49 protein-coding genes (1 of these 49 only partly in view) are annotated in these 56,736 nt (G+C 71.2%); 25 read left to right on the forward strand and 24 right to left on the reverse strand.

Features of this window, described 5'->3' with window-relative positions; all coding sequences use genetic code 11:
• Positions 1-384 precede the first annotated feature (384 nt).
• Together ACQQ2N_RS09540 and ACQQ2N_RS09545 are read left to right on the forward strand one after the other, a co-directional pair.
• A complete protein-coding gene (locus tag ACQQ2N_RS09540) occupies positions 385-2,928 on the forward strand; it encodes a winged helix-turn-helix domain-containing protein (protein ID WP_440225479.1) in 2,544 nt (847 codons plus the stop codon).
• A 187-nt stretch (positions 2,929-3,115) separates the two neighbouring features.
• Positions 3,116-4,810: a hypothetical protein gene (locus tag ACQQ2N_RS09545; RefSeq protein WP_440225480.1), complete on the forward strand. Its 1,695-nt coding sequence runs from the start codon at positions 3,116-3,118 to the stop codon at positions 4,808-4,810.
• A 34-nt stretch (positions 4,811-4,844) separates the two neighbouring features.
• On the opposite strand, the gene ACQQ2N_RS09550 is transcribed toward ACQQ2N_RS09545, so the two are convergent.
• The 7 genes from ACQQ2N_RS09550 to ACQQ2N_RS09580 all read right to left on the reverse strand — a co-directional run bounded on the left by ACQQ2N_RS09550 (position 4,845) and on the right by ACQQ2N_RS09580 (position 11,956).
• Entirely contained in the window at positions 4,845-6,047 is a 1,203-nt protein-coding gene (locus tag ACQQ2N_RS09550) for an acyltransferase family protein (protein WP_440225481.1), read from the reverse strand.
• A gap of 82 nt (positions 6,048-6,129) precedes the next feature.
• Positions 6,130-7,413, reverse strand: coding sequence for a hypothetical protein (locus ACQQ2N_RS09555; protein WP_440225482.1), 1,284 nt, complete (start codon positions 7,411-7,413; stop codon positions 6,130-6,132).
• Positions 7,410-7,925, reverse strand: a complete 516-nt coding sequence (locus tag ACQQ2N_RS09560; RefSeq protein ID WP_440225483.1) for an RNA polymerase sigma factor — start codon at positions 7,923-7,925, stop codon at positions 7,410-7,412. The genes ACQQ2N_RS09555 and ACQQ2N_RS09560 overlap by 4 nt, the downstream gene beginning before the upstream one ends.
• 320 nt (positions 7,926-8,245) lie before the next feature.
• Complete coding sequence (locus ACQQ2N_RS09565; protein WP_440225484.1) at positions 8,246-8,620, reverse strand: HU family DNA-binding protein; 375 nt, start codon at positions 8,618-8,620, stop codon at positions 8,246-8,248.
• A 377-nt stretch (positions 8,621-8,997) separates the two neighbouring features.
• The gene (gene lepB / locus ACQQ2N_RS09570; RefSeq protein ID WP_440225485.1) at positions 8,998-9,603 is read right to left on the reverse strand and encodes a signal peptidase I; all 606 of its coding nucleotides are present in this window, start codon (positions 9,601-9,603) and stop codon (positions 8,998-9,000) included.
• 73 nt (positions 9,604-9,676) lie between these two features.
• Positions 9,677-11,479: a CocE/NonD family hydrolase gene (locus ACQQ2N_RS09575; RefSeq protein WP_440225486.1), complete on the reverse strand. Its 1,803-nt coding sequence runs from the start codon at positions 11,477-11,479 to the stop codon at positions 9,677-9,679.
• A 267-nt stretch (positions 11,480-11,746) separates the two neighbouring features.
• The gene (locus tag ACQQ2N_RS09580) at positions 11,747-11,956 is read right to left on the reverse strand and encodes a cold-shock protein (RefSeq protein ID WP_440225487.1); all 210 of its coding nucleotides are present in this window, start codon (positions 11,954-11,956) and stop codon (positions 11,747-11,749) included.
• 288 nt (positions 11,957-12,244) lie between these two features.
• Here ACQQ2N_RS09580 and ACQQ2N_RS09585 point away from each other — a divergent pair, with 288 nt between their 5' ends.
• The 7 genes from ACQQ2N_RS09585 (at position 12,245) to ACQQ2N_RS09615 (ending at position 21,916) form a co-directional block, all read left to right on the forward strand.
• Entirely contained in the window at positions 12,245-12,649 is a 405-nt protein-coding gene (locus tag ACQQ2N_RS09585; protein WP_440225488.1) for a hypothetical protein, read from the forward strand.
• 69 nt (positions 12,650-12,718) lie between these two features.
• Positions 12,719-14,014: an MFS transporter gene (locus ACQQ2N_RS09590; protein WP_440225489.1), complete on the forward strand. Its 1,296-nt coding sequence runs from the start codon at positions 12,719-12,721 to the stop codon at positions 14,012-14,014.
• Positions 14,015-14,083: 69 nt separating this feature from the next.
• Complete coding sequence (locus tag ACQQ2N_RS09595; protein WP_440225490.1) at positions 14,084-16,543, forward strand: winged helix-turn-helix domain-containing protein; 2,460 nt, start codon at positions 14,084-14,086, stop codon at positions 16,541-16,543.
• Positions 16,544-16,656: 113 nt separating this feature from the next.
• On the forward strand, positions 16,657-17,769 hold the full coding sequence (locus ACQQ2N_RS09600) for a hypothetical protein (RefSeq protein ID WP_440225491.1): 1,113 nt from the start codon (positions 16,657-16,659) through the stop codon (positions 17,767-17,769).
• 258 nt (positions 17,770-18,027) lie between these two features.
• Positions 18,028-18,594: an RNA polymerase sigma factor gene (locus tag ACQQ2N_RS09605; protein WP_440225492.1), complete on the forward strand. Its 567-nt coding sequence runs from the start codon at positions 18,028-18,030 to the stop codon at positions 18,592-18,594.
• The gene (locus ACQQ2N_RS09610; RefSeq protein ID WP_440225493.1) at positions 18,591-19,523 is read left to right on the forward strand and encodes a FecR family protein; all 933 of its coding nucleotides are present in this window, start codon (positions 18,591-18,593) and stop codon (positions 19,521-19,523) included. Before ACQQ2N_RS09605 ends, ACQQ2N_RS09610 begins: the two co-directional genes overlap by 4 nt.
• Before the next feature lie 83 nt (positions 19,524-19,606).
• Positions 19,607-21,916 (forward strand): TonB-dependent receptor domain-containing protein, encoded by a 2,310-nt coding sequence (locus ACQQ2N_RS09615; protein ID WP_440225494.1) that lies wholly within the window; start codon positions 19,607-19,609, stop codon positions 21,914-21,916.
• A gap of 330 nt (positions 21,917-22,246) precedes the next feature.
• Here ACQQ2N_RS09615 and thrC read toward each other — a convergent pair whose 3' ends face one another.
• The 7 genes from thrC to rpsU form a co-directional block, all read right to left on the reverse strand.
• A complete protein-coding gene (gene thrC, locus ACQQ2N_RS09620; protein WP_440225495.1) occupies positions 22,247-23,536 on the reverse strand; it encodes a threonine synthase in 1,290 nt (429 codons plus the stop codon).
• Entirely contained in the window at positions 23,533-24,453 is a 921-nt protein-coding gene (locus ACQQ2N_RS09625) for a homoserine kinase (RefSeq protein ID WP_440225496.1), read from the reverse strand. Before ACQQ2N_RS09625 ends, thrC begins: the two co-directional genes overlap by 4 nt.
• A gap of 43 nt (positions 24,454-24,496) precedes the next feature.
• Positions 24,497-27,037: a bifunctional aspartate kinase/homoserine dehydrogenase I gene (thrA, locus tag ACQQ2N_RS09630; protein ID WP_440225497.1), complete on the reverse strand. Its 2,541-nt coding sequence runs from the start codon at positions 27,035-27,037 to the stop codon at positions 24,497-24,499.
• 192 nt (positions 27,038-27,229) lie between these two features.
• A complete protein-coding gene (gene dnaG, locus ACQQ2N_RS09635; RefSeq protein WP_440225498.1) occupies positions 27,230-28,993 on the reverse strand; it encodes a DNA primase in 1,764 nt (587 codons plus the stop codon).
• A 36-nt stretch (positions 28,994-29,029) separates the two neighbouring features.
• A complete protein-coding gene (locus tag ACQQ2N_RS09640; protein ID WP_440225499.1) occupies positions 29,030-29,488 on the reverse strand; it encodes a hypothetical protein in 459 nt (152 codons plus the stop codon).
• Between the two features lie 86 nt (positions 29,489-29,574).
• On the reverse strand, positions 29,575-30,024 hold the full coding sequence (locus tag ACQQ2N_RS09645) for a GatB/YqeY domain-containing protein (RefSeq protein WP_440225500.1): 450 nt from the start codon (positions 30,022-30,024) through the stop codon (positions 29,575-29,577).
• Between the two features lie 155 nt (positions 30,025-30,179).
• Positions 30,180-30,395 carry a 30S ribosomal protein S21 gene (gene rpsU, locus ACQQ2N_RS09650; RefSeq protein WP_092405488.1) on the reverse strand — a complete coding sequence of 72 codons (216 nt, stop codon included), beginning with the start codon at positions 30,393-30,395 and terminating at the stop codon, positions 30,180-30,182.
• A 59-nt stretch (positions 30,396-30,454) separates the two neighbouring features.
• Here rpsU and tsaD point away from each other — a divergent pair, with 59 nt between their 5' ends.
• Positions 30,455-31,501 (forward strand): tRNA (adenosine(37)-N6)-threonylcarbamoyltransferase complex transferase subunit TsaD, encoded by a 1,047-nt coding sequence (tsaD, locus tag ACQQ2N_RS09655; protein WP_440225501.1) that lies wholly within the window; start codon positions 30,455-30,457, stop codon positions 31,499-31,501.
• A 10-nt stretch (positions 31,502-31,511) separates the two neighbouring features.
• Here tsaD and ACQQ2N_RS09660 read toward each other — a convergent pair whose 3' ends face one another.
• Positions 31,512-31,997 carry a hypothetical protein gene (locus ACQQ2N_RS09660; RefSeq protein ID WP_440225502.1) on the reverse strand — a complete coding sequence of 162 codons (486 nt, stop codon included), beginning with the start codon at positions 31,995-31,997 and terminating at the stop codon, positions 31,512-31,514.
• Positions 31,998-32,109: 112 nt separating this feature from the next.
• Complete coding sequence (locus ACQQ2N_RS09665; protein WP_440225503.1) at positions 32,110-34,473, reverse strand: winged helix-turn-helix domain-containing protein; 2,364 nt, start codon at positions 34,471-34,473, stop codon at positions 32,110-32,112.
• A gap of 158 nt (positions 34,474-34,631) precedes the next feature.
• Between ACQQ2N_RS09665 and folB the strand changes: the two genes are divergently transcribed.
• The 3 genes from folB (at position 34,632) to ACQQ2N_RS09680 (ending at position 37,480) form a co-directional block, all read left to right on the forward strand.
• Positions 34,632-34,985, forward strand: a complete 354-nt coding sequence (gene folB / locus ACQQ2N_RS09670) for a dihydroneopterin aldolase (protein ID WP_440225504.1) — start codon at positions 34,632-34,634, stop codon at positions 34,983-34,985.
• Between the two features lie 111 nt (positions 34,986-35,096).
• On the forward strand, positions 35,097-36,542 hold the full coding sequence (locus ACQQ2N_RS09675) for a circularly permuted type 2 ATP-grasp protein (protein ID WP_440225505.1): 1,446 nt from the start codon (positions 35,097-35,099) through the stop codon (positions 36,540-36,542).
• Positions 36,542-37,480 carry an alpha-E domain-containing protein gene (locus tag ACQQ2N_RS09680; RefSeq protein ID WP_440225506.1) on the forward strand — a complete coding sequence of 313 codons (939 nt, stop codon included), beginning with the start codon at positions 36,542-36,544 and terminating at the stop codon, positions 37,478-37,480. Before ACQQ2N_RS09675 ends, ACQQ2N_RS09680 begins: the two co-directional genes overlap by 1 nt.
• 10 nt (positions 37,481-37,490) lie before the next feature.
• Here ACQQ2N_RS09680 and ACQQ2N_RS09685 read toward each other — a convergent pair whose 3' ends face one another.
• The gene (locus tag ACQQ2N_RS09685; RefSeq protein ID WP_440225507.1) at positions 37,491-38,294 is read right to left on the reverse strand and encodes a 20S proteasome subunit A/B; all 804 of its coding nucleotides are present in this window, start codon (positions 38,292-38,294) and stop codon (positions 37,491-37,493) included.
• A 151-nt stretch (positions 38,295-38,445) separates the two neighbouring features.
• Between ACQQ2N_RS09685 and folK the strand changes: the two genes are divergently transcribed.
• Both folK and ACQQ2N_RS09695 read left to right on the forward strand, forming a co-directional pair.
• A complete protein-coding gene (folK, locus tag ACQQ2N_RS09690) occupies positions 38,446-38,928 on the forward strand; it encodes a 2-amino-4-hydroxy-6-hydroxymethyldihydropteridine diphosphokinase (protein ID WP_440225508.1) in 483 nt (160 codons plus the stop codon).
• A 98-nt stretch (positions 38,929-39,026) separates the two neighbouring features.
• A complete protein-coding gene (locus ACQQ2N_RS09695; protein ID WP_440225509.1) occupies positions 39,027-39,875 on the forward strand; it encodes a DUF6159 family protein in 849 nt (282 codons plus the stop codon).
• Positions 39,876-39,926: 51 nt separating this feature from the next.
• Here ACQQ2N_RS09695 and ACQQ2N_RS09700 read toward each other — a convergent pair whose 3' ends face one another.
• Together ACQQ2N_RS09700 and ACQQ2N_RS09705 are read right to left on the reverse strand one after the other, a co-directional pair.
• Positions 39,927-41,057, reverse strand: coding sequence for an HDOD domain-containing protein (locus tag ACQQ2N_RS09700; protein WP_440225737.1), 1,131 nt, complete (start codon positions 41,055-41,057; stop codon positions 39,927-39,929).
• A gap of 156 nt (positions 41,058-41,213) precedes the next feature.
• Positions 41,214-41,963 (reverse strand): pteridine reductase, encoded by a 750-nt coding sequence (locus ACQQ2N_RS09705; protein WP_440225510.1) that lies wholly within the window; start codon positions 41,961-41,963, stop codon positions 41,214-41,216.
• A gap of 65 nt (positions 41,964-42,028) precedes the next feature.
• Here ACQQ2N_RS09705 and ACQQ2N_RS09710 point away from each other — a divergent pair, with 65 nt between their 5' ends.
• Positions 42,029-43,219 carry a class I SAM-dependent methyltransferase gene (locus ACQQ2N_RS09710; protein WP_440225511.1) on the forward strand — a complete coding sequence of 397 codons (1,191 nt, stop codon included), beginning with the start codon at positions 42,029-42,031 and terminating at the stop codon, positions 43,217-43,219.
• A 16-nt stretch (positions 43,220-43,235) separates the two neighbouring features.
• Positions 43,236-44,021 carry a YdcF family protein gene (locus ACQQ2N_RS09715; protein ID WP_440225512.1) on the forward strand — a complete coding sequence of 262 codons (786 nt, stop codon included), beginning with the start codon at positions 43,236-43,238 and terminating at the stop codon, positions 44,019-44,021.
• Between the two features lie 2 nt (positions 44,022-44,023).
• Here the strand turns inward: ACQQ2N_RS09715 and ACQQ2N_RS09720 are convergent, their stop codons facing one another.
• The 4 genes from ACQQ2N_RS09720 to ACQQ2N_RS09735 all read right to left on the reverse strand — a co-directional run bounded on the left by ACQQ2N_RS09720 (position 44,024) and on the right by ACQQ2N_RS09735 (position 47,314).
• Positions 44,024-44,557 (reverse strand): DUF3016 domain-containing protein, encoded by a 534-nt coding sequence (locus ACQQ2N_RS09720; protein ID WP_440225513.1) that lies wholly within the window; start codon positions 44,555-44,557, stop codon positions 44,024-44,026.
• A gap of 78 nt (positions 44,558-44,635) precedes the next feature.
• Entirely contained in the window at positions 44,636-45,943 is a 1,308-nt protein-coding gene (locus tag ACQQ2N_RS09725; protein ID WP_440225514.1) for a sensor histidine kinase, read from the reverse strand.
• Between the two features lies 1 nt (position 45,944).
• On the reverse strand, positions 45,945-46,607 hold the full coding sequence (locus tag ACQQ2N_RS09730) for a response regulator transcription factor (protein WP_440225515.1): 663 nt from the start codon (positions 46,605-46,607) through the stop codon (positions 45,945-45,947).
• The gene (locus ACQQ2N_RS09735) at positions 46,607-47,314 is read right to left on the reverse strand and encodes a PepSY domain-containing protein (protein WP_440225516.1); all 708 of its coding nucleotides are present in this window, start codon (positions 47,312-47,314) and stop codon (positions 46,607-46,609) included. The genes ACQQ2N_RS09730 and ACQQ2N_RS09735 overlap by 1 nt, the downstream gene beginning before the upstream one ends.
• A gap of 110 nt (positions 47,315-47,424) precedes the next feature.
• Here ACQQ2N_RS09735 and ACQQ2N_RS09740 point away from each other — a divergent pair, with 110 nt between their 5' ends.
• Together ACQQ2N_RS09740 and ACQQ2N_RS09745 are read left to right on the forward strand one after the other, a co-directional pair.
• Positions 47,425-48,084, forward strand: a complete 660-nt coding sequence (locus tag ACQQ2N_RS09740; protein WP_440225517.1) for a PepSY domain-containing protein — start codon at positions 47,425-47,427, stop codon at positions 48,082-48,084.
• Between the two features lie 203 nt (positions 48,085-48,287).
• Positions 48,288-49,820, forward strand: coding sequence for a hypothetical protein (locus tag ACQQ2N_RS09745; protein WP_440225518.1), 1,533 nt, complete (start codon positions 48,288-48,290; stop codon positions 49,818-49,820).
• A 31-nt stretch (positions 49,821-49,851) separates the two neighbouring features.
• Here ACQQ2N_RS09745 and pepQ read toward each other — a convergent pair whose 3' ends face one another.
• Entirely contained in the window at positions 49,852-51,186 is a 1,335-nt protein-coding gene (pepQ, locus tag ACQQ2N_RS09750) for a Xaa-Pro dipeptidase (RefSeq protein WP_440225519.1), read from the reverse strand.
• Between the two features lie 205 nt (positions 51,187-51,391).
• On the opposite strand from pepQ, the gene ACQQ2N_RS09755 reads away from it, so the two are divergent.
• The 6 genes from ACQQ2N_RS09755 to ftsL all read left to right on the forward strand — a co-directional run.
• Positions 51,392-52,258 (forward strand): glycosyltransferase family 2 protein, encoded by an 867-nt coding sequence (locus ACQQ2N_RS09755; RefSeq protein WP_440225520.1) that lies wholly within the window; start codon positions 51,392-51,394, stop codon positions 52,256-52,258.
• Between the two features lie 143 nt (positions 52,259-52,401).
• Positions 52,402-54,750: an FdhF/YdeP family oxidoreductase gene (locus ACQQ2N_RS09760; RefSeq protein WP_440225521.1), complete on the forward strand. Its 2,349-nt coding sequence runs from the start codon at positions 52,402-52,404 to the stop codon at positions 54,748-54,750.
• Positions 54,722-54,973 (forward strand): hypothetical protein, encoded by a 252-nt coding sequence (locus tag ACQQ2N_RS09765; protein ID WP_440225522.1) that lies wholly within the window; start codon positions 54,722-54,724, stop codon positions 54,971-54,973. Before ACQQ2N_RS09760 ends, ACQQ2N_RS09765 begins: the two co-directional genes overlap by 29 nt.
• A gap of 268 nt (positions 54,974-55,241) precedes the next feature.
• Positions 55,242-55,688, forward strand: a complete 447-nt coding sequence (gene mraZ, locus ACQQ2N_RS09770) for a division/cell wall cluster transcriptional repressor MraZ (RefSeq protein ID WP_440225523.1) — start codon at positions 55,242-55,244, stop codon at positions 55,686-55,688.
• 12 nt (positions 55,689-55,700) lie between these two features.
• The gene (gene rsmH / locus ACQQ2N_RS09775) at positions 55,701-56,624 is read left to right on the forward strand and encodes a 16S rRNA (cytosine(1402)-N(4))-methyltransferase RsmH (RefSeq protein WP_440225524.1); all 924 of its coding nucleotides are present in this window, start codon (positions 55,701-55,703) and stop codon (positions 56,622-56,624) included.
• Positions 56,621-56,736, forward strand: the start of a protein-coding gene (ftsL, locus tag ACQQ2N_RS09780; protein ID WP_440225525.1) for a cell division protein FtsL. 157 nt of this gene lie beyond the right edge of the window; only the first 116 of its 273 coding nucleotides appear in the window; its start codon is at positions 56,621-56,623; its stop codon lies off the right edge, out of view. The genes rsmH and ftsL overlap by 4 nt, the downstream gene beginning before the upstream one ends.

A 56,736-nucleotide genomic window follows, 5' to 3' on the forward strand; every position in this document is an offset into this window, starting at 1 on the left:
CTTGCCACGAGTACGCGCCGGGCACGAGGCGGTGTGCGTTCCGCACGCGGCTCTTCATCAGGCGGCGATGTTCGTTCGCACGCTGTGCGAGGCTCCCAACGTGCATGGCATCCCCGCGCCGGTCATCCAGCAGGCGTCGCACGCGAAGCCGTGCCGGCAGGTTCGCCGCTGGCGCGAGGTCACGTCTGCGTGGAGCGTCGGATGCGGATCGGTCCCGACGCGACGTACGCCATGTGTCGTTCGTCCTGAGCCGACGCGGAGAACGTGAGGAATGGTGTCGCTGACGCCTGATCGGCGCTCCGGTGACCGCCGTGCCGCGTGGCGGGCGCGTGGCCCGTCGCGTGCCAGCCGCTACACTCCACCGTGTTGCCCGATGCCTCCGCGATGCCTCGTCCCGTCTACCACTTCGGACCGTTCCGCCTCGATCCCGCCGCACGCGAACTGCGGCGTGGTGACGAGCGCCTCGCGCTGCCGAGCAGTGCATTCGACGGACTCGCCTATCTGGTCGCGCATCGCGAACGTGCGGTCGGGCGCGACGAGCTGATCAGTGCGATCTGGGGGCGCCTCGGCGTCACCGATACGCAGCTCGGCCAGGCGATCGTGCGCATCCGCAGCGTGCTCGGCGACACCGGGCGCGAGCAGCAGTACGTGCGCACGGTGCCGCGTTTCGGTTATCGCTTCGTCGCGGCCACGACGATGGCCGATGACGTATCCGACATGTCGGCGGCGCCTGCGCATGCGGCGACGATGGAGGTTTCGCCGGACGCCGCTTCGGCGGACGCCGTGGAGGTCGTGCCTTCCGTAGCGGATGGTGTGCCGTCGTCGCCTTCGCGCGTCCCGGCGGCGGCAGCCCCATCCGGACAGGACACCGCACCCGCGCAGCAGGCCGGATACGAACCGGAAGCCGCCTCGCCCCGCTCGCCGGAGGTGGTATCGCCTCCGCCTCGTCCGCGCGCGCGTCGCGTCGCGCTCGGGGCGCTGCTCGGGGTCGCGATCGTCGCGGTCGCGACCGTCGCCACGTTGCGCTTGTCGCGCGCACCGGTCGAAGCGCCCATGGCCGCATCGGATCCCGTCGCGGGCAGCGAGATGCAGTCGCCTTCCGCGGCCATCGTCTGGCCTGCCAGCGTCGAGGCCGGCGAGGACTGGGCGTGGCTGCGTCTCGGCGTCATGGACCTCGTGTCGAACCGCCTGCGTGCAGGCCGCGTGCCGACCGTGCCCAGCGACAGCGTGGTCGGCCTGGTCAAGGCGCGCGAGGAAGCCTCGCCGGGCAGCGTCGATCCGCTCGCGGCGGACACGCTGCGCATCGAGCCGCGCGTCACGCGTGATGGTGCGCGCTGGCGCGTCGACCTGCAGGTGCGAGGCGCCGGCCATGATCTCCTCGCGGTCGGCCAGTCGGAGGACGTGCTCGCGGCGGCGCGCGCGGCGGCCGATTCGCTGCTCATCAAGCTCGGCCAGACGCCTCCCGCAGGCGGCGAGGGGCACGGGCGCCCGCTCGAGGAACTGCTGCAGCGCGCGCATGCAGCGTCGCTCGCCGGCCAGATGACCCTCGCCGCCGATCTCGTCGGCGATGCGCCGCCCGAGCTGCGCGACCACCCCGAGGTGATCTACCTGATGGCCAACGTGGACCTGCGCGCGGGGAACTACGCGCAGGCCGAGAAGCGCCTGCGCGGGTTGCTCGACGATGCCGCATTCGATCCCGGCCTGCGCGGACGTGCGCTCAACACGCTGGCGGCGCTGCATGTGCGCCGCGACGAGATCGCGCCGGCGCGCGCGGCCTACGAGGAGGCCGCGCGGTTGCTTGCGGGACGCGACGGCAGTGATCTCGGCCTGTCGCTGCTCGGACTCGGCATCACCGCGGCGGTCGCCGGCCAACTCGACGTCGCATTCGACGAACTCGGCCGCGCACGTACCGCGATGGAAGGTGCCGGCAACCTGCTCGGCATCGCCCAGGTCGAGGCCAACCTCGCGGCGGTCGATGCGCTGCGCCACCGTCCCGCCGAGGCCGCGCGGCGACTGCGCGACGTCGAGGCGCGCTTCGCACGCCTGGCAGCGGGCGAGGAACTCGCCTACACGCGGCTCGCGTTGGCCGATGCCTACCTGCAGTTGCTGCAGGTCGACGAGGCCTGGGCGGCGATCGAACGCACCTGGCCGCCCGAGCGCCACGTTCCGAACCAGCGCCTGCGTTGGGAAGCGGTCATGCGGCGTGCCGAGGTCTGCGTGGCCCAGGGGCGGCTCGCCGAGGCCGACGCTCTGCTCGCACGCCTGCGCGAAGGCGCCGACACGGCAGCCGATGCCGTCCCGCTGGCGATGGGCCGTTCGCTCGAGGCGCGTGTCGCCGCCTTGCGGGGCCAGGATGCCGAGGCCGCGCGCCTCGCGGGCGAAGCGCTGGTGCCGGCGCTCGAGCTTCCCGGCGGGGACAGCCGCCCCTGGGTACTGACCAGCGTCATGCGGCTGCGTGCCTTGAGGCGCAGCGGATCCATCGACGAGGCCGCCACCGCCACGCACCGTTTCGAGGCTTGGCTCGCGCAACGTCCCGACACGTGGCGCACGGCGTGGGGCGCGTTCGCGCGTGCCGAGCAGGCCTGGATCGAGGGGCGTCGCGAGGTCGCGCTCGCCGACTACGAGAGCGCCGTCGTGTCCCTGCGTGGCGTCGCCGTCCCCGAGGATACCGTCGCGATCACCCAGCCCTACCTGCTGGCCCTGATCGATGCCGGCGACCTCGAGCGTGCCGGGACCCTGGCCGGGCACCTGTCGAGCTGGGCCGAGTCCGATTTCCGCGTCGCCTGGGCACAGGGGCGGCTCTACCAGGCGCTCGGCAAGGCGGCCGCGGCGCGCGAGGCGACCGATCGTGCCCTGCGCCTGGCCGGCGAGCGCGCGCTGCCGGGCCAGCGTCGCGAAGGTCCCGCCACACCACCTGCCGGCGGTTGATCCGCAGCGCAGCGAGGTTTCAGAGTGTTTTCGGAATGTTTTCGGAACGCTGACGAGCGTTCCCGGAGTGCGCCTGCCCGCGACGCGCTCCGATACTCGGGCATCGGTTGCGAACCGATTCCGAAGCCGCGATCCCGCCAGGCGGGCCCGCCGACCCACACGCGACACGCATAGCGAGATCCCTCCGATGCAGACGAGACACCCGATCCGGGGCGCCCTGCTGGCCGGCACCCTCCTGTTCGCCGGCGCCGCCTTGGCGCAGGACGCGACCATCACGTTCGACAACGGCTGGGAAGGCTGGAACCCGCCGTTCGCGAGCAGCGGCACGACCACGATCGACACGATCGGCGGCAACCCGGGTGCGAACGCACACACGGACGCCAACGTCTACGATCTCGCCTATTACATCGACGACATCTTCGGCGGCACGTCGCCGTTCCTCGGCTCGTTCGCGACGGCGGAGTCGGTCACGTTCAGCGTCGACGTCAAGGCCGACGACGTGAGCGTCGGCGGCGCGCCGGTGACGCGCCCGCTGATCGTGTCGTTCCGCGCGTTCGACCGCAACGCCTCGGTCTGGTACGTGCTCGGCGAACTCTCCTCGGGCCAGGGCTGGACGACGTACTCGGTCACGTTCGATCCGCGCTCCACGACGATGCCGGCCGGCTGGGGCGGCACGGGTGCGGACGATCCGGGGACCGGTGGTCCGATCCTGCCGTCCGGCACGACATTCGCCGACGTGCTCGCGTCGGTCAACGAAACCTCGATCTTCACGACGATCCCGTACCAGCCGTGGGTCGACACCGACTTCGACGTGCGCGTCGACAACCTGCGCATCACGCGCGGCAGCGCGCCGGTCAAGGTGCCCCGTTACGAGATCGTCGACATCGGCACGCTCGGCGGCGAACTCGCCAACGCGCACGCGATCAACGACTCGGGCACGGTCGTCGGCGTCGCGATGAACGAGGATTGGGTCGAGCAGCCGTTCATCTGGCGCAACGGCATCATGGCGTCGATCGGCTCGCTCATGCCGAGCGGCACGGACCATGGCATCGCGCGCGGCCTCAGCAACGCCGGCCATGTCGCCGGCTATGCGATGGCACCGGCCAGCGACTTTCCGGGCGCCTCGGTCGCGCACGCGTTCTTCTGGACCGAAGCGACCGGCATGATCGACATCACGCCGACCATGACCGGTTCGTCGATGGCGTGGGACGTCAACTCCGCGGGGCAGGTCGTCGGCGAGGCCGCCGGCGCGTTCCTGTGGACGCAGGCGGACGGCATCACGATCATCCGCCGCCCCAACGGCACGCACGCCGGTGCCGCCGAGGCAATCAGCGAGAACGGCCTCGTCACGGGCCATGGCGGTTCGGTCAACGGCGGCTGGGTCTACGACTCGAGCGACGCGTCGTTCCGCGAGCTGATGCCGCTCGGCACGCCGGCCACGGTGCAGACCCGCGACATCAACTCGGCGGGCACGGTGGTCGGCTGGAGCCGCGGCACGGGCATCGGTGCGCGTTCGGTGATGTGGCGCGGCGACGGCACGATCGTCGACCTCGGCGACTTCGATCCTGACTATTCGACCGGCGTCGCCAACGCGATCAACGAGGCCGGCTGGATCGTCGGACGCGACGACTTCAACGGCTGGTCCGAGAATCCGAACCGTGGCTGGGTCTGGATCGACGGCCAGAAGTACGAACTCAAGTCGCTGATCGAGGACACGGTCGCCGCGGCACGCTGGACCGCACTCGCGCATCCGCTCGACATCAACAACCGCGGCGAGATCGTCGGCATCGGCATCTACGACGACATCCCGGGCCGCGCGTTCCTGATGCGCCCGATCGTCGAGGGCGGCAACGACGCGATCTTCGCGAACGGTTTCGATTGAGCTCGCGCGACCGGCGCCGCGTGCGCCGGTCGCGTCATCCCGCGGCGGTCACGGCGGCGCTGCGCCGTCGGCGTCCGCCATCGAGGAAGGCGCCGAGGCGCGTGTCGCGCACGACGAGCGCGTAACTCCCGAACAGCACCACGCCGGAGACCGCAAGCGTCGCCGGCCACTCGACCCACCACGGCCACGCGACCTGCGCGAAGCCGACCTGCACGGCCATCACGACCGGCAGGTGGACGAGGTAGATCCAGTACGACGCGTCGGCCACGTAGCGCCGCACGCGACGCTCGCCCGCCATGAAGCGCAGCGCCAGGCCGGCCAGCGCAACCGGCAGCGCGAAGGCGCCGGCGGCGTAGGCGATCGCGCACGCCGCCGCGAATCCCGTGGTGTCGGCTTCGCGCCCGCTCGGCAAGAGGCCGAGCAGCACCAGGCATGTCGCGATCGCGGCGATCCCGAGCACGAGATGCCAGGGCCATGCCGCACGCCAGCGTGCGAGGACCGTGTCGGCTTCGCGCTGCACGAGCCATCCACCCGCGAACGCGCTGCCGTACGCGACGAACGCGGGCAGGTTCGGGATCAGCGCGCGATCGGGCGTCGGGATGCCGAACCACGGCATCCATCCTGCGTGCGTGGAGAGCGCACACGCGGCGGGGAGGGCGAGCAGCAGCGGGCCGAATGGCCTCGAGACGATGCGCGTGATCGCGCCGTACACACGTTCGAGGCGTGCTTCGCGGTCGATCGCCCTGCACACGCCGCGCATGCCCAGCGCCATGGCGTAGAAGACCACGAGCAGCCACAGGAACCAGAGGTGGCCGAGCGGGAAGTCGTCGGGCGTGAAACGCGGCGGTGGTGGCGGAGGCGCTTTCGAGCCCTCCGGCGCGAGCGCTCCTGCGAGTGCGAACACGAGCACGAACAGCGTCATGACGATCGGCCATGCCGCGGCGAGCGGCAATGCAACGCGCCGTGCGCGGTCGACGACGAAGCCGCGCAGGCCGCGGCGTTCGAGCATCGCGCGTGCGAAGAAGCCCGCGAGCAGGAAGAACAGCGTCATGCGGAACATGTGGATCACGAAGAACGCGAGGCCGGGCGCGCGCGAGGCGTCGGCATCGCCGACGACCCACCACAGGCCGGCGCCGGGCATCCACGCGATCGCGGCGTGCAGCACGACGCCGAGCAGGAGGGCACCCGCGCGCAGTGCGTCGAGAGCGTGGAGGCGTTCGGGCGTCGCGGTGGTCATGGGGCATCTCCAGGGCGCAGGGAGCCGGCGCGCGGCGCAGCCGCACGGCGTGTGGTGGGGAAGGGGCGGTGACGCGCGCGCGTCAGCGCGGCGTCGGGGGCGAAGGATCGAGCGTGTCGACGAGGATGCGCGTGCGTCGCAAGGTGCCGAAGCACAGCGCGTCGACGAGGGCAGTCGCGGCATGCGGGCGGCGCATCAGCGCGACGCCGAGCGCCGCGCTCGCGCTCGCCGCGACCGCTGCGAGCGGCAGGGCCCACGAGGTGACGATCGCTGTCTCGAGGGTTCCTGACGCGGTCGCCGCGACGATCGCTGCGGCTGTCACGAGCCACGGCGACATCGCCAGCAGCACGCGACCGAGGCGCGCGCGTTGCGAGGCCATCCAGGCGAGCGTCGCGGCGATGCGCGCATCGTCGAGTGCATGGTCGAGGCGCGCGAGCGCGTTGAGATGCACGATGCACGCGACCATCGAGGCGAGGCAGGCGAAATGCAGCGACAGGCCCGCGACGAGCAGTACGGGCTGGCCGCCGGACTGCGCATTGAACGCGACGATCGGCAGCATCGCCGCGACCATGCCCACGATGCCGAGCACCTGCGTGCGTCGCAGCGCGCGCCACGCCGGCAGCCTCGAACGCATGCCGGCGGCATCGCGCGCGTCGCGTTCGCGGCGGACCGCATCCGGATCGTGCGCGAGGCGATCCTCGAAATCGGCATAGGCCTGCCAGCGTGCGTTCGCGCGGCTCCATGTCATGCCGGCGTTGCCGTCGAGGAACTGTTCGTAGCCGGCCTGGCCGCGGAAGCGACGCGACACCGCACGACCGATCCACACGGCCGGCGCGATGAACGCGAGGCCGATCGCGAGCGTCACGAGCAGCACGCTCGGGTCGAGCGCACGATAGAGGTCGACGCCGAGCAAGCCCTTGAACGCGACGAGCACGAACGGCGCCCACAGCGCGACGGACAGCACGAGGATCGTCGCCGTCGTGCGCAGGCGGCGTGCGCGCAGCGCGGCGAGGTGCGCGTCGACATCGGCGACCGGCGCGGCGAGATCGAGGCGCGCGATCGCGCGGCATTCGATCGCGTCGGTCAGCGTCTCGAGCAGCACCACGAGCATGAGCACGCCCGCGAGCAGCACGTAGGGAAGGTCGTGCAGATGCACGGCGACGAACGCGCCGAGCGCGCCGAGGGCGAGCGCGTCGAGGGCGAGGGCCAGCCACAGGCGGGCGAGGTGTCCACGGAATGCCGACCGCGCCTTGCCTTCGAGCGTGCGCCGCACGGCGGCGACGTCGAGCGCGAGCGCGCCGTCGAGGTCGTGGTCGAGCGCGCGCCAGCGGCCGCGCAATGCATCGAGGTCGAGCGGGGCGTTCATGCCGGTGTCTCCGTGGTGGCGAGGTCCTGCAGGCGCTGGCGGATGCGGTGCAGGCGCGTGGCGACGTTGGTCGTGCTGAGGCCGACCAGCGTGGCGATCTCGTCGTGGCCGTAGCCTTCGAGGTGGAACAGCACGAGCGCGCGGTCGACGCTGTCGAGGCGTGCGATGAGCTGGCGCAGTGCGAGCAGGTCGTCGCCGGCCGCGTCCATGACGCGATCGGCGGCGGCGAGGTCCATCGCGGCGTCCTCGATCGGCAGCGCGTCGCGTACGCGCCGGCCTTCACCGCGATGGAACGAGATCGCGACGTTGACGGCGATGCGGTACATCCAGGTCGAGAACGCCGCGCGCCCATCGAAGCGCGGGAACGCGTGCCACAGCTCCGCGACGATGTCCTGGACGAGATCGGCACGATCCTCGGCGCGCGCGCCGTAGACGTTGGCGACCTTGTAGAGGATGCGCCGATGCGCCTCGAGCAGCGCGACGAAGCGGTCCTGGGACGATGGGGCGTTCACGGGCTTCCTGTGGCGTGGATCGCGCCCAGCGGCGCACCCGGACGTTGTTCGCCACGCAGCGCCGGATCATCACACCGCGCGTGCATCAGGCTTCGCGAAAGCGCAGCGGAGCAGCGCGCACACGCCTGCGGCACGCAGCGGTCGGCATCGCGTGGACGCGGAGGAGGAGGGCAGGGAATCCGGCGCAGGGACCGGCGGAGGGGACGAGGCGGGCGCGAAGCGCTGTCTGCGGGGTTGCCTGCGCGTATGCGCGGCGGCGGCGACGCGTGGCGTGCCGCGAGCGGATGCGACGGTCGTGGCGACCGTCGCATCCGGAAGGATCACGCAGCGGCGTCCTTGAGCTTCTTGAGCGGGCGCACCTTGACCTTGACGCTGGCCGGCTTGGCGGCGAACCACTGCTCTTCCTTCGTGAACGGGTTGATGCCCTTGCGCTTCGGCTTGGCGGCAACCTGGACCGAGGTGATCTTGACGAGGCCCGGCAGCGTGAACGAGCCGGCGCCCTTCTTGCTGATCGAACCGGCGATGGCGCCTTCGAGGTGCGCGAGAACCGCGCGCACGTCCTTCGCGACGACACCACTCGCTTCGGCGATGTGGGCGACGAGGCCCGACTTGCTCAGGGCTTCCTTGATCGGCTTCGGCGCGGCGGCTTTGCCGGCTTTCTGCGGGGCGGTCTTCTTCGCTGACTTCGTGGCCATAAGTATCCCGATGGTCCTGTGTGGGTGATGGATGGATTGCAACACCGGCGTGCGCACTGTAGGCCAAGCCCCCGCGCAGCACCAAGCGCGGTGCAGCATAGCGTTTCCGCGGCGTTTTGCACGTGTTTCCCGCTGTGCGCTGCAACGTTGCGCGGCACCGCCGCCGCGTGCTTCGCGCATCGAAGACGGGCAAGGCGTGAGCGTGGAGCGGCGAGGGTGGCGTGGGCCGGCGCGCCGACCTTCGGGCCGTCCAGGGCGGATCATCGCGCGACGAAGGCAGGCGTCACGTGAAACCCCTTGAAAACAGCGTGTTTTCACGGCCGCATTCATTGTCGCCACGACATCGGCAGCGGCGGCGACGACCCCTGCGCAACGCCTCAGAGCGCCTGCCAGGTCGGCCCTTCGCCGCGTCGCCAATAGACCGCGAAGGCCTTTCCATGGAACGCATCGTTCGGTACGAGTCCGTAGGCGCGTCCGTCGAGGCTGTCGCCGCGATGGTCGCCGAGCACGAGGGCGTGGCCCGGCGGCACGACGAGACCTTCGATGTCGAGTCCGCCACCGCGATCGAGGTTGAGGTGCGCCTCGTTCGCGTCGAAGCGCTCGATGCCGCCGTCGCCGAGGGCGACGCCATCGATCGCGAGGTGGCCGTCGCGCAGGCTCACGCGGTCGCCGGCGATCGCGGCGACGCGCTTGATGAGGCGCGTGCCGTCAAGGGGCGAGTCGAACACGACCACGTCGCCGCGGTTCGGCTCGGCACGCCCGGCGAACACGATGCCGGTGAACGGCACGCGCCAGCCGTAGGCGCGCATGTCGACGAGCACGCGATCGCCCGGCATCACCGTGTACTCCATCGAGCCGGTCGGCACGACGTAGTGGTTCGCGAACGACGAGCGCGCCACGGTCAGCAGCAGCACGACGATCAGGAACGGAGCGATGTCGTGGCGCAGCATGCGCCATGCGCGTGGAGCGAACGGAGCGGTCATGGGCGGAAATCCTCCATCGGAACGGCGTGCATGTGCACGCCCTTCCGACCGCCGCGGTGCCGCGGGGTTCCCGTCAGGGCTTCGCGGTCACGGAGGACTTCGCCGCGATCGGCACGACGAGTGCGCTCGGATGGCGGGCATCGTGGTACAGGCGCACGCGCACCTTGCGTGCGTCCTTGCCCGACTCCTGCGCGACGACGCCACCGGCGTTGTAGTTCTTCTCGAAGTACATCGAATTGATCGGCGAGATCACGAGGCGCAGGCGGCTGCCCTTGGCGATGCGCTGTGCCATGAAATCGAAGCTGTCGAAATCGTAGCGCTCGATCGCGCCCGGCTTGACCAGCTTTCCTTCGTGCAGGCTCTCGCGGTAGCGCGCGCGCATGACGTCCTTGCTGAGTGCGAGGCTGCTGCCGTCGGCCTTGATCTCGGTGATGTCGACCTGGAAATCGGTATCGGGCTGGTCGAGCTCGATCCACGCGGACAGCTTGAAGAAGCCCGCGAGGTCGGTGTCGGCCTCGAACGGTGCCGTGTGGTAGACGAGGCGTGGCGCGTCGCCGAGCAGTTCGGCGCGCTGGTCGACGAGGTAGCCACCGCCTTCCTTGCCGTCGTGCAGTCGCAGCGAGCGCGTGTCGAGCGGATCGGAGACGTAGCTGTCCGGTTTGCCGGCGCCCTTGCGGTCGCGCACGAGGTTGCCCGAGGCGAACACGTCGTTGGCGCGCGAGGCGACCGAGTCGAGGTACCAGGTCTGCGTCGATGCGGTCACCGCCTCGAGGGTCGGTGCGTAGCGCCAGGCTTCCTCGCCGCTGACGTAGAATGCGACACGGTCCTTGAGGAACTCGGGGCGCGTGCCGTCCTTGAGCGTCCAGTCGTACCACGCCTTGTGCAGCGCGTTCATGTCGACGAGCGAGGCCTTGCCGAACGTGACGCCACCGACCTCGGCGCGCGGCGTGCGCGTGCCGCTGTGGTCCCACGGTCCGATGACGAGGAAGTGCTTCGCCTTCGCCGCCTCGGTGCCGTGGCGCATGTGGTCGGCATACAGCGCGAGTGCGCCGGGCTGGTCGCCGTCGTACTGGCCGGTGACCGAGAGGATCGGCAGCTCGAGTTTCGCGAGTTCGTCGCCGGTCGGGTTGAACGCGTCCCAGTAGGGGCCGAGCGTCGGGTGCGAGATCCACTCCTGGAAGATCGGTGACGGAAGGCCGGCGATGCTGTCGAGCGTCGCGAACGGTGCGTGCGAGGTATACCAGCGGCGGAAGTTCGAGGCCCAGAACTTGCCGTCGCCGAAGATGTCGTCCTGCGCGGCCTTGCCGCTGACCAGGGTGAGCCAGGTCACGTCGTAGCCGTAGAACAGGTTGCTGCGCATCGGGTAGTCGACGCCGGGTTTCGGCGAGGCGACCGGCACGATCGTGCCGAGGCCCTTCGGGAACTCCTTGGCCGTCGCCCACTGGTTGTAGCCGGCGTACGAACCGCCCCACATCGTCACCTTGCCGTTGCAGTACGGCTGGCGCGCGAACCACTCGACGATGTCGTGGCCGTCCTTCGCCTCCTGCAGCATTGGCGTGAACGTGCCGCCCGAGTTGCCGCGGCCGCGCACGTCGACGGTCATGAACACGTAGCCGTTCGCCGCGAAGTACATGCCGCGGTCGTGGTAGCTCGCCGAGATGTACGGCGTCAGCGTGAACACGCAGGGTTCGGGTGCGGTCGCGCCGACCGCGCGGTACAGCGTGCCGTTGAGGTTCACGCCGTCGCGCATCGGGATCGACACGCCCCAGGTCATCTGCACGTCCGGTGGCGGTGCCTTGTCCTCCTGCGCGAACAGTGCCGCAGGAACCGCGGCGAGGGCGAGGACGAGTCCGGCGGACAGGGCGTGCAGGCGCATGGCATTCCTTGGTTGGGGGCGGCGGCGACGCGTCGATCATGCGGGTTTCGCCGCCCGCACGGCATGGGTCGATGGTCGTGGTGGCGACGACGCGGGAAGCACGGGGTCGAGGCACGGGGTCGGGTTCATCGGCACGGATTGCACGCCTTCCTCGGCCGCCAGTCGGACGCAAAGGGAGCTACACCCGTTCCGGCCCCCCTTCCGCGAGGCAAAAAAAAACCCCGCGCTTTCGCGCGGGGTTTCTTCGTGACGCGGGATCCGGTTGGATCAGGCGACCTGGACTTCGTCCGCCTGCATGCCCTTCTGGCCCTGCACGGCGACGAACGTCACCTTCTGGCCTTCCTGCAGCGTCTTGAAGCCGCTGCCCTGGATCGAACGGAAGTGCACGAACAGGTCGGCGCCGCTCTCCGGCGTGATGAAACCGAAACCCTTCGCATCATTGAACCACTTGACGGTACCGTTCTGACGATTAGCCATGGCTTGAATCTCCTTGCACTCGAACAACAGGGGATCACGACACCGGGACATCCCGGGCCGAGACTGAGTTGCTGGAGGGGCGAGACGAGCGATGAAGCAAATCGTGAGATCGACCGCATCGGGCCACGATCCACGGTGACCCTTTAGGCAAACACAGTACGCCCACTCTACCCGGTATCCCTCCACAAAGCTAACACTCGCGCAACGGGCGCGCCGGCGCCCCGCCGGCTCGATTGCCGGGACGCCGCGCATGCGTCATGGTGGCGACCCTTGTCGCGGAGAATGCCGATGTCCCATGTACATGCCCCGGGACTGGTCCTGCGCATGGATCCCGACGAGTTGCTGCATTACGGCGCGTCGTGCAGTTGCGACGACGACGTCGCCGTGCACGCACAGCACTTCTTCCTGTGCATCGAGGCCGATGCGAAGGAGGGCAGCTGGGTGCCGCTGTTCACGGGACGCGCGCTCGGCACGCGCGAGATCCCCACGTCGGCGAAGTCCGGCAATCCGCGCTGGACGGCCACACCCGCCCACTACCACCCGGGCCAGGTCTGGCGCGCATCGCACAAGGCCGCGCAGCGTGCCGCCAACGTGGCGCGTGACCCGACCACGCCGAAGACACCCAATCTCATCGCGCTCGCCCACGTACCGTCGCGCGCGGAATTCCCGTCGCTTCCCGTTCCACCGGCCTGACCCGCTCGCGCCCGCGGGGTGCACCGGTGCAGAATCGCGCCGGCGCCGATCGGGGCGCGGGAGCGTGACATGGCTGAAGCGGTACCCGGGGAGGCGCCGGCGAACTCGCCGCGGCGCGTGCTGTTCGCGAGCCTGATCGGCACGACGATCGAGTTCTTCGACTTCTACATCTACGCCACCGCCGCGGTGCTGGTGTTCCCGACGCTGTTCTTCCCGGCGGGCGATCCGGCCTCGGCGACGCTGCAGTCGCTGGCCACCTTCGCGCTCGCGTTCTTCGCACGGCCGATCGGCTCGGCGCTGTTCGGCCACTTCGGCGACCGCATCGGCCGCAAGGCGACGCTGGTCGCGGCCCTCCTGACCATGGGCTTGTCGACCGTCGTCATCGGACTGCTGCCGACCTACGCCTCGATCGGCGTATGGGCGCCGGCCCTGCTCGCGCTGTGCCGGTTCGGCCAGGGCCTCGGCCTCGGCGGCGAGTGGGGCGGTGCGGTGCTGCTCGCGACCGAGAATGCGCCGCCCGGCAAGCGTGCGTGGTACGGCATGTTCCCGCAGCTCGGCGCGCCCATCGGCTTCCTCTGCTCGACCGGCATCTTCCTCGTGCTGACCGAATGGCTCGACGACGCGCAGTTCCTCGGCTGGGGCTGGCGCATCCCGTTCCTGGCCAGCGCACTGCTCGTGTTCGTCGGCCTCTACGTGCGCCTGCGCCTGCACGAGACGCCGGCCTTCCAGCGCGCGGTCGCCAACAACGAGCGCGTACGCCTGCCGATGCTCGCCGTCGTGCGCGAACATCCCGGTGCCCTTGTGCTCGGCACGTTCGCGGCGACCGCGACCTTCGTGCTGTTCTACCTCATGACGGTGTTCTCGCTGAGCTGGGGCACGTCGGCGCTCGGCTATGCGCGCAAGGATTTCCTGATCCTGCAGATGATCGGCGTGCTGTTCTTCGCGGCGACCATCCCGCTGTCGGCGGTGATCGCGGACCGCCGCGGGCGCATCGGCATGCTCGTCGCGGCGACGCTCGGCATCCTCGCGTTCGGCTTCGTGCTCGCGCCGCTGTTCTCGGCCGGCACGTTCGGCGTGCTCGCCTTCCTGTCGATCGGCCTCGCCCTCATGGGCCTGACCTACGGCCCGCTCGGCACGGCCCTGGCCGGACTGTTCCCGACCGCGGTGCGCTACACGGGGGCATCGCTGACGTTCAACCTCGCCGGCATCGTCGGTGCGTCGCTCGCACCTTACGCGGCCACGTGGCTCGCGACGCATCACGGCCTCGCCTGGGTCGGTGGTTATCTCTCGGTCGCCGCGGCGGTCACGCTGGTCGCGTTGCTCGCGATAGGTGCACGTCGCGGGGCCTCGCCCGAGGACGCCTGAGCCCGGCGGCGGGTTGCGGTACCATCGCGGCCTCCGTTTCCAGGCCGTCGCGGCGTCGTCCGCATCCGGATGCAGCCCACCGCGTTCCGCTTCGATCCGTTCCTGCTCGATCCCGCGACGCGCGAGCTGCGCCGTGAAGGCGCGCTCGTCGCGCTGCCGCCGCGCGCGTTCGCCTGCCTCGTCATGCTCGTCGAGCAGCGCGACCGCGCGCTCGGCCGCGACGAGCTGATCGCCGCGCTGTGGCCGCGTGCGAGCGCGAGCGACGTGCAGCTCGGCCAGCTCATCCTGCAATGCCGGCGTGCCCTCGACGACGATGGCCAGGCCCAGCGCACGATCCGCACCGTGCCGGGCTTCGGCTACCGCTGGGTCGCGCCGGTGGAGCCTGTCGTCGCTTCCGACGCGAGCACCGGTCCCGCGGCTCATGGCGACGATCCTGTGCCGCAGGCCACTCCGGTGCCGCCAGTCGCCATGCCGGCCGTTGCGACCGAAGCGCCCCTCGACACGTCAGATCCGCCGACCAGGGTTGCCGGGCAGGCTCGCGATCCCGTCGCGACGCACGTGCCTCGCCGCGGCGGCCGGCTCGCATCGGCCGTTCTCGCCGGTGTGGCGCTCGTCGTGCTGCTTGCCGCGGCCGTTTTCGGCTGGCGCGCGACTTCGACGCATGATGCGACACCGGTCCAGGCCGGCGGGGTCGTCGTGCTGCCGCTGCAGGCGGCCGACGGCGACGGTGCCTGGATCCGCCTCGGCGGCATGGACCTGATCGGCGATCGCCTGCGTCGCAGCGGCATGGCCGTACTGCCGAGCGACGCCACGGTGAGCCTGCTGCGCACGCACGGTGGCGCAGCGATGGGCGCACCGACAGCGCAGGCGCTCGTGGCACTTCGTGACGTGGCGGGCGCGCGCGTGTTCGTGTCGGCGACGCTCGTGCAGCATGACGAACGCTGGCAGGCCGAGGTCGTCGCCGATGCCGGCGACGCGACACCACGCGTCGGTCGCCACGATGACGACTCGCCGATGGTCGCGCTGCGCGAGGCCACCGATCGGCTCGCTGCAGCGCTCGGTCATGTGCCGCCGACGCCGGTCGAACCCGCCGGCGTCGCCGAGACGCTGCAGCGCGCGCGTGCCGCGATGCTCGCCAACGAGCCCGAAGCCGCGCGTGCGATCCTGCTCGCCGATGCGAACCTCGCGAAGGACGCGCCGCGGCTGCGCCAGCAGCTCGCCGAGGTCGACATCCGTGCCGGGCGCTTCGCCGCGGCGCGCGGCGAGCTGCAGGCGCTGCTCGCCGAAACGCCCGCCGCGGCGACGACGTTCCGCGCCGAACTGCTCGCCGCGCTCGGTACCGTCGAGGTGCGTTCGGCCGACTACGCCGCGGCCTCGCGCGTGGCGACCGAGGCGATCGCACTCGATGCCGGCGAGGATCCGATCCTGACCGGACGCCTGCACCTCATGCGTGGCGTCGCGCGCATCTCGCTGCAGGACTACGCCGGCGCGCTCGTCGACAACGGCGTCGCGCGCGAGGCTTTCCAGCGTGCCGGCGATCCGGGCAGCGTCGCGCGCGTGGACTCCAACGTCGGCGCGCTCGAGATCCTGCGCGGGCACCCCGCCCAGGCCGAGCCCTACCTCGAACGCGCGATCGCACGCTTCCGCGAGCTCGGCGTCGTGCAGGAGCCGATCGGCAACCTGCAACTGCTGTTCGTCGCACGCCGCCAGCAGCTGCATCTCGATGCCGCGATGGCGGCGATCGACGAGGCCTGGGCGCAGCGCGATCGCATGGTCAATCCGGACTCGCGCCTGTCGGTGCGCATGTACCGCGTGCAGGCGCTGCTGCGCGCCGGGCGCCTTGGCGAGGCTGCGGTGCTGCTCGACGATCCGGCCAACGATCGCGTGCCGTCGGATCCCTCCGAAGCCGAACGCCTGCCGTTGCTGCGTGCCGAGCTGGCGTGGCGGCGCGGGCGGCCCGAGCAGGCCCTCGCCCATCTCGACGGCCTGCCCGAGGACGAGCTCGCCTCGGCCGACAACGATGTCGTGCGTGCCGACGTGGCCGTGCTGCGCTCGCGCCTCGAGCGCGAACTCGGCATCGTCTCGACGCAGCCGATCCCGCTGCCGGCGTCCGACGCCGGGGCGCCGGTCGCGCATCCACGCGTGCCGTGGCGCCTGCTCGCCTCGGCGAATCGGCTCGCCACGGCGGGACAGGCCGAGGATGCCGAGCGTGCCTACCAGCTCGCGCTCACGACGGCCGACGCGCTCGGCGTCGCCGAGACCCTCGCGGCCGTCGTCGACGACTACACGCGCTTCCTGCTCGCCGCGGGTCGCACCGCCGATGCGGCGGCGCTCGCGCAGCGCATCGCCCTGTGGAGCGGTGGCGACTACGACAGTGCGCTCGTGCAGCTGAGGCTGTCCCGCGCGCAGGGCCGTCGCGAGGCCTGGCAGGCCGCGCTCGATCAGGCCCGGGCGCTCGCCGGCGAGCGCGTGATCCCGGCCGAACTGGTTGACGTGCCGGCCGCCGAGGCGCGCGCGACCACGCCGTAATGCGATCCGAACGCGATCCGAATGTCGCGCGAATCGTGTCGTTTCAGCCGCTTGGCAGGATCGTGACAGGCGCATGTGCCTTCCATCCGACCTGCCGACGAGGACGTTCACCGATGACTCCCGCGATCTTCCGCCCGACCGCCGCGCGCCTCGCGTGCCTGCTCGCCTTCGCCGGCTTCTCCACCGGTGCGCTCGCCGGCACGCCGCCGCAGTACCACCTCGTGCCGATCGAGATCCCGGGCGCGGTCAGCGTCTACGTCGCCAGCGTCAACGATGCGCGCCAGGCGGTCGGCTACTACCTCGAGGCCGAGACCTACGAGAGCCGCGCGTTCCTGTGGGACAACGGCACCGTGCACGTGCTCGGCCTGCCCGACAACCGCGACGAGGGTTCGGCTGCGGCGATCAACAACCTCGGCCAGATCGTCGGCACCTCGGCTCGCTACACCGACGAAGGCGCCGACACGACCGCGCTGCTGTGGGAGGCGTTCGAGCCCGAGGCGTACACGATCATGGGCGAGAACCAGGCGTTCAAGCTCAATCCTGCGGCGATCAACGACCTCGGCGTCGTGGCCGGCCTCGCCTCGGCCGACGGTCACTTCAGCGCGTTCACATGGACGTACGAGAACGATGTCGTCGACTACGGCTGGCCCGATTTCGGCCCGGCCACGCAGGCGTACTGGAGCGGCATCAACGACGCGGGCGACCTCGTCGGTGGCTGGAACTTCCCGGGCAGCCCCGCGCACGCGATCGGTGGCAAGGCCGACGTGCAGGCATTCACGCCGCTCGCCCCCGATGCCGAGAACGTGCCGAGCATGGCCAACGCGATCAACAACCACGGTGTCGTCGCGGGCTCGATGACGTTCGCTGGGCCTGCGGCCGAACCCGCCACGTTCGTCGGTGGCGTGGCGAGTCCGGTGCCGGGTGCCTTGCTCGGCCTCACCAGCGGTTCGGCGAACGGCCTCAACGACGCGGGCGTGATCGTCGGCCGTGCGATCAACCAGGCGACGCTGACGTTCAAGGCCTTCGTGCACATCGACGGCGCCTCGTACGACCTCGCGACGCTGGCCGACAACGCGACGCTCTACGAGCATCTGCTCAACGCGGTCGACGTGAACGCCGAGGGCGCAATCGCCGGTCTCGCGCGTGGTCCGGCCTTCAGCGTGCAGAGCTTCATCGCGGTGCCGGTCGCCGGCGACGCGATCTTCGCGGACGGCTTCGATCCCTGATGCACGCGGGAGGGCCGCGGCCCTCCCGTCCCGCCGCTGCGACGCGACGCCACGCCGTCGCGTCGCCCCGGCAGGCCCGCGCGCACGCCGCGCCTGCGGGCCTGCCCTATACTGCCCTCGCCACGGGCGCGAGCTTCGCGCCTCCCGTGCGACCACCCGCCGGCATGTCGCCCCACGAATCCTGACCGCCGGTCCGTGCCGGCGCCGCGCCCATGGACGGCGTGGTGCCACGCGGCGCGACGGCATGGAGCGTTCCGCATGCCGCTGCTCGACGACTCAGCCTTCGACGCCGATGCCGCGTGGGCCGGCGCCACGCCTGCACGCGCACCACTACATTGGGTCGGCATCCGCCTGGACTGGCTCTACACGCTGCTGCCTTCGCTGACGCGCCGCACGGCCTGTCCCGAGCGCGCGCGCGACGTGCTGCACGAGGCGCTGCTGCGCGTGGTCACGCGCACCGGCGCGCCGATCCGCGAGCCGCAGGCCTACCTGCGCCGCGCGATCGACGCCGTGCTCGCCGACAGCTGGCACGAGGCCTCGCGCTGGGTCGGCCTGCCCGAAGACCACGCCGAGGATGCTTCGCACGGGACCGCGCCGTCGGCCGAGCACGTGGCCGAAGTGCGCGAACGCCTGCTTGTCGTGCAGCGCGTGCTGCGCGTGCTGCCACCGAAGGCACGCGAGGTGTTCTGGCTGTTCCGCATCGAGGGCTGGTCGCACGAGGAGATCGCCGCGCACCTGCGCATCAGCCGCAACATGGTCGAGCGCCATGTCATGCGTGCGATGGTCGACCTGCGTCGCGCGCAGCTCGCCGCGGGAATGTCGTGAAACGCGACGCCACCGAGCAGGCCGCGCTGTGGTTCCTGCGCCTGCGCGAGGCAGGGGCCGACACCGCGCTGCGCACGCGCTTCGAGGCCTGGCGCGACGCGTCGCCCGAGCACGACCGCGAGTTCCGCGCGATCGTCGGGCTGTGGGACGGTTTCGACGACCTCGCCGCGAGTCGTCGCCTCGACGCCGCGGTCACGCACGTGCGTCGTCGCCGTGGCCTGCGTGCCGCGGGTGTCGCCGGCCTGTTCGCCGTGCTCGCGGCCGGCGTGTTCGCGTGGTGGCAGGCGATGCCGCGCGGCGAGGTTGCCGTGATCGTGCTCGAGGCGCCGCGTGGCGCGACGCGCGAGCACGTGCTCGTCGACGGCAGCCGCGTGCTGCTCGGCGCCGGCTCGGCCGTCGAGGTCGCGTTCTCGCACGGCGCGCGTGACGTGCGCCTGCTTGCGGGCGAGGCGCGCTTCGAGGTCAGCTCCGATGCATCGCGCGTCTTCTCGGTGACCGCCGGTGATGCGCGCGTGCGCGTGACCGGCACGCGCTTCGTGGTCGCGCGCCATGCGCACGACACCGCCGTCACCGTGCTCGAGGGGCGTGTCGCGGTCGCGTCGGTCGTGCCGGGCGGCGAACTCGCGCTGGTCGCGGGTGACGCCGTCGACGTCGACGACGGCGCGGCACCGCGCCGTGTGACGCGCCCGGTCGCCGAGGCCGAGGCGTTCGTGGAGGCGCGCCTCGTGTTCCGCCAGGCCTCGCTCGAGGACGTCGCGCTCGCGCTGTCGCGCTACCGCGACAAGCCGGTCCTCGCGGCGCCGGGCGGGCCGCGCATCGACGCGGTCGTGCAGGCCGCGCGCGTGGAGGATGTGCTGCGTGTGCTGCCCGGCATCGCGCCGGTGCGCGTGGTCGAGGAGGATGCCGCCACGCGGCTCGTGCCGCGGTGACCCGAATGTCGACATCAGGGTGCGCACGCCTTCGCGCGTCAACCCTGCGACCCGCCACCACGGCGGCCCCGCTGGAGATCCCGATGTCCCCGATCCACACCCGCCTCGTGCGCAGCCTGCGCCGCGCGCTGGCCCCGCTCGCGTTCGGCCTCGCTGTCACCGCACACGCAGCACCCCTCGACTACGACGTGCCCGCGCAACCGCTCGCCGACGCGCTGCGTCATATCGCCGACCGCGGCGGCGCCTCGCTCGCCGTCGACAGCGCGCTGCTCGACGGCCGCCGCGCACCGGCCGTGCGCGGGCAGCTCGAGGTCGGTGCCGCGCTGCGCGACGCGCTCGCGGGCAGTGGCCTCGAGGCCGTCGAATCGGCGCCGGGCCTGTGGAGCGTGCGCAAGGCCGCGACGGCGTCTGCGCCGGCCGCGCGCACGGACACGCCGACCGAACTCGGCGACGTGGTCGTCGTCGGCGCGCTGACCGACGTCGAACTCGATCGCGCCGACATCCAGCGGACGCAGTCGTACACGTTGTCCGACCTGTTCCGCAGCGTGCCGTCGGTGTCGGTCGGCGGCTCGCTCGGCATCGCGCAGAAGATCTACGTGCGCGGTCTCGAGGATTCGATGCTCAATGTCACGGTCGACGGCGCGCCGCAGCGCGGCACGCTGTTCCACCACGTCGGCCGCGTGTCGATCGAGCCCGAGCTGCTCAAGACGGTCGACGTGCAGGCCGGCGCCGGCGAGGCGACCTCGGGCTTCGGCGCGGTCGGCGGCGCGATCCGCTTCCGCACCGTCGATCCGGTCGACCTGCTCGCGCCGGACCGCGACCACGGCGCGATCATCAAGGGCGGCTGGTCGAGCAACGACGGCTACAAGGCCAGCGCGACCGCGTTCTCGCGCCTCGGCGGCGAGGTCGGCATCCTCGCCTCGTTCGTGCACGTCGACAACGACGCGATGCAGGACGGCAACGGCGACACATTGCGCGGCTCGGCCGCGCGCCAGGATCTCGCCTTCATCAAGGTCGGCGGCGATCTCGGCGACGGCCATCGCCTCACCGCGAGCTACGAGCAGCGCAAGGAGCGCGGCGCGTTCGGCCAGCGCCCGAACTGGCCCGTGCTCGAGGACCAGCCGCTGTTCGCGGTCGAGGGCGAGCGCAGCACCGGCGTCGTCAACTACGGCTACCAGGCCAGCGAGGCATTCGACGTGGAGGCGACGCTCTACGGCACGCGTACCGAGTTCGAGCAGGACCGCTGGGATCGCTGGGGCCGCTACGGCGCGCGCATCGACGGCTGGGGCGGCGACCTGCGCGGCCGCCTCGTCGCGGCCGACCACGTGCTCGTGTTCGGCGTCGAACACCGCAACGACGAAGTGGTCGGGCGCTTCCTCGACCCGGCCGAGGTCTGGGCCGACTGGGCCTGGGATCCCGCGATCGGCCGCTTCGTCGAATCGGGCAAGCTGCTCGGACTGTACGTGCAGGACCAGTGGCAGATCGCTGAACCGCTGCTGCTGAGCTTCGGTGCGCGCTACGACGCCTACGACCTCGATCTCGACACCTACGGCGAATCGACCGACAGCGACGACATCAGCCTCAATGCCGGCGCGAGCTGGGCGATCACCGACGCGCTCACATTCAACGCGGGCTGGGCGCAGGCGTTCCGCGGCAAGGAGATCGGCGACGCGTTCACGCTCGAGCGCCGTCCCGGCCGCCTGAGCCTGTCGCCGACGCTGCGTCCCGAGACGGTCGACAACATCGAGGCCGGCTTCGCGTGGCAGCGCGACGCGTGGCGCGCCTCGGCGGTGTACTACCGCATGACCATCGACGACGTCGTGCTCGACCAGCTCGGCTCGGGGCCGGCGCCGCAGAGTCCGGTCTACTACGAGAACGTCGGCCGCTTCCGCTCGCGCGGCGTCGAGATCAAGGGCGGCTGGCACGCCGGCGCGTGGTCGGTCGATGCCTACTACAACCGCTACGACTCGCGTCTCAACGGCCACCGCATCGAGGGCTACGAGCACATCGCGCTCGGCAACTCGATGGGCGCGAACTGGAACCTCGACGTGCGCTGGGATCCGATCGCGAAACTCGGCTTCGGCGCGACCGTCACGCGCGTCGAGGATCTCGACGGCATCGAGGTGCTGTTCCGCGAAGCCGAACTCGGATGGATCGACGGCACGCGCTTCGTCGACAAGCCCGGTTACACGGTGGTCGACCTGTTCGCGCGCTGGCAGCCGCTCGAGACCGACCGGCTCGAGCTGCACGCCGGCGTCTACAACCTGACCGATCGCCAGTACCGCTCGCACGCGAGCGTCGCCGACTACCGCGGCATTCCGGGCTACGAGATCGTCGCCGGCCTGCCCGAGCCGGGGCGCAACGTGCGCCTGTCGGCGACGCTGCGCTTCTGATCCGCACGCACGGCTGTCAGGGGAAGATCCGAGCTCTGGGTCGAGCGACCAGCGGCGCTTCCACAGTGTGCATCCCGGCGTTCGTTGTCACGCGATGGACGCCGATTCGGCGCCCCGTCCGCAGTGGCGTCGCACTCGAGCCCCTCTCCCTCCGGGAGAGGGGTTGGGGAGAGGGTGCGGGATTGCGATGACGCCAGATCTTTGTCGCGAGGCCGTACCCTCATCCGGCCCCGCGGGCCATCCCGTATCGGGGTACGGGGCAGGCTCTTCTCCCGGAGGGGGAAGGGAAAAGATGATGCAGCAGCCCTGCTGCACGCGGCGCCGCGAGTCTCAGCGTTCGAGCACCGCGCGCAGCGCGCCTGCGTCGGCCGCGATCGGCTCGGCGTGCGAAGGACGCTCGAGCAGTTCGGCGAGTGCCGGCGGCGCCTCGACCGCATGGCCGACCAGCGGCTCGACGATGCGTTCGAACTTGGCCGGATGTGCGGTCGACACGATCGCCCAGTCGCCGTCGTCGCCTTCGGCGCGCAGGCCTTCGAGCACGTGTGCGGCGCAGGCCGTGTGCGGACACAGCACCGTGCCGTAGCGCGCCGGTGCGGCCGCGAGCGTCGTGCGGATCGTGTCGTCATCGACCGCGCGTGCGGTGAATGCCGCGCGCAGCGCGTCGTCGTCCGGATGGAACCAGCGCAGGCGCTCGACGTTGCTCGGTGCGCCGACGTCCATCGCGTTGGCGAGCGTGGCCACGCTCGCCGCAGGCGTGTACGGCGCGCCGGCGAAGAAGTCGGGCAGCACGCGGTTCGCGTTGGTCGCGAGCACGATGCGCCCGATCGGCAGCCCGCTGTCACGCGCGAGGATCGCCGCCATCGCATTGCCGAGGTTGCCGGTCGGCACGACGAAACCGAGCGCGCGGCCGTGCGCGCGCCAGTGCGAGAGCGAGGACGCCGCGTAATAGGCCATCTGCGGCAGCAGCCGGCCGAGGCTGATGCTGTTGGCCGAGCTCAGCGGCACGACGGCCTGCAGGTCGCGGTCGGCGAGGGCCTGCTTGGCGAGGCGCTGGCAGTCGTCGAAGCTGCCGGCCACGCGCAACGCCTGCACGTTGTCGCCGAAGCAGCCGAGCTGGTGCGCCTGGCGCGGCGACACACGGCCGTCCGGGTAGAGGATCACGACACGCAGGCCCGGCACGCGATGGAAGGCCGCGCCGACCGCGGCACCGGTGTCGCCCGAGGTCGCGACGACGATCGTCAACGGCTTTGTGCCCGTGTGCACGCGGCGCATGCACGCGGCGAGGAAGCGCGCGCCGAAATCCTTGAACGCGGCGGTCGGGCCGTGGAACAGCTCGAGCAGCCAGGTCGACGGCGGCGTCAGCGCGACGAGTGGTGCAGGGATGTCGAGGGCCTCGGCACAGATCGGGCCGAGGTCGCCGGCGAGTGCATCGCCTTCGAACAGCGGTGCGAGCAGGCGATGCGTGATCGCGGGCAGCGTGTCGATGCCGTCGAAATCGGCCGGCGTGAAGCGCGGCAGCGTCGCCGGTACGTAGAGGCCGCCGTCGGGTGCGAGCCCGGCCAGCAGCGCCTCGCTCAGGTTCTTCGCGGCGGGACCGCCGCGCGTGCTCGGGAACGTCATGCGATCACCCGGGCCGCGGGCCCGTCGACGGGGGACACGTAGGCTTCGCTCGCGAAGCCGGCTTCTGCGAAGGCGGCCTGCATCGCGGGCGCGGCGTGCTCGGCGCGCCCGCGGTCCTCGAACCACGCGAACACGCTCGGCCCCGCACCGGAGATGCTCGCGCCGAGCGCGTCGTGGTCGAGTGCCGCCTGCTTGACCGCCGCGAAGCCCGTGATGAGCGGCGCGCGGCGCGGCTCGACCACGACATCGGCGAGGCCGGCACGCACGAGGCCCGCATCGCCGCGGAAGCATCCTGCCAGCACGAGCGCGAGGTTCGCGCTCTGCGCGACGAGGTCGTGCAGCGCATAGGCACCGCGCAGCGCCTCGCGCGCACGACGCGTCTCGAGTACCGCATCGGGATGCACGACGACGCAATGCCAAGCCGCCGGCACCGGAATGCGCACGAGGCGGTCGGCGGTGGCGAGTGCGAGCCCGCCGAGCAGCATCGGCCCGACGTTGTCGCCGTGCATGCTGCCGCTCGCGACGGCTTCGCCGGCGAGCGCGAACGGATACAGCTCCTCGGCCGGCAGCGGCTGGTCGAGCAACGCATTGGCGGCGACGAGCGCGGCCACGCACGAGGCCGCCGAGCCGCCCATGCCCGAGCCGAGCGGAATGCCCTTGTCGAGCTCGAGCGCGAAGCCGTGCGGCAGCGCGAGCGCCTCGCAGAACGCGATCAGTGCGCGTCCCGCGGTGTTGCGCTCGGCCTCGAGCGGCAGGTCGACGACGCTGCCGCGGATCGCCTCGATGCGCACGACGGGCTCGTCGAGGATGCGCACGGTGGCACGGTCGCCGGGGCCGTCGAAGGTCTGGCCGAGCACGTCGAAGCCGACCGCGACGTTGCCGATGCTCGCGGGCGCGAAGGCGGTCGCGTGGCTCATGCGCGCCTCCGCATGCCGCACATGTTCCCTTCGATCGCGCCGCTCACAGCTTCGCCCCGATCGCCGCGCCGACGCGCAGCAGATCGGCGAACACGCCCGCCGCGGTGACCTCGCGCCCGGCGCCCGGGCCCTGCACGATGAGCGGGTTGGTCGCGTAGCGGCGCGTCGTGAACTGCACGATGTTGTCGGTCAGGCGCAGGTTCGCGAACGCGTGGGTGGCAGGCAGTTCGGCGAGGCCGACACTGGCGCGGCCATCACGGTCGAGGCGCGCGACGTAGCGCAGCACGCAGCCGGCGTCGCGGGCACGTGCGAGCTTCGCGGCCATCGCGTCGTCGAGCGAATCCAGCTGCGCGATCGCATCCTCGCGAGACAGCGCGAGCAGTTCGGCGGGCACGAGGCCTGTCACGTCGACGTCCTCGAGCGCGAGGGCCTGACCGGCTTCGCGCGCAAGGATGACGAGCTTGCGCGCGACGTCGACGCCGGACAGGTCGTCGCGTGGATCGGGCTCGGTGTAGCCCATCGCGAGGGCCTCGCGCACGAGGGTCGAGAATGGCTTGCTGCCGTCGTAGGCGTTGAACAGCCACGCCAGCGTACCCGACAGGATGCCCTCGACGGCGACCAGTTCGTCGCCCGTGTCGATGAGGTCGCGCAGCGTCTGCACGACCGGCAGTCCCGCGCCGACCGTGGCCTCGTAGCGCCAGCGCGCGCCGCTCGCCTCGCCGGCGGCGCGGATCGCCTGCCAGCGTTCGAGCGGGCCGGCGCCAGCCTGCTTGTTCGGCGTGATCACGTGGATGCCCGCGGCGAGCCACTCGGCGTAGCGCGCGGCCACCGTGTCGCTGGCGCTGCAGTCGACGATGACGGCATGCGGCAGATGGCCGGCGTGCACGTGCGCGGTGAAGCGGTCGAGGTCGGGCGGCGTGTCGCTCGCCTCGAGCTTGTCGGCCCAGTCGGCCTCGAGTTCGCCGGCTTCGTGCGTCCACAGGCGTCGGCTCGAGGCGATCGCGCGCACGCGCAGGTCGAGGTGCGCGCTGCGGCGCAGGCGCGGGATCGCCTCGCGCAGCTGGTCGAGCAGTGCGCGGCCGACGTTGCCGGGGCCGATCACGCCGACCGAGATCGTCTGCGCCGACAGCCAGAAACCCGAATGCACGGCGCGCAGCGCGCGTGCCGCGTGCTGGCTGTCGAGCGCAACCGAAATGTTGCGCTCCGAGGCGCCCTGCGCGATCGCGCGGATGTTGACCTGAGCACGGCCTAGCGTCGCGAACAGGCGCGCGGCGACGCCGGGCGTGCCGGCCATGCCGTCGCCGACCGCGGCGAGCACGCTGATGTTGGAGGTGAGCGTGATCGCCTGCAGCTGGCCCGCGGCGAGCTCGCGCGCGAACACCGCGTCGAGCGCGACCTTGGCGCGCTCGGCATCGGCACCCTTCACGACGCAGCAGATCGAGTGCTCGGACGAACCCTGCGAGATCATGACGACCGAGACGCGTGCGTCGCGCAGCGCCGCGAACACGCGTTCGGCGGTGCCGGGCACGCCGATCATGCCGGCGCCTTCGACGTTCACCACGGCGAGGCCGTCGGCGAGCGAGAGGCCGCGCACGGGGCCGTCGCTGGCGTCGCCGAGCGTCGAGATGCAGGTGCCCGGATGCGCGGGGCGGAACGTGTTGCGGATGTGGATCGGCAGGCCGAGCGCCATCGCCGGCATCATCGTCTGCGGATGGATCACCTTGGCGCCGAAATAGGCGAGTTCGCAGGCCTCCTCGTACGACAGCGCATTGAGCGAAACGGCTTCGGGCACGAGGCGCGGATCGGCCGAGAGCACGCCGTCGACGTCGGTCCAGATGTGCAGCTCGCGCGCGTCGAACAGCGCCGCGAAGATCGCACCCGAGTAGTCGCTGCCGTTGCGCCCGAGCACGGTCGCGCGGCCGTCGGCGTCGCGCGCGACGAATCCGGTCACGACGATGCGTGGCTGCGGATGGCGCGAACGCCACTCGGCGAGGCGCGCCGCACTGGCCTGCCAGTCCACCGAGACACCGAGTTCGCCGTGCGAGACGACCAGCACCTCGCGCGCGTCGAGCAGCGCACACGGCTGGCCCAGCGCGTCGACGTGGGCACGCAGCAGGTGCGCCGACCAGACCTCGCCGAGGCCCTGGATCGCCTCGAGCGCCTCGCGTGCCGGGATACCGAGCACGGCGAGGGCCTTGAGCGTTTCGGCGAGGTCGGCGAAGCGTGCGTCGAGCCAGACGCGCATCGCGCCGGAACGGTCGCCGAGCAGCTCGCGCGCGGTCTCCAGATGACGCTCGCGCAGCGTCTCCCAGTTCGTGCGCCAGGCCGTGTCCTTCGCGGCGGCCGCGGTGGCGAGGCCGATCAGCGCGTCGGTGACGCCCTGCATCGCCGAGACCACGGTGACCTGCACGGCGTCGTCGCGCTCGAGCAGGATCGCGCCGACGCGGCGGTAGCGCTCCGCGTTGGCGAGCGACGAGCCGCCGAACTTGTGCGCGGTCGCGACCGCATGACCCCCGCCCGCGAGCGGGCCCAGGTTGTGCCGCGTCGCGGCGAGGGTGGCGGACAGGTTGGCGAACGGACTCATCGGGCCTCCGGTTGATGGCCCCGCGTTCGTCGAGGTGGGGGTGATCCCGCAACCTCGTCGAGGCGCGGGACCGTTGCTTGCGAAACTAGTCGCACACGACGATCCACGCGCGGTGGCGCGTGGTAATCATCGTCGTAGTGGTCATGTCGGTGCGGCGCATCGGGCTAGTGGAATCGATCGCCGGGGGCGCTGTCAAGGACGGCGTGCGCGCGGCTTCCATTTGGCCGTCTTTGCGTCGATATGCGGGGTCTTGAGCAGGCCGCGCAGTTCGTCCTGCTCGACGCTGTCCAGCGCACCCTCGCGCTGGCGCTGCAGGAGGTCGTCGAGGCGCTGCTGGGCGGTCTGCGCGTCGAGCTGGGCGATCGCGCCACGGAACTCGGCGCGGCCCTCGTCGTCGCCGAACACGATGTCCATCGTGGCGAGCTTGTGCAGCGCGGCGGCCTCCTCGCGTCCGGCCATGTGTTCGAGCAGCGCCCCGGTGGTGATCGCGGGACGTTCACGGCACAGGCGGATCAGTTCGACGAGCAGGGTGACGCCAGGCTGGCGCAGCGTCGCGAACGTCCACGGCGGCTCGATCTCGAGCGCGAGCGCCGGGCGTTGCACGAGCAGCGCGACGGCCGTACGCACGAGCGAGCGCTGCGGCGGCGAGGCATTCGGTCGCGGCGGACGTGCGTTGGCGGCCGATGGCGTCGCGGTGGCGACGCCGGCGATGCGCTCGAGCTCGCCGTGCATGAGGTCGCGGAATGCGCCGTCGGGGATCTGCGCGAGCAGCGGGCGGGCGCGCTCGGCGAGTCGCGCCTTGCCGTCGAGATGGGCGAGGTTGATGTCGCGGCCGGTTTCGGCGAAGAAGAACGTGCTCAGCGGCGTCGCGTCGCGCAGGCGCGCCTCGAAGCCGTCGAGGCCTTCCTTGCGGATCAGCGAGTCGGGATCCTCGCCGTCGGGCACGAACAGGAACCAGGCCTGGCGGCCGTCGCGCATGCGCGGCAACACGGACTCCACTGCGCGCCACGCGGCCTGGCGGCCGGCGCGGTCGCCGTCGAAGCAGAAGTACACGTCGGCCGCGTTGCGGAACAGGATTTCGGCGTGGTCGCTCGTGGTCGCCGTGCCGAGCGTCGCGACGGCCTGGGTGATGCCGTACTGGTGCAGCGCGATGACGTCCATGTAGCCCTCGACCACGAGCAGGCGCGGGATCTTCGAATGCGCTTCGCGCACCTGCCACAGGCCGAACAGTTCGCGGCCCTTGTGGAACAGCGGCGTCTCGGGCGAATTGAGGTACTTCGGGCCGCCGTCGTCCTTGACCAGCACGCGGCCGCCGAACGCGATCGTGCGGCCGCGCCGGTCGAGGATCGGGAACATCACGCGATCGCGGAAACGGTCGTACTTGCCGCCGCGTTCGCCGATCGACAGCATGCCGGCCTTCTCGAGCAGCGCGAGGCGCGCGGTGTTGGTGCCGAGCGCGGACTTGAGCGCATCCCACTGGTCCGGCGCGTAGCCGAGGTTGAAGCGCGCGAGGATGGCCTCGTCGAGGCCGCGCCGCGCGAAGTAGTCGCGTGCGGTGTCGCTGCGTGCGAGCTGCGTGCGGAAGAACGTCGCCGCCTCGGCGAGCACGCCGTAGAGGTCGGCCGCGTCCTCGCGCGGGGCCTGCTTGCGTCCGCCCTCGTACGGCACCTCGAGGCCGACGCGCGCGGCGAGTTCCTCGATCGCGTCGGGGAACTCCAGGCGGTCGTAATCCATGAGGAAGCGGATCGCGCTGCCGTGCGCGCCGCAGCCGAAGCAGTGGTAGAACTGCTTGGCCGGGCTCACCGTGAACGACGGCGAGCGCTCGTCGTGGAACGGGCAGCGTGCGGTCCAGTCGCGCCCGGCCTTCTTCAGCGTGACGCGCTCCTGGATCACGTCGACGATGTCGACGCGGGCGAGGAGGTCGTCGATGAAGCGTTCGGGGATGCGGCCGGCCATCACGTCAGTGTAGCGGCCGCACCCGCGCGACGTCGCTCAGTCGGGCGCCCCGGTGACGACGTCGCCGAACACGCGCGATGGCACGCCGGCCTCGACGCGCACGTACACGCGCAGCTCGCGCTCGAAGCGCAGCGGCTCGGCGAAGCCGAAGCTCGCGCGCGAGCGGCCTTGCAGTTCGGGCGCGTAGGTCACGCCGACGCCACCGTTGACGACCCCGCCGAGTGCGGCTTCGGACGCGCCGAGGCCGCTCAGGAACACGGTGCGGCCGTCGATCTCGACGTAGGCCGTGACCTGGGTGGCGTCGACGCCGAGCGCATTGACGCGCGCACCGACGAACACGCCCGGGCCGCGGATCTGGGCGAGCGTGTACTCGCCGGGCATCGGCGCCACATGCAGGATGCGCGTATTGACCGGCGTGCGCACCGAGGCGAACGCGGACGGGCAGGCCGCGGCGAGGGCGAGCGCGGCGGCGAGAAGGCGGAAGGGCAGGGGCATCGGGCGATCCTCGTGGCAGGGGAACTCCCTTCCACGGGCGATGCACCCGGCAGGGGCCGCCGAGCGGCGGCCCCGTTGCGCGGGATTCAGCCGGCGAGCTTGCGCTTGATGAGTTCGGAGACCTTGCCCATGTCGGCGCGGCCGAGTACCTGCGGCTTCACCTGGGCGACGACCTTGCCCATGTCGCGCGGGCCGGCGGCGCCGGTCTCGCTGATCGCGGTCGCGACGATGAGATCGATTTCGGCCTCGCCGAGCGCGGCCGGCAGGTAGGCCTCGATCACGGTGACTTCGGCACGCTCGACGGCAGCGAGGTCCTCGCGCGACGCGGCCGTGAACTGCTCGATCGAGTCGCGACGCTGCTTGACCATCTTCTCGAGCACCGCCAGCACCTGGGTGTCGTCGAGCTCGATGCGTTCGTCGACTTCACGCTGCTTGAGCGCGGCGAGCACGAGGCGGATCACGCCGAGGCGATCCTTCTCGCCGGCGCGCATGGCGGCCTTCATGTCGTCGGTGATGCGGGCTTTGAGCGCGGACATCGGAACACCTCGTGCAGGGAACGGAAAGCACAAACGCCGACGGCCGGCTTCGCTTGCGCGAGGCCGGCCGAAGGATCAGCCCGGATGGTGCGGTGCCCGTGACCGGGACCGCGGGGAGCCGTCGGCGCCAGAAGGCGGCCGGCGGCGCCGGGGCATCAGTACATGCGCTGGCGCTTGGTGACGTCGCGCGAGACGCGACGCAGGTGGCGCTTGACCGCGGCAGCGCGCTTGCGCTTGCGCTCCTGGGTCGGCTTTTCGTAGAACTCGCGCTTGCGCACTTCGGCCAGCACGCCGGCCTTCTCGCAGGTGCGCTTGAAGCGGCGCAGGGCAAACTCGAACGGTTCGTTTTCGCGAACTTTGACGCTGGGCATGGTCACTCCACGGTAAACTGGACACCCGGGCTCTCGGGCGAGCCGCGCATTCTATCCTGATGACTTCGAGCTTTGCAAAACCCGGCCCCGTCCTCGGCGTGGAGACCTCCTGCGACGAGACCGGCGTCGCGGTCTACGACCGCGAGCGCGGCCTGCTCGCGCACACCTTGTACAGCCAGGTCGACCTGCACGCCGAGTACGGCGGCGTCGTGCCCGAGCTGGCTTCGCGCGACCACGTGCGCAAGCTGCTGCCGCTGGTGCGCCAGACCCTGTCCGACGCCGGCATCGCGATCGAGTCGCTCGGCGGCGTCGCCTACACGGCCGGCCCGGGCCTGGTCGGCGCGCTGCTGGTCGGCGCGGCCGCGGCGCGCTCGCTGGCCTGGGCGCTCGAGGTGCCCGCGATCGGCGTGCATCATCTGGAAGGCCACCTGCTCGCGCCGCTGCTCGAGGCCGACCCGCCCGAGCCGCCGTTCGTCGCGCTGCTCGTGTCGGGTGGCCATTCGATGCTGATCGCGGTGGACGGCATCGGCCGTTATCGCCTGCTCGGCGACACGCTCGACGACGCCGCCGGCGAGGCCTTCGACAAGACCGCCAAGCTCATGGGCTTGCCCTACCCGGGCGGGCCGGCGCTCGCGCGCCTGGCCGAGGGTGGCGATCCGAACGCGTTCCGCTTCTCGCGGCCGATGACCGACCGTCCCGGGCTCGACTTCAGCTTCTCGGGCCTCAAGACCCAGGTGCTGCAGGCCTGGCAGCGCAGCGACCGGGCCGAGGACACGCGCGCCGACATCGCGCGCGGCTTCGAGGAGGCGATCGTCGAGACGCTCGCGATCAAGTGCCGGCGCGCGCTCGAGGCGGCCGGTGCACGCCGGCTCGTCGTCGCGGGCGGCGTCGGCGCGAACCGGCGCCTGCGCGCCCAGCTCGCCGACGCCGGCGCGCGTGAAGGCTTCAGCGTGCACTTCCCGCGGCTCGAGTTCTGCACCGACAACGGCGCGATGATCGCGCTCGCGGGCGCGATCCGCCTGCACGGTGGCCAGCTCGACGACGCGCAGATCCGCGTGTTCCCGCGCTGGGACCTCGAGGGATTGCCCGCCGTCGAGGCGGGCTGAGGCTGACGCGTCAGTCGCGCCACTCGTCGTCGAAGCCGTCGCCAAACAGCGGATCCGGCAGCACGGCGTCGACCGTGAACTCGATGTACGACGGTGACGCGAAGTCGCCGCCCCCGACGTACTCCGCACCGAAGCGGCCGGGCCGGATCGGGCCGTTGTAGGCGTCGGTCGTGACGCTGTGGTTGAACACGCCCGCACCGGACCAGCCGAGGCTGGCGCCCGTGATGCGGACCTGGGTCTGCGCGCCGGTCGCGGGCACGTCGAAGGCGACGTAGAACTCCGAGGCATCCTGGCCCGGGTACGAGGTGTAGTCGGCGATGACGACCGTCGTGGACAGGATCTCGCCCTCCGAGATCTGCCCCCAGTCGCCGCCGAACCATCCGTACGACGCGGCCATGTTGGCGACGTCCGGGAAGTCGTAGCGCACCGTGACGACCGCGGCCGTGGCGGGCGCGGCGGCGACGAGCAGGGCAAGGGCGAGGGCGAGGCGGTTCATGGGCAGGGCTTCCGGCATGGGGAGTGCCGATTGGAGCGATCGCAGCCGTGTCGGGTCATGACGGAATCATGACGAGGGTCTCCCGGATGCTGATGCAGGCGTGACGCGCGTCTCACCGCGCGGCCAGCCGGCCCGGATCGCGCTGCTCGTCGGGCAGGGCGACGAGCGCCGCGCGGCGGATGCGCTCGGCGGCGGCATCGGTGCGATGGCCCTCGGCCTCGAGCGCCGCGATGCGCAGCAGCAGGGCATCGGGATGGTCGCGCAGCCATGCCTGCCATGCCGGATCCGCGAGCACGGCCGAGGCCTGCCCGCGTTCGAGGCGCCAGCGCGCGAGCTGGAACCACGCGGCCAGCGTGGCGGGACCGCGGTCGTTGCCGCGACCGTGCACGAACGCGGCGAGCGCCGTCATCGCGCCGTCGGCATCGCCCCCAACATGGCGCAGCTGGGCGTCGATGACCGGCAGGTAGGTGCGCAGCAGCGGATGGCCGGCTTCGGCTTCGGCGGCATCGCGGTAGCGGTCGGCGAGACGTGCGGCGAGCGCGGCATCGCCTTGCACGGTCGCGATGCGGACCGCCTCGGCCGTGACCTGTGCGGCGTTGCGCTGCATGCCACCCGAGGCATAGAGCGTGTAGGCGCGATCGAGGTGGTCCATGGCCGCTGCCCAGCGGCGCGCGCGTTGTTCGAGATCGCCGAGGGTGGCGTGTGCCTCGGCCTGCCAGTACGCATTGTCCTCGTGCTCGCCCGCGGCGAGCACGTCGTTCGCGGCGCGTGTCGCGAGATCGGGCTGGTCGAGCGCGGCGAGCGTCCAGGCGGCGAGCACCATCGTCAGCGCTTCGAACTGGCGATCCCCCCGGTGGCGCGCGATGCGCAGGGCCTCTGCGATCAGCGGCATCGCCTGGGCCGGGCGGCCCTTGTTGAGTTCGGTCGCACCGAGGTTGGCGAGCAGGCCGGTCTCGAGGTGGGCATCGCCGCTGCCGCGCGCGGCGTCGAGCGCCTCCCGCAGGCGCGCCGCGGCACGTTCGGCATCGCCTTCGCTGTTGTCGACGCCGGCGAGGTTGGCGAGCACGAGCGCCTCGCGGCGCCTGTCGGCGGCACGTCGCGCGATCGCGAGCGCGTCCTCGAAATGCCCACGCGCCGTCGCCGTGCGACCGCGGTCGTCCTCGATCGAGCCGTAGGCGACCGCGAGCTCGGCGCGGAACAGCGGACGCACCAGCGTGCCGGGCAGGGCGAGCGCCTCGTCGAGGCGGCGCGTGGCCGCGTCGAGGTCGCCGCGTCGGTAGGCGACCGAGGCGAGCTGGCGCAGCGCCTCGCCGAGCAGCACGTCGTCGCCGCGTTCGCGCGCGGCATCGGCGACGCGCGTGGCCTGCGCGGTGCCGGCCTCGAGGTCGTCGGTCATGACCAGCGCGGTGGCGAGGCGCAGGCGTGGCCACAGCAGGTCGGCATCGTGGTCGATGCACAGTTCGAAGTACCTGCGTGCGCCGAGCAGGTCGCCGCGAAGCTGCGCATCGAGGCCGCGCGCATAGGCCTCGGCGACGAACGCGTCGCGGATGCCGGACTCGGCCGCTGCCGCTGGCGTGACCGAACCGCGCGCGAGCCAGCCGCGCACGCGCGCGGCCGCGTCGGCGGCCAGCGCCGCCGGTGCCTCGCCGTGCAACTCGTCACGCCGCTCGATGCCGTCGCGGCCAACGAGCCGCACCACGAGCCGGTGCAGCGGTCCGACGCGATCGAGTTCGGCGAACACCACGTGGCTGGTGCCGGATGCCGCGACGAGCGCGCGTCGCTGCGCCGCGTCGTCGACGGCCACGTCGGCGAGCACCTCGCGCACGGTCGCCGACGGCACCACGTCGAGGTCGGGATGTTCGGCCAGCATCGCGGCGAGCAGGCCCATCATGCCGTGGCTCACCCAGGCCAGCGAGGTGTCGCCGCTGCGTTCGGCCACGGGTGCGACGGCGAGCACCGGGCGTGGCGCGGCCTCGGCAACGCGATCCCTGGCGTGCCACGCGAACGCGGCGACGGCGGTCGCCACGAAGACGAGCGCGATGCCCGCGATGCGCCACGCGGTTTGCCGGCGCGGGGATGCCGCAGGCGCAGGTGTGCCGCGCGCGGGCGGCGCCGAACCCACCGGTTCGGCGTGAGGCGGTGCAGGTGCCGGATCGTCGGCATCGATCGCACCGACCCATTGCAACCCGTGCGCGTGCACGGTGCGGATCACGCGCTGCGTGTTGCCGTCGTCGCCGAGCGCGCGGCGTGCCTTGCGCAGCAACTGCGACAGCGCGGCGTCGGTGACCGGGCGGTGCCCCCAGAGCGCCTCGCCGATCTCGCGCTTGGACAAGGCGCGCCCGTTCGCCGAGGCGAGCAGCAGGATCAGGTCGAACACCTTGGATTCGACGTCCAGCCTTGCGCCGTCGTGCCACAGCTCGCGCGTGTCGACGTCGATGAGGCGGTCGCCGGTGCGGAAGCGCGCGGGCAGGGACACGTGGTACTCGGAGCGGGGATTGTCGGCGATGGTAGGCGAGGGGATGCGTGCCTGCCATGGCGCGGCGTCGGATCCTCCGGGACGTCGACCGACGCGCGATCGTCGCGCGCGCCGGCGCGCTTGGCCATAATCGCCGACCCGCACGCCGGACCCGGACCATGGACTACGTCTTCATCGACGACCTGCGCATCGACACCGTGATCGGCATCTTCGACTGGGAGCGCCGCATCCGCCAGACCGTCGCGCTCGACATCGAGATGCGTTTCGACAACACGCGCCCGGCCGCCACCGACCGCATCGAGGACACGCTCGACTACAAGGCCGTGTCCAAGCGCCTCATCGCGTTCGTCGAGGCGGCCGAGTTCCAGCTCGTCGAGACGCTGGCCGAGCGTTGCGCGGCGATCATCCTCGACGAGTTCGGCGTCGGCCACGTGCGCCTGCGCCTGTCCAAGCCCGGCGCCGTGCGTGGGTCGCGCGCGGTCGGCGTGCAGATCGAGCGTTCGCGCGGCTGAGGCGCCTCGTTCCCGCTTGACGGCCGCCCGGCGATACGGGCATGTTGCCATGCAATATCGCCATGAGCGCCGGCGTCCGGTGACGCCGGTCGGCGCGGCCAAGGTGAGCGAATGGACTGGGGGCGTTACCGTTCATCCACCTACGACGAACTGATCCAGGCCGACGGGCAGCCACGTCCCGCGGCGCGTCAACTCGTCGACTACCTCGCCGGCCTGTCGCGCCGCGAGCTCGCCGAACGCCAGGTCGCCGCCGACGTCGCCGCGCGTGTCATGGGCGTCACCTTCACGGTCTACTCCGAAGGCCGCAACGTCGACCGCACGCTGCCGTTCGACCTCATCCCGCGCGTGATCGCGCGACCCGAGTGGGAGCGCACCGAAGCAGGCCTGCGCCAGCGCATCCGCGCGCTGAACCTGTTCATCGGCGACATCTACGGCGAGCAGAAGATCGTCAAGGACCGCGTGTTCCCGGGCGCGCTCCTCAAGGATTCGGTCAACTTCCGCAAGCAGTGCGTCGGCGTGAAGCCGCCGCTCGGCATCTGGTCGCACATCTGCGGCTCGGACCTCGTGCGTGACGGGGACGGCACGCTCTACGCGCTCGAGGACAACCTGCGCATCCCGAGCGGCGTGTCGTACATGCTCGAGAACCGCCTCGTCGCCAAGCGCGTGTTCCCCGAGCTGTTCGAGACCACGGCGATCCTGCCGGTCGACGCCTATCCCTCGCAGCTCTACGACACGCTCGCCGCGCTGACGCCGCGCCCGGGCGACATCCCGGTCATCGCGCTGCTGACGCCGGGCATCTACAACAGCGCCTACTTCGAGCACTGCTACCTCGCGCAGAGCATGGGCATCGAGCTCGTCGAGGGCGGCGACCTGTTCGTCGACGACGACGACTGCACCTACATGCGCACGGTCTACGGGCCGCAGCGCGTCGACGTGATCTACCGCCGCGTCGACGACCTGTTCATCGATCCCGAGGTGTTCCATCCCGATTCCGTGCTCGGCGTGAAGGGCCTGATCCGCTCGTGGCGCGCCGGCAAGGTCGCGCTCGCGAACGCGCCGGGCGCCGGCGTGGCCGACGACAAGGTCGTGTTCGCCTACGTGCCGAAGATGATCAAGTACTACCTCGGCGAGCAGGCGATCCTGCCGAACGTGCCGAGTTACCTGTGCGCCGAGAAGAAGGACCGCGACTACGTGCTCGCCAACATCGAGCAGCTCGTCGTCAAGCCGGCCAACGAGTCGGGCGGCTACGGCATGCTGATCGGGCCGCGCGCGACCAAGCGCCAGCACGAGCAGTTCCGCAAGCTGATCCTCGCCAACCCGCGCAACTACATGGCGCAGCCGACGCTGTCGCTGTCGACCGCGCCGATCATCACCGACAAGGGCCCGCAGCCGCGCCACCTCGACCTGCGTCCGTTCGTGCTGTCGGGCAACGACATCCACGTCACCACGGGCGGGCTCACGCGCGTGGCGATGAAGCGCAACTCGCTCGTCGTCAACTCGTCGCAGGGCGGCGGCGCCAAGGACACGTGGATCGTCGACCTGGACGAGGTGCCCTGATGCTGTCGCGCGTCGCCGAAAACCTCTACTGGTTCAGCCGCTACGTACGGCGTGCCGAGAACACCGCGCGCCTGGTCGGCGTGAGCGGCCAGCTGCAGCTCGACATGCCGCGTGCGGCACGCTTCGACTGGCGTCCGCTCATCGACACGGTCGGTGCGGGCGACGTGTTCGCGAAGCTGTACCCGGACTCGGACGAGCAGGCCAGCGAAGCCGACGTCATGCGCTTCCTCATGATCGACGAGCGCAACCCTCTCTCCTTGCGCGGCTCGGTGCGGCATGCGCGCGAGATCGTGCGCACGATCCGCGAGACGCTGCCGCAGGAAGTCTGGGAAGCGGTCAACGACATCCACCTCTACATCGATGCGCAGGGCGAGCGCAGCGTCGGGCGACGCTACCGCCTCGAGTTCGTCAACCGCGTCATCGACGGCTGCCTGCGCGTGTCGGGCCTGCTCACGGCCAACGTGAGCCGCGGCATCGGCTACCAGTTCCTGCGTCTCGGCACCGCGCTCGAGCAGGCCGACATGACCACGCGCATCATCGACGCGGGCGCCGCCGGCATCGTGCGTGCACGTGTCGCCGAGAACGCCGAGGCGTTCAACGCGATGCAGTGGATGAGCGTGCTGCGTTCGCTCGCGGCGTTGCAGATGTACCGGCGCCACGTGAAGCAGCGCGTCACGCCCGAGCTCGCGCTGCGCTTCCTGCTGCAGAACGACGAGTTCCCGCGCAGCGTGCTGTTCTGCCTGAGCCGCGCGCGCGGCATCCTGCCGTCGATGCCCGAGCGCAAGGCGGTCGGCAAGGCGCTGGAGGTTTCGGTCGCGCTCGTGCGCGACGCGGACGCCGCCAAGCTCGGCGACGATCCCTGCGACTTCATGGACCGCATCCAGGTCAGCCTCGGGGCGTTGCACGCGGTCGTGCACGAGGCCTACTTCAAGGTCTGAAGCGGCGAGGTCACTGCTGTTGCTGTTGCTGCTGTGCGTCGCCGGCATCGACGCGCACGTCGCGCGCCGGTGGCATCGGCGCGGGGATCTCCCACGCGAACTTCGGCAGGCTGCGCACCGCGGCCTCGAGCTTGCGCGACCATGTGTCGTGGATCTCGGCGTAGAGCGGCGTGTCCTCGTCGAGGCGCAGGCGCTCGGCCACGCGCAGCGCGTCGGTGCGCACGAGCACGAGGTCGATCGGCAGGCCGACCGAGACGTTGGAGCGGATCGTCGAATCGAGCGACACGAGCGCGCAGCGCGCGGCGTCCTCGAGGCGCGTGTCGGCGTCGATGATGCGATCGAGGATCGGCTTGCCGTACTTGGACTCGCCGATCTGCAGGTACGGCGTCTCGGGCGACGCCGCGATCGCATTGCCGAGCGGGTAGACGAGCATGATCGCGGGCTCGCTGCCGGCGACCTGGCCGCCGAGCACGAGCGTGGCCTCGACGCTCACGCCGTGCTGCGCGGCGTCGCGCACCTGCGCCTGGGCGGCGACGAGCAGGCTGCCGACGTAATCGGCCGCTTCGGCGACATCGTGTGCCGTGGCGAGACCGGGGACCGGCTGTGGCGAGGCCATGTCGCGGCGCAGCCGTGCGACGACGGCCTGGGTCGTGGCGAGGTTGCCCGAGGTCAGCAGCACGAACACGCGCTCGCCGGGCACCTCGAACACGTGCAGCTTGCCGTGCACGCGCACGTCGTCGAACGAGGCGCTGGTGCGCGTATCGGCCGCGAACACGAGGCCTTCGCGCACCTGGATGCCGACGCAGTAGGTCATGTCGCTGCCCGATGGTGTGCCGGTCGGGGATTCTAGCGGCCGCACGCTTGCGCGTACCGCCCGCGAGCCGCGATGCTGGGCGATCCGCCACGTCCGTGTCGCGGGCACGCGCGTCGTCGATCTGGGCGTGCATTTGCCGAGGAGCCGATCCATGCCGCGCGTGTACCTGAGCCTCGGCTCGAACCAGCAGCCCGAGCTGCACCTGCGTGCCGCCCTCGAGGCCCTGCGCGAGCGCTTCGGCGCGATCGAGGTGTCGGCGGCGTACCGCACGCCGGCGGTCGGTTTCGACGGACCTGCGTTCGTGAACCTCGCGGTCGCGTTCGACACCGGGCTGCCTGCGGCCGAGCTCGACGCGTGGTTGCACGCACTCGAGGATCGCCGCGGCCGCCGCCGCGACGTGCCGCGCTTCTCGAGCCGCACGCTCGACCTCGACATCGTGTTCTACGGCGACGAGGTGATCGAGGGTCCCGGTCATCTGCAGGTGCCGCGCGACGAGCTGAAGCATGCGTTCGTGCTGCGCCCGCTGGCCGAACTCGCGCCGGCGTTCCGCCACCCGGTGACCGGTGTGTCGCTTGCCGCGCTGTGGGACGCACATCCCGCACGCAGCGACGTGCTCGAGGTCGTCACCCTCTAGGCCGTCACACGTCGCGGCCCTGCCGCTTTACGTGCACACGGTGCAGTGCTGCAATAGCGTCCGCTGGCAACCTGCCAGCGTCCAGGGGACAACCGGTCATGTTCGAGAAGTTCGCCCACAGCTGGGCGCTCGTGAAGGCGAGTGCATCGGTGCTGCGCTCCGACAAGGAGCTGCTCGTGTTCCCGCTGCTGTCGGCGGTGTGCAGCCTGATCGTCGCGGCGAGCTTCTTCGTGCCTGCGCTGCTCGGCGGCGTGTTCACGTCGTTCGAGCGCAGCGGCGGCCCCGCGCCGCTCATGTACCTGTTGCTGTTCGGCTTCTACGTCGTGCAGTACTTCGTCGTGATCTTCTTCAACTCGGCGCTGGTCGGCGCCGCGCTGATCCGTCTCGACGGCGGTGATCCGACGCTCGCCGACGGTCTGCGCATCGCGGGCTCGAAGGTCGGGCCGATCCTCGGTTATGCGGTGATCGCCGCGACGGTCGGCGTGATCCTGCGTGCGCTGCAGGAGCGTGCGGGTTTCATCGGCCGTTTCATCGTCGGCCTGATCGGCGTGGCCTGGACCGCGGCGACGTTCCTCGTCGTACCGGTGCTCGTGAACCAGAACGTCGGCCCGATCGACGCGGTCAAGCGCAGCGCCGAGATGCTGCGCAAGACCTGGGGCCAGAACCTCATCGGCAACGGCGGCATGGGCCTCGTGTTCGGCTTCCTGATCTTCGCGCTCATGTGCGTCTGCGGCGGTCTCGTCGTGCTCGCCGCGAAGACCGGCAGCGTGCCGCTGCTCGTCGCGACGGTCGCCGTCTCGGTGGTCGTGCTGCTCCTGCTGATCCTCGTGCAGGCTGCGATGCAGGGCGTGTACTCGGCGGCGCTGTACCGCTACGCCTCGGGCCGTGAGGCCGGCGGTGCGTTCAGTCACGAGCTCGTCGCCGACGCGTTCCGCGTCAAGGCCTGATCATCCGGCAAGGAGAGGCCGGTCCGCGTGAGCGGGCCGGCCTTTTTCGTTTCAGCGCCGGCCGGCCGGCGTGTCGAGCGCGGCGAGGCTTTCGGCGAGTTCCCGCCACGCCGGCAGGCGCGGCAGCACGCCGAGTGTGGCGAGGTATTGCTCGTCGACCGGCTCGCGTGCCGCGAGCGCGACCGCCACGTGGACGGCGCCCGGCACCCAGAAACTGCGCTGGCCCGAACGCTGCGGCTGGCGGTGGAACGCGACGGCCTCGACGATCGGCATCGGCAGGCCCCACAGGCCGAGCAGGTAGGCACCGGCCTCGGTATGGCCGGGGCGGTCGTCCTCGACGCCGTCCTCGGGTGGATGGCGCTCGTTGCGCACGCCCGGCAGCAGGAGGCCGATGTCGGCGAGCAGCGCCGCGGTCGCGCCGAGTTCGGCGCTGGTTTCGGGCAGCATGCGCGACGGCAGGCGCGAGGCGAGCAGGGAGCGGCGCTGCAGTTCGGTGCGGTCGATCTTGAGCGAGCTCGACATCGAGAACACCTCGCTGGCGAGCACGAGGTCGCGCAGCGTGGCCATGCCGAGCCGCGTGACCGCGCTGCGCAGGTCGCTGATCGAGCGACCGTTGGAGAAGTACGCCGAGTTGCACATGCGCAGCACTTTCGCCGCGATCGCGGGATCGCCCGCGATGAGCTTGGCGATGTCGGCGGAACTGCTGCGCTCCTCGTCCTCGAGCGCGTGCATGAGCGTGAAGTAGAGCTGCGGAGGCGACGGCAGGTTGTCGATGCGGCCGACCAGCGCGCGCAGGCGCGGGTCGTCGAGGATCTCGCGCAGCTCGTCGATGCTGTGGATCGCCTCGATGAGGTGTTCGGAGGCGAGCGGCAGCGACAGGAAGCGATGGGCCACGCCTACGAGGCGCGCGGCCGGCGCCTTCACCGAGCTGTTGGCGTCGATGAGGGCGATGCGGATCGCCTCGGGACGCAGCGTGCGGGTCTGGTCGAGCAGGTCGGCCGGGGAATGATTGGGCGAGGCGGGTCCCGCGATGACGACGTCGAACGGCGTGCGCGACAGCGCCGCCATTGCGGCACGGCCGCTGGCGGCCTTCTCCAGATGCGTGCCTTCGCCGAGATCGGCGAGGTAATCGCCGAGGTCGGGCGGAAGGATCGCTTCGTCGCCGACGAACAGGATGTGCAACACGGGTCCCCTGCATCGCGGACCTGCAGCGGTCCGCCCGGGGACTGTACCGAATGATCGCGCCGCGCGCATCGGCACGCGTGCGTACGGACGGTCGAGCTGTGCCCGCCTTCACAAACACCGGTGATACCCGTGGTGCCGGGGCGGCGAAGTGCCTCAGATCGCCAGCGAGCGGCCGCCGTCGATGCGCAGGATCTGGCCGGTCACGAACGGCGCGTCGTGCAGCAACCAGGCCACGGCTCCGGCGATGTCCTCCGGCGAGCCCGTGCGCGCGAGCGGCGTGCGCGCGACGAGTTCGTCGCGCCGGGCGTAGTCGTCGCCGTTCTCGGGCCACAGGACCGCGCCCGGCGCGACGCCGTTCACGCGCACGTCCGGGGCGAGCTCGCGCGCGAGCGCCAGCGTCATCGCACCGAGTGCGGCCTTGGCCATGCAGTAGACGCTGAAGCCGGGAAGCGGGCGCTCGGCGTAGATGTCCACGATGTTGACGATCGCGCCGCGCCCGGTGCGCAACGCATCCGCAGCGGCCTGGGCCAGGAAAAGCGGTGCGCGGGCATTCGAGGCGAACAAGCCGTCCCAGTCGGCCAGCGTGATCGAGCCGACCGGCGTGCGATGGAACGTCGAGGCGTTGTTGACCAGCGCGTCGAGGCGCCCGAAGCGTGCGAGCACGCCATCGACGAGGGCTTGCGGTGCCCCTGCATCGTCGAGGTCGGCCACGAGCGTGTGGGTGCTGCCGGGCCTCGCGGCATCGAGTTCGCGCGCGACGGCGCCGAGTTCGTCGAGCGAGCGACGCGCGTGCAGCGCGACGTCGTAGCCGTCCGCATGCAACCTTCGCGCGATGCACGCACCGACACGCCGCGCCGCGCCCGTGACCAGTGCGACCCGGCGGCCCTGGACCTGCTCGGTCATTAGGTGATCTCCAAGCGCCCCGTTATCCTGACCAGAGTGCCGCAAGTCGGCGTGGCGGACCAGCCGTGAGCAACGATCTTCCCGCGCCGGGCGCGGATGAACTCGACCATTCCGCGCGCCTCGCCGCCGCCTTGCGCGAGGAGATCCTCGCACGCGGACCGATGCCTTTCCCGCGTTTCATGGAGCGCTGCCTCTACGCGCCGGGGCTCGGCTACTACAGTGCCGGGCGCACCAAGTTCGGTGTCGCCGGCGACTTCGTGACCGCGCCCGAGCTCGGCGATCTGTTCGCGCGCACGCTCGCCGGTGCGTTCGCGCCGGTCCTGCGCGAGCTCGGGCCCGAGGCCTCGTTCCTCGAGCTCGGCGGCGGCAGCGGTGCGTTCGCACGCGATGCACTGCGTGCGTTCGCGGCGGCAGGTGTCGTGCCGGCCCGCTACGCGGTCCTCGAGCCGAGCGCGGACCTGCGCGAGCGCCAGCGCACGTTGCTGCGTGGCGCGCTGGAGGCCGACCTGTTCGCACGCGTGGAATGGCTGGACGGCCCGCCCGAGCAGGGCTGGTGTGGGGTGCTGTTCGCCAACGAGGTCATCGACGCACTGCCCGCGACGCGTTTCACGCTGCGCGACGGCGAGGTGTTCGAGGAACACGTCGTGCTCGATGGCGAAGGGCGCTTCGTGCGCCAGGACCGCCCGGCCGACGCGCTCGTGGGTGCCGCCGTGCGCCACACCGAGCGCGATCTCGGCATCGGCTTCGCCGACGGCTACCGTTCCGAGATCCTGCCGCAGCTGCCGTTCTGGATGCAGGCCGTGGCCGGCACGCTCGAGGCCGGCCTCGCCGTGTTCGTCGACTACGGCGAGCCGCGCGGCGAGTTCTACTGGCCGGAGCGACGCGACGGCACGCTCATGTGCCATTACCGCCATCGCGCGCACGCGGACCCCTTCATCCTGGTGGGACTGCAGGACATCACGGCCTCGGTCGACTTCACGGCGCTCGCCGAAGCCGGCAACCACGCCGGATTCGCGGTGGCCGGCTACACGACGCAGGCGCAGTTCCTGCTCGCGATGGGCTTGCCTGCGTTGTTCGAGGCCGGCGTCGCCGAGGCCGACGAGGTGACGCGGTATCGGCTCGCGCAGGAGGTCAAGCGGCTCACGCTGCCGTCCGAGATGGGCGAGCGCTTCAAGCTTCTGCTGCTCGCACGCGGCATTGCGCCGTCGGCGCTGCCGGCCGGACTCGCCGACATCGACCAGGGGTTCCGGCTCTGAACGCAGGGACGCGCGCATGCTGAGCTGGCTCGTCTCGCCGTTGCGCCTCGGCGTGCTCGCCGCGCTCGTGGCCGTGCTGCTGTGGCGCTGGCTGCCACGCAGCCTGCGCGTGGTCGCGGGGCTGGCGGTCTTCGCCTGCCTGGTGCTGACGACGCCGTGGGCGGCAAACCATCTCGTGCGCTGGCAGGAAGCCCGGGCGTCGTCACCCGAGGACTGCATCGCGCCGTTGCCGCAGACCATCGTGCTGCTCGGCGGCGGTGTCACGACGCGGCCGCACGACGCAGGCGACGTCAAGGCGCTGTCGCCGGCGAGCCTGCGACGCAGCCTCGCAGCCGCGGAGCGCTACGGTCTCGAGCCGTCCCCGATCGTCGTGAGCGGCGGACCGAGCCCTTACGCGGGCAGCGACGTCACCGAGAGCGCGCTCATGGCGACGCTGCTCGAACGACTGGGCGTGCCACGCGAGGCGATCCGCGAAGAGGCGCGCTCGCGGACCACCTGGCAGAACGCGCGATTCACCGCCGAACTCGATCCTGCAGTGCCGCGGCGGATCTGGCTGGTGACCTCGGAACTGCACATGGCGCGTGCCGAGTTCTCGTTCCGCGAGGCGGGTTTCGACGTCTGCGCATGGCCGGCGGAACGCCTGCAGGCGACCGGCGGGCGCTTCCGCTACCTTTTGCCGGCGACCAGCGCACTCGCCAAGACGGATGCCGCGCTGCACGAGATCCTCGGCGAATTCGCCTACCGCCGCGGCTGGCTGCGCGACGGCGCGAGGGCGCCCGAGTCGCAGACCGGCGAGGACTGACCTCAGGCCGCCTTGAATTCGCGGCGCAGCCAGTCGTCGAGCAGGCGCTTCTCGTAGCGCAGCGTGTCGCTCGTGCTGGCGATTCCGCGTGACAGGAACGCCGCGTCGCGCAGCGTGCGCTCGCCCTCCTCGATGATGCTGCCATCCGCACCACGCAGCGTGAAGCGCAGCGTGATGCGCGGAGGGTAGATGTCCTTGACGATGCGCACGTCGTCCATCGCCGGGCCGCGCCAGGGCTCGAACGCACCGGCGAGCTTGACGTCGGTGAACGTGACGTCGAGGCGCTGCCCGGGCGGAAGCATCGCGTCCGCACGCATCACCACGTGCTTCTGCAGGCGGCCGAGCCAGTCGGTCGCGCGCAGCATGCCGCGGCCGTGGCTGTCGCGGACCTCGGTGAACGCGGCGGGATCGGTCCAGTCGACATGGACGCGGGCGCCGTCGGCCGGTTGCGGTGCGGCGGCGCGGGCCGCGGGCGCACCCGCGGCAAGGCCCGCCGCGAGGACGCTGGCGAGCGTGAAAGGGACGATACGGTTCATGACGACCTCGTGCAGCTGCGCGCATGTCGCGCCATGGTGCCACGACGGTGCAGGCTGCCGGAAAGTCGCATCGGTCGATCAGGCCGGAAGGCCGAGGTTCACGCGCAGCCCACCCTCCGGACTGCGCCCGAAGGCGAGCGAGCCGCCGTAGGTCTCGGCGATGTCGCGCGTGATCGCGAGGCCGAGCCCGGAGCCCTCGACGCGTTCGTCGAACCGCGTGCCGCGTCGTGCGATGCGTGCGAGCTGGTCGTCGTCGAGGCCGGGACCGTCGTCGTCGATGTCGATGTCGAGGCGGTCGCCGTCGATGCGCGCGTGCACGGTCACGCTCGAGCGTGCCCACTTCCCGGCGTTGTCGAGCAGGTTGCCGAGCATCTCCTCGAAGTCGGTCGGTTCGCCGCGCCAGTAGAGGCCTTGCGGCGTGGCGTCGTGCCAGGCGAGGCCGCGCGCGTCGTGCAGCTTCTCCATCAGGGCGACCAGCGCGGCGAGGCGTTCACCGACGTCGAGGCGCCTGCGCTCGCCGGCGCCGCTGCCGGCACGTGCCAGGTGCCTGTCGATGAGTCGCACCATGTCGCGCGTCTGGTCGCGCACGAGCGGGGCGGCAACGTCGCGGCAGCCGCCGGCGTCGGCTTCGAGCACGGCGAGCGGCTTCTTGAGCGCGTGCGCGAGGTCGGCGGCGTGTCCGCGCGCGCGCGCGATCACGCGCGCGCTGCGTGCGAGCACGTCGTCGAGTTCGCGCGCGAGCGGGTCGAGATCGTGGCCGTAGCCTTCGCCGACACGCTCGCGGCTGCCGTCACGGATCGCCGCGACCGCGTCGCGCAGGCGCGCCAGCGGCCGCAGGCCGAGGCGAACCTGCACGAACGTGGTCAGCGCGAGCGCGCCGACGAGGACGAGCAGCGTCGCGGCGAGCACGTGATCGATGCGCTGTCGTTCGCGGTCGACGTCGTCGGCCGGGCCGAACACGCGCAGCACGAGGGGGGCGGTGGAGGGCAAGGGGCGCTCGAGGCCCAGCAGTGCTTCGCCGCGTGGACCCGTGCTGCGCAACAGCACGGCCCCGCCGCGTGGAGCGACGGGCGGCGCGAGGCTGGCATCCCAGAGCGATCGCGAGCGCAGCGGTACCGCGCCCCCGTCCACCTGCCAGTACCAGCCCGAGAAGATGCGCGTGAACTCGTCGGCAGCGCGCGGATCGTCGGACTGGGCATGCCCGTTCGCGTCCACGACGAGACGCGCGGCGATGCGGTCCGCCTGCGCGAGCACGCGCTGTTCGAAGCTGCGCGTGACGACGTCGTGCAGGTTGCCGCGCAACCACCAGCCGCCGATGCCGGCGACGACGAGTGCCGCGGCGATGCCGAGCACGAGCAGGCGCGCGGCGAGGCCGGAACGCGCCACGTCAGACCTCGGACGCGAGCCGGAAACCGAGCCCGCGTTCGGTGTGGATCAGGGGGCGGCCGATCTTCCGGCGGATGCGCCCGATCAGCACGTCGACGGTGTTGGAGTCGGGCTCGAGGTCGCGCGCATAGACGTGTTCGCCGATCTCGCTGCGGCTGACGACCTGTCCGGGACGGTGCATGAGGTAGGCGAGGATGCGCTGCTCCTGCGCGGTGAGCTGCAGGGGTTGCTCGTCGAGCGTGAAGCGCGAGCTGTGGGTGTCGAACTCGAGCGGCCCGACGCGCAGCACGGCATCGGCATGGCCGCGCGCGCGGCGCAGCAGCGCCCGTACGCGCAGCACGACCTCCTCGAGGTGGAACGGTTTGGCGAGGTAGTCGTCGGCCCCCGCGCCGAAGCCCGAGAGCTTGTCGCTCCAGCGGTTGCGCGCGGTCAGGATCAGCACCGGGAAGTCGCGCTTCTGCTCGCGCCAGTGGTGCAGCACGGAGATGCCGTCGCGTCCCGGCAGGCCGAGGTCGAGCACCGCGGCGTCGTAGTCCTCGGTGGCGCCGAGGAACGCGGCCTGATCGCCGTCTGCGGCATGTTCGGCGAGCAGGCCCGCGTCTCCGAGCACGCGGCACAGGCGTTCGGCGAGCTCGCGGTCGTCCTCGACGACGAGGACGCGCATCAGTCGGCCTCGCCGTGGCCGAGCACCTCGCCGGTCATGGCGTCGACACGCACCTCGAGCGTGCGGCCGTCGGCGCCACGCACGTCGATCTCGTAGAAACGTCGGCCCGTGCGCTCGCGCTCGAGTTCGACCTCGACGACGAGACCGGGATAGCGCCCGGCGATCAGGTCGAGGATCTCGGGCAGCGGCTTGAGCGCATCGGTCGAGATCGCACGGTGCGCGTCGTCGTCGACGATGTCGCCGTTGGCCGCGTCGACGGCGAGTTCGATGCGGCGACCGTCGGCGAGCTGCAGCTCGATCTCGTAGACGTCGCGACCGTCGCGACCGCGCTCGAGCTCGACGTCGACCACCACGCCCGGATGGCGCTGCAGCACGCTGCGCAGCACGGTCGCGAGCGGCAGCATCGCGGCCGGATCGACGCCTTCGGCGGTCGAATCGAGGATCGCACCGGTGGCGGCATCCACGTGCACATCCTGCTTGCGGCCGTCCGCGCCGATCAGCTCGATGTCGTAGATGCGGCGGCCGTCACGGGCGCGCTCGAGTTCGACATCGAGCACGCGGCCCGGATAGCGCGCCTGGACGGTGGCGAGGATCTCGGCGAGCGGCTTGATGCGCCCGGCCGCGACGGCGTCGCGCACGGCGTCGTGGTCGTCGCCGCGGACGTCGGTCGCGCAGAGCAGGGCGAGGGCGAGAAGGAAGCGCGTCATGACGGGATGCTCGGGTCGCCGGATTAAACGCGTCGTGAACGCGACCGTCAAAACCCGTTTACGGCACGGTCGCCAGAGTGCCTCCACCCCAACCCGTGGAGACACCGACGATGCGCCTCACCCGCCTTTCCCTTGCCGCCGCACTCGCCCTGTGCGTGGCGGTCCCCGCCATCGCCGAGGAGAACGCGACGGCCGTCGAGCCGGTCGCCAGTGCCGGCGAGGCGCTCGCGCGCATCGCCGAGGGTGGCCTGCACGCGCCGTACGACCTCGAGTTCCGCCACGGCCTGTGGAGCGCCGATGCGACGACCGCCGACGGCGTGCGTGTCGACGTCGTCGTCGATGGCGTCACGCGTGCCCTGTGGACCAACGCCCCCGGCTCGACAACGCCGTTCCTGACCGCCGTGCAGGTGCGCGAGCGCCTCGTCGCGGCCGGCTACACGCAGATCGAGGACATCGAGTTCGACGACGGCTTCTGGGAAGCCGAGGCACGGCGCGGCGACGGCGTGCGCGTCGACCTCGTGCTGCATCCGGTCACCGGCGTGATCCTCGCCGAGACGATCGACGGCCCGGGCGGGACGACGCCGGGCGGCACGATCCTCACCGCCGACCAGATCCGCGCGGCGCTGACCGCGGCCGGCTACACGCAGATCCGCGATCTCGAGTTCGACGACGGCTTCTGGGAGGCCGATGCACGCAACCGCGCCGGCCAGCGCGTCGAGCTGACGATCGATCCCTACACCGGTGCCGTGGTGCGCGAAGAGCGCGACTGACGCGGCGCGGCTCTCCCTGCCGCCCGCCTCTTGGCCCTCCCGCCTGCGCGGGAGGGCTTTTTTTTCCGGTCGGGATCCGCGCGACGCAGACCGTGCCGCGAAGGTTCGCGAGCGCCGCAGGCCGGCGATGCGATGTCCGTTCCTCCCGCGTTCGCGCGTAACCCGGACACCTGCAGTCGACCTGCCGCTTCCGGAGCCGAGCCATGCCTCTTGCCGACGTCGCCGTTCGTGCGATCGCCCTGTGTTCGCTGCTGGCTTTCACGGCACCTCCCCCGGCGGCGATCGCAGCCGTCGACGCGACGGCCAGTCTCACGGACGTCCCGTTCGCGCCGGACCCGGGCTTCCCGCTCACGAGCCGCCGCGACATCATCGTCGGCGGCACCGGCTCCGGTGCGACCGCCGTGGCGGAACTCGCCGCGGGCGGCGACATCGTGCTGGGCGGTGTCGTCTCGGGCGCCGTCGTGCTGCAGCGCGTGACCGGCGCGGGGCTGCGCGGCACATGGCCGGTCACCGGCGAGCCGAATCCGGGCCTGCTGCGACATGCCTCCGCCGAAGGCCTCGCGTTCCGCAGCGTCACCGACATCGCCGTGCTCGGCGGCCGCATCTACGTGCTCGCGAACCGCCAGCGCTCGACCTCGGTGACGACGAACGACGTCTACGTGCTGGTGTTCCGGCTCGACGGCACGTTCCTGTCGAGCCACCTCGCGATGGGCGATTTCCGTGACGAGTACGGCGCCGGGCTGGCCGCGTACCAGACGTTCCCCCTCGGTGGCGGTACCGTGACCTGGGTCAGCGTGGTCGGCCATCGCGTGCTCGACTCGGTCGAAAGCAATCCGTTCCTGACACGTGCGCGCCTCGAAGGCGACACGCTCGTACGCGACACGAGCATCGGCGACACCAACGGCTACGTGCAGATCCCGGTGCCGGGCGGCCTGTGCGCGCCGTACAACGAAGCCTGCTCGATGGAGGTGTCGAGGATCACGACCAAGCCGACGCCCACGATCGGCGCCGCACCGCTGCTGTATGTGGCCGGCGCGATCCGCGTCAACGGCGAGAACTGGGACTACGGACTGCTGTGCATCGGCGCCGGCGGCACGCCGTGCACGGGATTCGGCAACGGCGGCTTCGTGCGACGGTCGTTCGACAACGGCGGTTCGCTGGTCGATCGCGCCACCGGCGTCGCGGTGAGGCGGTCGGGGACGTTCGGTGCGTACACGTACACGGTCTACCTGACCGGCAACGTCGCGCGGCGCTGCCAGGCCGGTATCGGCGCGGTGGCCTTCGACGGCGACGACGGCAGCGTGGCGCTCGGCTTCGGTCTTCTGGGCAGGGTGCTCGTCGGCGGGCACGACGGCGGCGCCGGCACGACGCCGGTCTGCTTCCTCAACGACGGGCCCGACGTGACGGAAGGTGCCGCGCTGTCGGGCGGTCGACTGTTCATCGGCGGTGCGCGCGTCTACCGGGATTTCGGCGGAACCTCGCACAGCGACCTGCAGACGCTCGTGCTCGACGCCGCGTCGGGCACGGTCGTCGATCCACTTCGCTCGCATGCGGTGGTCTATCCCGACGGCGACGCCACGCCCGAGCTCGATGCCGCGGTGCGATCCGTCGGTACCGATGCGGCCGGGCGCGTCCTGGTCGGCGGTCAGTCGGTCACGCCGACCTCGCCGTATCCGTCCGCGTTCGTGTCCGGCCGCTTCGTGCAGGACCGCATCTTCGGCAACGGCTTCGAATGAGCGCCTCGAGCCGTCGCCTCAGGGCGACACGTCAGATCGCCTCGGCGAAGGCGTCGCGCGTGAGGTTCTCGGGCGCCTCGGTCGTGCAGGCCACGTCGTCCTCGATGCGGATGCCGCCGTAGGGCCGGAAAGCCGCGACGCGATCCCAGTCGATGTCGGCGGCCTCGGGGCGCTTGCGCAGCTCCGCAAGCAGCATGTCGATGAAGTAGAGGCCCGGCTCGATCGTCACGACCATGCCGGGCGCGAGCACGCGCGTCAGGCGCAGGTACGGATGGCCTTCGGGCCTCGCGATCGTGCCGCCGTCCTCGCCCGCGGCGAAGCCGGCCACTTCGTGCACCTGCAGGCCGATGCCGTGGCCGAGCCCGTGCGGGAAGAACACCGCCGACACGCCGGTCTCGACGGCCGCCTCGGCCGACATGCGGATGACACCATGCTCGCGCAGGATGCCGGCGAGCACGTGGTGCGCGTGGACATGCAGGTCGCGGTAGTCGCGTCCCGCGCGCACGCCGTCGCAGAAGCCGAGCTGGGCGCGATCCACCGCGTCGATCAGGGCCTGGAACTCGCCGTCGCGTTGCGCGGCGTAGGTGCGCGTGATGTCGGAGGCGTAGCCGTGGAACGAACCGCCCGCGTCGATCAGGAACGAACGCGGGTGCGCGGGCGGCGCGTGGTCGAACTCCGTGTAGTGCAGGATCGCCGCGTGCTCGTTGAGCGCGATGATGTTGCTGTAGGGAAGGTCGGCCTCGGTCTGGCGTGCCGCCGCGACATAGGCCATGTGGATGCCGAACTCCGACTCGCCGGCGCGGAACGCAGCCTCGGCGGCGCGGTGCGCACGCACGCCGATGCGGCTGGCCACGCGCATCATCGCGAGTTCGTAGGCGGTCTTGAACGCGCGGTGGTAGTGCAGGTGGTCGAGCACCGCACGCGGGTTGTTCGGGACGGCGTCGGCGACCGCCCACTCGGCCTCGCCGAGGATCGCGCAGCGCGCGGGATCCGCCGGCAGGTGCGCGCGCGCCTCGGCCGGCTCGCGGATCACGACGATCTCGAAGTGCTCGACCCAGTAGCCGGCCGGCGCTTCAGGCACGGCATGCCAGTAGTCGTGCGGCTGCAGGAAAACCAGCCTGGGTCTGCGCCCGGGCGTGTAGACGATCCACGAGCCCGGCGCCTTCGTCGACGGCACCCAGTGCTTGAAATGCGGGTTCACGTAGAAGGTGTAGGGCCGGTCGTCGAGGAACTGGTAGCGCGGATGGCCGGCCGGAATGACGAGATGGTCGAAGCCGCCGCGTGCGAGGGCCGCATCGGCACGCTGTCGGAGCGTCGCCAGATGCTCGTCGTAGAGCGGGTGCAGGTCGGGGTGGCGGCTGTCCATCGAACGGTGTCCTCGCGGTGAGCGCCCATTGTGCCGCGTCGCCGCGCGAGCAGGCAGGGTCGGATGGCAGGGGCTGCGACGGATCGTCGCGTAAACGCGTCATGAACGCGCGAGTCAACCGGCGTTTAGCTTCGCTCGTTCACGCTTCGACGTGGGGACGACATGCGCCGTGGACACTGTTTGGATGAACGACGAGGTTTTCCCCATGCTCCGCCTCCACGCGGATGCGCCGCTCCCACGCCTCAGTGCGTGCGTGATCACGCGCAACGAAGCCGCCAACATCGCCGACTGCCTTCGATCGCTGTCGTTCTGCGACGACATCGTCGTGGTCGATTCGCACTCCACCGACGACACGCGCGCGATCGCCGAATCGCTCGGCGCGCGCGTGATCACGCGCACGTTCACGGGCTACCGCAGCCAGAAGCAGACTGCGGTCGACGCCGCGCGCCACGACTGGGTGCTGTGCCTGGATGCCGACGAACGCATCGGCGAGACGTTGCGCGCGTCGATCGATGCGGCGAGGGCCAAGGCCTTCGGCGACGCGGCGGGATTCCGCATGGCGCGCTGCACGGAGTACTACGGACGGCCGATCCGGCGCGGCAACGGTTATCCGGACCGCAAGCTGCGCCTGTTCGACCGGCGTCGCGCGCGCTGGGGCGGGCGCGAGATCCACGAGAAGGTCGTTGCGGACGGTCCGGTTGAATCGCTGCGCGGCGACATCGAGCACCATGCCTACCGGCACGTCGCCGACCAGTGGGCGCGTCGCGACCGCTATGCGACGTTGATGGCGCGCGCGCTGCATCACGAGGGGCGTCGGGCCTACTGGTGGAACCTCTGCCTGAGTCCGCTGCTGCGCTTCCTGCGCGGCTACGTGCTGCGTTTCGGTTTCCTCGATGGCTGGCGGGGCTGGGCGCTGGCCTGCGTCGGTGCCGACAACGTCTACCGCAAGTACATGCGGCTCTGGCTGCTCGATCGCGGCCTGCCGATCGACGACGAGCCCGTGTCGGCCGGCATGATGGCGCACGATTCCGACGTTGCTTCGGCGGATCCCGCGTCCGCGCGCGGCCTCTGATGCTGCCGCGACCCGCAGGAGCGCGACCTATCGCGTGATAGGTCGCACCGATTGCCTGACGTGCGTGGGCTGCGCACGATGCGCCTCCTTCCGGCGCGTCCGCCGTCGCTCCCGACGCGCCACCGGCCATCCGCAGGTTCCGTGTGAGCACACCCGTCATCAAGCCCTACGCCGGCCCGGCCGGCGGATGGGGCGCGCTGCGCAGCGTCGCGCGCCATCTCCTCGAGCAAGGTGTTCCCGCGCTGGGTGCGAAGACCCTGCTGTCGGCCAACCAGCCCGACGGCTTCGACTGCCCGGGCTGCGCGTGGCCCGATCGCGAGCACGCCTCGACCTTCGAGTTCTGCGAGAACGGTGCCAAGGCCGTCGCCGCCGAGGCGACGAAGCGGCGCGCGACGCGCGAGCTTTTCGCGCGCGAGAGCGTGGAACGGCTCGCCGGCTACAGCGACCACTGGCTCGAAGGCCAGGGGCGCCTGACCGAGCCGATGCGCTACGACGCCGCGAGCGGCCACTACGTGCCGGTGTCGTGGGACGACGCGTTCGCGCGCATCGCGGGTCATCTGCAGGCGCTCGATTCGCCTGACGAGGCGATGTTCTACACCTCGGGCCGTGCGAGCAACGAGGCGGCGTTCCTGTACCAGCTGTTCGTGCGCGAGTACGGCACCAACAATTTCCCGGACTGCTCGAACATGTGCCACGAGCCTTCGGGCGTGGCGATGAATGCGCAGCTCGGCGTCGGCAAGGGCACGGTCACGCTCGAGGACTTCGAGCACGCCGACGCGATCTTCATCTTCGGCCAGAACCCCGGCACCAACCATCCGCGCATGCTCGGCGAACTGCGCGATGCCTCGAAGCGCGGTGCGGCGATCGTCGCGTTCAATCCGATGCGCGAACGCGGGCTCGAGCGTTTCGCCGATCCGCAGGACAAGCTCGAGATGCTGCGCAACGGCGACACGCGCATCGCCTCCGACTACTTCCAGCCGCGCATCGGCGGCGATCTCGCCGCGCTCAAGGGCATCGTCAAGCACGTGCTCGAAGCCGATGCGCGCGCGCTCGCCGACGGTGCGCCGCGCGTCGTCGATCTCGACTTCATCACCGCGCACACGACCGGCTTCGAAGCGTTCGCGGCCGACATCGCCGCCGAGGACTGGACGCTGATCGAGGAGGAGTCGGGCCTTGCGCGCGACCAGCTCGCACGCGCGGCCGAGGTCTACCGGCGTGCCGGCAGCGTCATCTGCTGCTGGGGCATGGGCATCACCCAGCACAAGCATGCGGTCGCGACGATCCAGATGATCGGCAACCTGCTGCTCCTGCGCGGCAATATCGGGCGTCGCGGCGCCGGCGCCTGCCCGGTGCGCGGACACAGCAACGTGCAGGGCGACCGCACGATGGGCATCTCCGAGAAGCCCGCAGCGGCGTTCCTCGACCGCCTCGGCGAGGTGTTCGGCTTCACGCCCCCACGCAAGCCCGGCTGCGACGTCGTCGGGGCGATCGAGGCGATGCGCGACGGCCGCGCCAAGGTGCTCGTCGCGCTCGGCGGCAATTTCGCCGCCGCCACGCCCGACACGCATGCGACCGCCGAGGCCCTGCGCGGCTGCGCGCTGACCGTGCACATCACGACCAAGCTCAACCGCAGCCATCTCGTGCACGGCCGCGACGCGCTGATCCTGCCGTGCCTGGGTCGTACCGAGATCGACCTGCAGGCGGCAGGCGCGCAGGCCGTGACCGTCGAGGATTCGATGAGCATGGTGCACCTGTCGTCGGGCATGAACGCGCCCGCGTCGGCGGACCTGCTCTCGGAGCCCGCGATCGTCGCGCGCATGGCCGCGGCGACGCTCGGTGCGCGCAGCCGCACGCGCTGGGCGTGGCTGGTCGAGGACTACGACCGCATCCGCGACGCAATCGCACGCGTGTTCGACGACTTCCACGATTTCAATGAACGCGTCCGCGTGCCGGGCGGATTCCGCCTGCCGAATGCCGCGCGCGAACGGCGCTGGACCACGCGCGAGGGACGCGCGGTGTTCATGCCGCACGCGATCGCGCGCGACACGCCCGTGCACCGCGCGAGGGCGACGAGCGCCGAGCGCGTGTTCACGCTCGCGACGACGCGCTCGCACGATCAGTACAACACGACGATCTACGGTCTCGACGACCGCTACCGCGGCGTGCGCGGCGAGCGTCGCGTGCTGTTCATCGGCCGCGAGGACATCGCGATGCTCGGCCTGCGCGCAGGCGACCGCGTCGACGTGCGCAGCCTCGCCGAGGACGGCGTCGAGCGCGTCGTGCGCGGCTTCCTGCTCGTCGCCAACGACCTGCCGCGCGGCTGCCTCGCCGCGTACTACCCCGAGACCAATCCGCTCGTGCCGTTGTCGAGCCTCGCCGACGAGGCGCGCACGCCGACCTCGAAATCGATCCCGGTCGTGCTCGTGCCGCACGACGCGACCGCCGCGCCCGTACGCATCTCCCGTGACATCGCCGCCACCGTCACTGGCTGAGCTCGTCCTCGCCGAACTCGCGGCGGTCGACACGCCCGTGTCGGCTTCGCGCCTGTGCAAGCGCCTCGGCGTGCGCATGAGCGTGCTGCTGCGCACGCTGACCCTGCTCGGCGCCGATGCCGCGGCTGCGGGGCAGGGCTGGATCGACGTCGAGGACGACGAGGGCCGCCTCCTGCTCTCCCTTTCGCCGCGCGCGCGCGCGGCCTTCGCGGCGGCCGTCTAGCCGTTCGGAGGGCTCTCGGCCCGCTCCGCTCGCCCCTTCGTGCGGCATGGGCTGCTCCCGATCCTTGCCCACCTCGCAGGCCGCCCCGGCCTCGTCCCGCGAACCCTGTCGGCATCGCCCGCAATCGTCCCGCGTACGCTTGTACGTGCCCGTCTGAATGAACGCCAAGGTGCCGGAAATCCAGCGTTTTTTGCCCGAATGTCCTTGACACCCCCTGACCTCCGGCATAAGGTGGTGGGAAGTGGTTTTTCGTGGTGATTGGTGGGTCATGTTCCAGGGCGAGACCTCGGTTTCAGTCGATGACAAGGGGCGGATCTCGATCCCCTCCGCGCATCGTGACGCCGTGGAAAAGCTCAGCGGCAACCGCCTCGTCGTCACCTACAACCCGTTCGAACTCGGCTGCCTGTGGATCTTCCCCGAAAAGGAGTGGGAGCGGGTTCGCGACGAGGTCAACGGGCTCAACAAGGCCAAGGCCGTGCATCGCAACCTGCAGCGCCGTCTCGTCGGCGCCGCGGCACACGTCGAGCCGGACGGCAACGGACGCATCTCGTTGCCGGCCAGCCAGCGCACCGGCACGGGCATCGAGAAGAAGGCGGTGCTCCTCGGCATGGGCAACAAGCTCGAGCTGTGGAGCGAGCAGGCACACCTCGCCAACATCCGCGAGGCGATCGGTGAGGAGCAGATCACGGAGGACATGCTCGATCTCAATTTCTAGCCGGAGCGGGTGATGCGGGAAAAGGAGTTCAGGCACGTACCGGTCATGCTCGCCGAGGTTCTCGAGGCGTTGCAGATCGGTGCGGACGGGACCTACCTCGACGGCACGTTCGGGCGCGGTGGTCACGCGCGCGAGGTGCTCGCGAGGCTCGGACCCCCGGGACGGCTGCTGCTTATGGATCGTGATCCGACGGCGATCGCCACGGCCCGCGAGACGTTCGGCAAGGACGAAAGGGTGCGCATCCGGCACGACAGCTTCGCGGAACTCGCGGACTGGCCGGAAACCGCGCAAGGCCTGGATGGCGTGTTCTTTGACCTGGGAGTGTCGTCGCCGCAACTCGACGATGCCACGCGCGGCTTCAGTTTCCAGGCGGAGGGTCCCCTCGACATGCGCATGGATCCGACGTCGGGCGTGAGTGCCGCCGACTGGCTCGCCGACGCGCCGGAAGCCGCCATTGCCGACGTGCTGTGGCAGTACGGCGAGGAAAGGCTGAGCCGTCGCATCGCCCGCGCGATCGTCGCGCGCCGCGCCGAGGAGCCGCTGCGCACCACCGCGCAGCTGGCCGATCTGGTCGCCCGCACGATCGGCTACCGCGAGCGCAACAAGCATCCGGCGACACGCACGTTCCAGAGCCTGCGCATCCACATCAACGACGAGATGGGTGCGCTGGAGAAAGGTTTGCAAGGTGCGCTCGAGCGGCTCCGGCCGGGCGGGCGCCTCGTGGTGATCAGTTTCCATTCGCTGGAGGACCGCGTGGTCAAGCGCTTCATGCGGGGACGGGACGGGCAGCCGGCATCGCGGCGCCACCTGCCTCCGGTCGAGGCGCCCGAGTCGGCGTTCGTCGCACTCGGCAAGGTCTTTCCGGGCGAGCGGGAGCTCGCCGACAACCCGCGTTCGCGCAGCGCCGTGCTGCGTGTCGCGGAGAAGCGGCGATGAGCGTGGTGCGGGTGGTGTCGATGCTCGTGCTCATGCTCGCGGTGATCGGCAGTGCGATCGCGGTGGTCTACACGCGCCACGACAGCCGCCGCATGTTCGTGGAGCTCAACCG

The organism is Dokdonella aquatica (assembly GCF_051987395.1).
Taxonomy (GTDB): Bacteria; Pseudomonadota; Gammaproteobacteria; order Xanthomonadales; family Rhodanobacteraceae; genus Dokdonella.

Excerpts from the sequence above, each read along its gene's own strand:
- ACQQ2N_RS09540 (WP_440225479.1), top strand. The coding sequence starts at position 385 with ATGCCTCGTCCCGTCTACCACTTCGGACCGTTCCGCCTCGATCCCGCC.
- ACQQ2N_RS09545 (WP_440225480.1), top strand. The coding sequence starts at position 3,116 with ATGCAGACGAGACACCCGATCCGGGGCGCCCTGCTGGCCGGCACCCTC.
- ACQQ2N_RS09550 (WP_440225481.1), bottom strand. The coding sequence starts at position 6,047 with ATGACCACCGCGACGCCCGAACGCCTCCACGCTCTCGACGCACTGCGC.
- ACQQ2N_RS09555 (WP_440225482.1), bottom strand. The coding sequence starts at position 7,413 with ATGAACGCCCCGCTCGACCTCGATGCATTGCGCGGCCGCTGGCGCGCG.
- ACQQ2N_RS09565 (WP_440225484.1), bottom strand. The coding sequence starts at position 8,620 with ATGGCCACGAAGTCAGCGAAGAAGACCGCCCCGCAGAAAGCCGGCAAA.
- lepB (WP_440225485.1), bottom strand. The coding sequence starts at position 9,603 with ATGACCGCTCCGTTCGCTCCACGCGCATGGCGCATGCTGCGCCACGAC.
- ACQQ2N_RS09575 (WP_440225486.1), bottom strand. The coding sequence starts at position 11,479 with ATGCGCCTGCACGCCCTGTCCGCCGGACTCGTCCTCGCCCTCGCCGCG.
- ACQQ2N_RS09580 (WP_440225487.1), bottom strand. The coding sequence starts at position 11,956 with ATGGCTAATCGTCAGAACGGTACCGTCAAGTGGTTCAATGATGCGAAG.
- ACQQ2N_RS09585 (WP_440225488.1), top strand. The coding sequence starts at position 12,245 with ATGTCCCATGTACATGCCCCGGGACTGGTCCTGCGCATGGATCCCGAC.
- ACQQ2N_RS09590 (WP_440225489.1), top strand. The coding sequence starts at position 12,719 with ATGGCTGAAGCGGTACCCGGGGAGGCGCCGGCGAACTCGCCGCGGCGC.
- ACQQ2N_RS09595 (WP_440225490.1), top strand. The coding sequence starts at position 14,084 with ATGCAGCCCACCGCGTTCCGCTTCGATCCGTTCCTGCTCGATCCCGCG.
- ACQQ2N_RS09600 (WP_440225491.1), top strand. The coding sequence starts at position 16,657 with ATGACTCCCGCGATCTTCCGCCCGACCGCCGCGCGCCTCGCGTGCCTG.
- ACQQ2N_RS09605 (WP_440225492.1), top strand. The coding sequence starts at position 18,028 with ATGCCGCTGCTCGACGACTCAGCCTTCGACGCCGATGCCGCGTGGGCC.
- ACQQ2N_RS09615 (WP_440225494.1), top strand. The coding sequence starts at position 19,607 with ATGTCCCCGATCCACACCCGCCTCGTGCGCAGCCTGCGCCGCGCGCTG.
- thrC (WP_440225495.1), bottom strand. The coding sequence starts at position 23,536 with ATGACGTTCCCGAGCACGCGCGGCGGTCCCGCCGCGAAGAACCTGAGC.
- ACQQ2N_RS09625 (WP_440225496.1), bottom strand. The coding sequence starts at position 24,453 with ATGAGCCACGCGACCGCCTTCGCGCCCGCGAGCATCGGCAACGTCGCG.
- thrA (WP_440225497.1), bottom strand. The coding sequence starts at position 27,037 with ATGAGTCCGTTCGCCAACCTGTCCGCCACCCTCGCCGCGACGCGGCAC.
- dnaG (WP_440225498.1), bottom strand. The coding sequence starts at position 28,993 with ATGGCCGGCCGCATCCCCGAACGCTTCATCGACGACCTCCTCGCCCGC.
- ACQQ2N_RS09640 (WP_440225499.1), bottom strand. The coding sequence starts at position 29,488 with ATGCCCCTGCCCTTCCGCCTTCTCGCCGCCGCGCTCGCCCTCGCCGCG.
- ACQQ2N_RS09645 (WP_440225500.1), bottom strand. The coding sequence starts at position 30,024 with ATGTCCGCGCTCAAAGCCCGCATCACCGACGACATGAAGGCCGCCATG.
- rpsU (WP_092405488.1), bottom strand. The coding sequence starts at position 30,395 with ATGCCCAGCGTCAAAGTTCGCGAAAACGAACCGTTCGAGTTTGCCCTG.
- tsaD (WP_440225501.1), top strand. The coding sequence starts at position 30,455 with ATGACTTCGAGCTTTGCAAAACCCGGCCCCGTCCTCGGCGTGGAGACC.
- ACQQ2N_RS09660 (WP_440225502.1), bottom strand. The coding sequence starts at position 31,997 with ATGAACCGCCTCGCCCTCGCCCTTGCCCTGCTCGTCGCCGCCGCGCCC.
- folB (WP_440225504.1), top strand. The coding sequence starts at position 34,632 with ATGGACTACGTCTTCATCGACGACCTGCGCATCGACACCGTGATCGGC.
- ACQQ2N_RS09675 (WP_440225505.1), top strand. The coding sequence starts at position 35,097 with ATGGACTGGGGGCGTTACCGTTCATCCACCTACGACGAACTGATCCAG.
- ACQQ2N_RS09680 (WP_440225506.1), top strand. The coding sequence starts at position 36,542 with ATGCTGTCGCGCGTCGCCGAAAACCTCTACTGGTTCAGCCGCTACGTA.
- ACQQ2N_RS09685 (WP_440225507.1), bottom strand. The coding sequence starts at position 38,294 with ATGACCTACTGCGTCGGCATCCAGGTGCGCGAAGGCCTCGTGTTCGCG.
- folK (WP_440225508.1), top strand. The coding sequence starts at position 38,446 with ATGCCGCGCGTGTACCTGAGCCTCGGCTCGAACCAGCAGCCCGAGCTG.
- ACQQ2N_RS09695 (WP_440225509.1), top strand. The coding sequence starts at position 39,027 with ATGTTCGAGAAGTTCGCCCACAGCTGGGCGCTCGTGAAGGCGAGTGCA.
- ACQQ2N_RS09705 (WP_440225510.1), bottom strand. The coding sequence starts at position 41,963 with ATGACCGAGCAGGTCCAGGGCCGCCGGGTCGCACTGGTCACGGGCGCG.
- ACQQ2N_RS09715 (WP_440225512.1), top strand. The coding sequence starts at position 43,236 with ATGCTGAGCTGGCTCGTCTCGCCGTTGCGCCTCGGCGTGCTCGCCGCG.
- ACQQ2N_RS09720 (WP_440225513.1), bottom strand. The coding sequence starts at position 44,557 with ATGAACCGTATCGTCCCTTTCACGCTCGCCAGCGTCCTCGCGGCGGGC.
- ACQQ2N_RS09730 (WP_440225515.1), bottom strand. The coding sequence starts at position 46,607 with ATGCGCGTCCTCGTCGTCGAGGACGACCGCGAGCTCGCCGAACGCCTG.
- ACQQ2N_RS09735 (WP_440225516.1), bottom strand. The coding sequence starts at position 47,314 with ATGACGCGCTTCCTTCTCGCCCTCGCCCTGCTCTGCGCGACCGACGTC.
- ACQQ2N_RS09740 (WP_440225517.1), top strand. The coding sequence starts at position 47,425 with ATGCGCCTCACCCGCCTTTCCCTTGCCGCCGCACTCGCCCTGTGCGTG.
- ACQQ2N_RS09745 (WP_440225518.1), top strand. The coding sequence starts at position 48,288 with ATGCCTCTTGCCGACGTCGCCGTTCGTGCGATCGCCCTGTGTTCGCTG.
- pepQ (WP_440225519.1), bottom strand. The coding sequence starts at position 51,186 with ATGGACAGCCGCCACCCCGACCTGCACCCGCTCTACGACGAGCATCTG.
- ACQQ2N_RS09755 (WP_440225520.1), top strand. The coding sequence starts at position 51,392 with ATGCTCCGCCTCCACGCGGATGCGCCGCTCCCACGCCTCAGTGCGTGC.
- mraZ (WP_440225523.1), top strand. The coding sequence starts at position 55,242 with ATGTTCCAGGGCGAGACCTCGGTTTCAGTCGATGACAAGGGGCGGATC.
- rsmH (WP_440225524.1), top strand. The coding sequence starts at position 55,701 with ATGCGGGAAAAGGAGTTCAGGCACGTACCGGTCATGCTCGCCGAGGTT.